This window comes from Bacillus cereus group sp. BfR-BA-01331, assembly GCF_022663915.1.
Taxonomy (GTDB): Bacteria; Bacillota; Bacilli; order Bacillales; family Bacillaceae_G; genus Bacillus_A; species Bacillus_A mycoides.
Genome location: NZ_JAKUGJ010000014.1, coordinates 1 through 57,671, shown reverse-complemented (window position 1 = coordinate 57,671; position 57,671 = coordinate 1). Strand labels below are relative to the sequence as shown.

Here is a 57,671-nt window from a genome sequence, read left to right as displayed (position 1 = left end):
TTTATATTCTATCTCCTCTAAAACTTCTTGTTCTTTCTCTTCCAACAATGATTTTATTCCCTCTATATTCTTACTTTTTCTTAATTCCTGAATTTTTTTTATTTCGATATCCATTTCCCTATAGAAATTGACCGTTGTTATATCATATATATCAAAATGATTATATTTTCTATATCCATTCTCAATATTTTGCTTTGGCTTGACCAAATCTTTTTCCTCATAAAACTTCAAAGTATCTCTAGATACATCTAAAAATTTAGCAACTTGTCCAATTGTGTACATTACGTTCTCCTTTATCATTGCTACTTAATTTATTACATTCATACTTCATATTCTTTAAACTATCGAATTCCCCTTCCTATTAATATTTCCCCCTTGTTTTCACACAAAAAAAGACACAGAGATTTCTCCCCATGCCTACTAATCCTCTACTTCTTCACCGCATGCACATAATGCACCGTCTCAAAAGCTTCTAAATAATCGTTTCGTCCTTCAAAATATAATGTATGAATATCCTTTGGTGCTAAGTGCTCATAAATGAGTAAGCCCGCCTTCTCTAATAGTGCTTCCATTTCGGTATAAGAAAAACATGATTTCATCGGTTCTCCGCCTATCTCAGCCATCTTTATCATATTTTCAACTCGATTGGATAATCCTTTTTCCGTAAATAAATTTTCATCAGGATAATCGAAAACGATAGAACTTCCTGCTGGAACTATCTCGAATAAATATTCTATTAAACTGGAAAGTTCCTCTTTCGTTAAATAATACGTAACACCTAAAAGACTAAAGAAAGTTTTTGTATTTTCAAATCCTTCATTACGTAACTTTTCATAAGAAAATTCTTTTGTAAAATCCATCGAAACAAAATGAAGATTGCTTGGAATTTCAAGCTCTGCTTCTTTCACTCTTTGTATTTTAAACTCTTGCGTAGAAGGATGATCAACTTCAAATATTTCTATTTTATTCTCTAATTCTCGGTGTCTAAAACTGAACGTGTCTAAGCCTGCACCGAGTATGACGTATTGCTTCGCGCCTAATGTAATTTCATGTAATAGCACTCTTTCACAATATGCTGCACGTGCCAAAGGTGTTGGTGATAATTGAACTTGTGTAATCCATTTTAATATTTCTTGTGGATTACCTTGAAACTTCTCTGCAATGTCTGTATTGAAAAAATGTATTCCTTGAACCATATTCGTTTCAATATCGTTACGTTCTTTTTGTGGAATGAAATCTTTAGCTACATAATCATCAAAGATTTTAGAACTATCAAATTCACTATGATACGCCCTTCCGAAAGCTGATACTAACGACGTTACACTTGCTTCACCTTTTTTCACGCACATACACTCCTTCATTTTCACAACAAAAATAGGGTCCCCCTGGCCAGGAGAACCCTATTATACACTTTATTTTTATATTGGTAAATTATAGCATAAATAAGTTTTTTTGTCAAGTTTTCCGCCCACTAACACTCCGGCACTTTGTATATTCTCCGCAGGAACATCGAAATTATATACACAATTTTCCGAATTATTTATTCATTCTTTTTTGAGCAGTATTAGTATCTTGAGATACTGGTATGTGTTCGGTAGCTCTAGATAAACCGGTTTTTGGCATATTAACATAGATCGCTTCAGAAGCACCCTTTTCTATTTGATATGTCTCGTGAAAAACACCGACACTCCCATTATCTTTAATCTTATTATTGTATGATTTCCAAGCATATGAATGGTTTTTTCCGTGAGCATAGTTTACTAATTCGTCGAATCCCTTCCAGTATTGAATTAAGATTACTTTTCTCCAACTAAATAAGAATTCTGTATGTAAGAAACCCCATTGTGGATTTTGATATAATTCTTTAATCATAGGTCCCATAGCATTAAAAACTGGTATCCACTTCCAAAATTTTAATAGGTTATTAATACGCATACCAATAATAAAAACAACAAATTCTTGATCCTTGCTATTGGCTATATGCCTGCCGTTAAAAATTTTAGCCCCCACTTTAATCCCCCTTTTTTACTGAACATAAATAATGTGCAGCTCCCAAATAAACCATAACACTTTTCCATGAATTTTCCAATTGATTCAACATAGATTATGAAAGGCTGTACTTAACAATAAAGGGTATATGTTTCCTACCTTTTTATTATTAACAGCTATTTTTAATATTTGTTCTAGACCTCCTTTTCACCAGGCACATTTCCATAATATATTTCAATAACGATAGCATTGTCGCCCCCTTTCTAAACAGAATATTTTTTAGTTCATTTGAGTTAGGACAACATCACATCACACTTTTCACATTAGGGGATTATTGGATAAATAAGTTTTTCGGTGAAATTTCCAGCCCATTACTACTCAGCCACTTTGTATTTTCTCCGGCAGGAAAATTGTCGATTCACACCGAACATTCCAGATTATAACAATACATATGGAGGCCAATATGAAACGATTAGTCATTATTACAGTAGGAAAAACCCACAGTGGAAAAACAACATTTGCTAAAGAACTAGAAAAAAAGTTACCCCACTCTTTCGTTATGGATCAAGATAGCCAAGCAGAATTTATTAACACGCATTATGAAAAATTACAGCCAACTGAAGGCCTTAATACATTTAAGCACGCTCTTTCGAAATTCATTGTTGATTATGCAAAAGAACATACAAATTTACACCTTATCATTTGCAACTCAAATAGAAGCCGAAACGGCCGGATGTATTTGCTGAATGAGCTGTTTAAGGAAGAGGAATATGTACGCATACTCGTTCGTTTTGACATTCCAGATGATATTCTTTATGAAAGAGTAGCTCGTAGTAAGCGAAGTATAAATATATTTAGAGGTAACTATTCCAGTTTCAAAGAAGTACTCGTTCGGCAACAGGCTGAATCTCAACATGAAGATGTAGTAGATCCTGTAGAAAATGAAGCTGATTATTTGTTTGTTATTCGCGATAGTAAAGATGTGAAATCTACTATAGAAGAAATTGTTCATCTTGCTGAAGATTTGTCCCCTATCCCAAAATAAAAGACTATAAGAATCACATAATCATAGATTATTATGCAAATACTTCCTCTAGGCGCCGAACATGGTATATAATAATAAAATAATCTACTTCTATATGCTCAATTTTACACAAAACAGCTCATGCATATGAAAGAAAAGAGGTACAAAAATATGAAAACAAAACAAACAATCGCTGCGTCTACACTAGCTTTAGCAATGATTGCTGGCGCAAACTCTACTCATGCGGAAGTAACTGATGCTACTCCCCAGCAAAGTACGGGAGATCGCTTAGCTGAAATTAAGCAACATAGACAAGAGTTAGATGCGAAATTGCAGCAGCACAAAGAAAATGTGGGTCAAACATTAAATGAACTTAACCAAGTTAAGGAAAATGTTGATACAAAGGTGAATGAACTACATGAACGTAAACAAGTTGCAGATGAAAAAATTGGCGAGATTAAACAACATAAACAAGAGTTAGATGCAAAACTTCAGCAAGACAAACAAATCGCCGAAGATAAAATCGCTGAAATTAAAGAGCATAAGCAAACTGTTGATGAAAAGGTTAATGAGATTAAAGAACATAAACAAACTGTTGATGAAAAAGTGAATGAAATTAAGCAGCATAAAGAAAATATCGATGCAAAGTTTAATGAGCTTAAGGAAGTAAAAAAACAGGTAGATGACAAATTAGCTGAGTTAAAGAAAGCGAAACAAACTGCTGAGGACAAACTTGCTGAAATTAAAGAAAATAAACCGAATACAGGTAACACATTAGAAGAACTTAAGAAAATTAAAGGCAATTTAGATAGTCTTTCATCTAACTTAGAACTAGCTAAACAAGATGTGAAAAACAAATTAGCTGAGTTACAAGAAGCTAGACAAGATTTACTAAATAAAATAAACGAAATGAAACAAGCGAAACAAACTGTTTCAGACGATTTAACAAAGAAAAAACAAGACTTAGATATTAAAATAAACGATTTTAAACATACTGAGAAAAAAATTGATGACAAATTAGCTGAGTTACATACAACGAAGCAAAATGTAGATAACAAAATTAATGAAGTATCACAACCTAAACACACGACAGTGAATAATAACACTACAACTACTACTGTTCCAGAGAAAAACAATGCTAGAGAACTTCCTAACGCTGGTAGTGAACAATCAAGTAACGTGCCACTCGGAATGTTATCCATCTTAGGCGGCGTTTTATTACTTGCGCGTAATAAAATTAAAAATTATTTATAAAACCGTTATAATTTATATTATATAATCTACTGTCCCTTCTCTAAGAAGCCTATGTATAGGCTTCTTAAGGAAGAGACCAAATATACTGGTTATCCCTCTAAAGTTAGATTCTATTTCTATCCACATATCATTTGTTGTAAAGGCAAACCCTTCATTGTTTCAATATGATAATCCCCCCTAAAAACATATATATCAATTATTTTATGAAATTCCAAACTTATATTAGTTCCTTATGCTTAAACAAAACTGAAAAACTTTCACTCATACTGTACTCAACTAAATTATGCTGACAGGAAAGTGTACAATTCTTTAACATTGTTAACTCTCAATTCATACACTACTAATAGTACTTGTGTAGCAATAAAATTTTCCAGATCAGCTAGACTGCCACATATTCACCCTCTACTAGTGCCTACAGGATATTTTCATCCTCCCTCCCATAAAGTCCTTATTCTTCTAATTACTACATGACCCTGTTCCATTGCTACATTAGAACGACATCTATAAATATATATAAGGAGTGAAATACATGGGTTCAACAAAGCTCACAGGACGAGTCATTTATAAAGGAGATCCTGGCTATCTAGAAGCTATTAAGAATTGGAATCCTTACGTTGATGTCTTCCCCCTCGTCTTTGTTTTTGCACAAAATTCATATGATGTCAGTAACGCCATTAAATGGGCTCGCGAAAATCATGTTCCCTTACGTGTCAGAAGCGGTCGGCATGCGCTAGATAAAAATCTTTCTGTAGTAAATGGCGGCATTGTTATCGATGTAAGTGATATGAACAAAGTTAGTTTAGATAAAAAGAATGGTATAGCAACCGTTCAAACTGGAATTCACGTCGGTCCACTTGTAAAAGGACTAGCTAGGGAAGGTTTCATGTCACCGTTTGGAGATAGTCCAACAGTTGGAATTGGTGGCATTACAATGGGCGGTGGATTTGGAGTAGTCTCACGAACAATCGGTCTAATAAGTGATAACCTTATTGCTTTGGAAACAGTAGATGCGACAGGCCGAATCATTCAAGCAGATCTATGTTGCAATAAAGATTTATTATGGGCTTCTAGAGGTGGTGGTGGTGGGAATTTCGGATACAATACTGAATATACATTGAAGCTTCACCGTGCCCCTAATACTGCCACAGTCTTCAATATCATTTGGCCATGGGATCAATTAGAAACTGTTTTCAAAGTGTGGCAAGAATGGGCTCCTTTTGTAGACTCACGATTAGGATGCCTACTTGAAATTTACAGCAAAATAAATGGACTTTGTCATGCAGAAGGTATTTTTTTAGGTTCAAAAAACGAGCTTATAAACTTATTAGAACCTTTAACAAGTGCTGGAACTCCAACACAAATTGTTATAGAAGAATTACCCTACCCAGCCGCTATAGATTTCTTAGATCCGGATGAGCCAATCCCTGGTCGATCTGATCAGAGCGTTAAGTTTTCTTCGGCTTGGGCACTTAACCTTTGGCCGGAAGAGCCTATTTCAATTATGAAACAATTTTTAGAAGAAGCTACTGGAACGGAAGCTAATTTCTTTTTTATTAATTGGGGAGGTGCTATAAGTAAAGTACCTAGCAATAAAACAGCTTTCTTTTGGCGTAGCCCATTATTCTATACGGAATGGACTGCTAGTTGGAAAGATAAGTCCGAAGAGGCTGCAAATCTAGCATCAGTTGAAAGAGTACGCCAATTAATAAAACCTTATGTAACTGGTTCTTATGTTAATGTTCCAGATCAAAACATCGAAAATTTCGGACAAGAATATTACGGATCAAACTTTGCTAAACTTCGGAAAATAAAAGCAAAATATGACCCTGAAAATCTATTCCGTTTTCCACAAAGTATACCACCCTCTTCCTCTTGTTAATGTATGACAAAATAAATAAAGCCTCTTTAATTTAAATAAAAAAAGGAACTCTTACAATCGTAAGAGTTCCTTTTTCATCATACCAATTGCCCATCTCTAAGCGTCAATATACGATCACATACATCGAGCATTCTCTCATCATGTGTAATCATAATTGCTGCTTTTTGACTTTCTTTCACTTCACGTTTCATCATTTCAACGACTTCACGTGCGCGTTTTGAGTCTAAGCTTGCAGTTGGTTCATCAGCTAATATTAAATCTGGGTTGTTCATGAACGCACGAGTGATTGCTACCCTTTGTTTTTCCCCACCCGATAGTTGATTTGGATAATGAGTTTTTCTTTCAGATAATCCAAATGCTGCTAGCAAGTGATCCGCACGTTTTTCTGATTCTTGTTTGTTTTCTTTTTTTAACTTTGCAATGTAAAGCAATTGTTCTTTTACATTTAAATATGGAACAAGATTTGCGAACTGGAAAATGAAGCCGATTTTTTTCAAACGAATGTCTGTCATTTCCTTTTCTGATAACTTCGTAATATTTTGCTCACGAATGTAAATATCCCCTTTTGAGGGTGATAATAAAGCACCCGCGATTGATAATAACGTACTTTTCCCTGATCCAGAAGGACCGACGATCCCGATAAACTCTCCAGCTTTCACATCAAGCGACATCGGATGAAGGGCTGTTACTTCCGTATTCCCTTCTCCGTACACTTTACTTACTCTGTCTAATTTTAATAATGAAGTCATTACATCCCGCCTCCAATTGCTTCTAATGCATCAACTTTTAATACTTGATATAACGAAATAAGTGTTCCTAAAATACTAATTACGATAAAGATTGCTGCATATTGCGCAATCATCGGTGTTGTTAATAAGAACGGCATACCCGCTGGTAAAATTTGTTCTAATCCTTGTACAAGGACAATACTAATTACCATCGCAACGACTGATAAGAATAATGCCTGCACGACTAAGCTATTTGCTAAATAAGAATTCTTTGTACCGATTGCTTTTAATACACCTAATTGTTGTGTTTTTTGCAGTGTAATGACGTAGAAGAATACACCGATTAGTAACGCAGCGATAACAAGTAAGAACGCGATAATCATCGTTAATGTTCCTTGCTCTTCTTTAAATCCTGGAATACTTTGTAATACTTCTTTTTTGTCGATAACATGTGCATTTTTAATTTCTTTATCTGTATTAAGCGCAATTGCACTATAATCTTTTTGGTTTGGTTGTGAGATGGCGCCCCATACGTCTTCATTTACATAAACGACTGGTGTATGGCTAAACATTTGATCTTTCGTAAATCCTACGATTTTAAATTCTTTCTTTGAAACAGGATCAATAATTGTATCCCCAATATCGATACCTTTTTCTTTAATTGATTCATCGGCAACCATCTCGTTGTTTGCTGTACCCAATTTCTCACCTTTTACAATTTTCGGTTCTAAAAATGAATCACGTTCACTTGAGAAAATAGCGACATCAACTTTTTTCGAACTATCTTTCTTTTCATAAGTTGAAACTTTCACACGAAACGGAACTGCCTCTTTCTCGCCTGCTTGATTTACTACGTTATCTACATCTTCTTTCTTAATTTGTGAACGAAGTAATTTATTTTCCGCATCATCCGCTAGTACAAATTTATTTGCCTCCATATTTTGAATCGATGAAGCATTATCATATGATAATCCATTTGCTAATCCTGAAATTACAAGGACTAAAAATGATAATAACACCATAATAAGTCCGATTAATCCGTATCTTAATTTTGATTGTTTTAATTCACGCAGAGCTAAAAACATTTCGCTCGCTCCTTCCTATTACTTTCTATGCACTTATCATAAAAAAGAAATATGAACGGAATATGAACAGAAGATTACAGAAGAAAGATTAAATTTTCAGAAAGTATTGAAAACAAATGAAATCCTTGATACAATTCAGTCAAATAATCTTGACCGAGTAATTTAATTCAAGGAGTTGATCATTTTGAAGCCCATGTTAACACTAACTACTTATAGCCAACTAAAAGCAATGAGCGATCCACTACGTGTCGAAATGATGATGCGTCTATGCGAACGTCCTTATACAGGACAACTACTATCTGAGAAATTCGGCATTTCAAGGGCGAAAATTCATTATCATTTAAAAGAATTAGAAAAAAATGGTTTTATAGAGATCGTTTATACAGAAGAAAAGAATGGCATCGTTCAAAAGTTTTACCAATCTGTCGCTAAAGGCTTCACCCCTGCCGCAGACCTATTACCTCATTTAGAAATATTAAGCGAATCAAGTCGCCAAATCTTTTTACAAATGACGGAAAGAACGAAACTTCATATTCTCGCTGCACCAGAAGAAGCTTTTACATTACGAAAAGTAAGCGAAGACCCAGCTGAATGGAATTACGTTTCATCCTGCTGGGAGTTTGATGCCACGCCAGACCAATTTCAAGTGTGGGTGAAAAAGTTTTATGAAGTGATGTCTGAATTAAACGAGATCACAAAAGACGCGGATAAAGATCCAAATAGTAAAGCTTATTATATTTCTACTACTGCACTACAAATCGACGAACGAGCAATGCAGCGATTTGTTAAAAAAGAAGAAAAATAAACTTGTCGGCGTTTGTCGATAAGTCGATATTTCATGTCGAAACGTCGATATATTTCATTTTGCGTCGATATAATCAAAGTTGTGTTCGATATAATTTCATTTACAAAAAAATCGTAATACGATTTTTTTTACACCAACGGTCAAATTTATTTTACCGAATAATTTTTTTATAAAGGAGTAGATTAAATGGACATATTGAAAAACCGGAATTTCCTCTTATTATTTTTAGGGAGAATTTTTACAAACATAGGAGATAGCTTGTATTATGTAGCAGCGATGTGGCTCGTATATGAGCTGAGTGGTGATCCTTTTTATTCTGGATTGGCTGGTTTCCTTACATTATTACCTTCTGCATTACAATTTCTTACCGGTCCATTCGTTGATAGATGGTCTATCAAAAACACCCTCGTCATCACACAAGTTTTGCAATGCATTCTTATATTAATCATTCCAATTACACACTACTTCGATCTATTAACAGTTCAACTACTACTCATCATCATGCCCATCGTATCCTTTATCGAACAATTCGCCTATCCCGCACAATCAAAAGCTTTACCACTTCTACTGAATAAAACACAATTATTAAAAGGAAATTCACTCTTTTCATTTGCGTATCAAGGCATTGATTTAATTTGCACGACTCTTTCTGGAATATTAGTCGCTCTACTTGGCGCAATCACTTTATATGTAATCGACTCTTTTACATTCGCGGTTACTGCGCTTTTATTTATTTCATTAAAAATACCGAAACAAACAGAAACCAATGTAGACTTTCCTGCTGAAAGCAACAAATCCTTTTCGGTCAAACAATATTTCTCTGAATTAAAAGAAGGCTTTTCAATCGTCTTTCGTTCTTTAATGAGAGTATTCTTAATCGGTTCAGTTGTCGCTAATTTTTCAATTGGTATGACGATGGCAATACTCCCTTCTTTCGCTGATTCTTTAGGTGGTGTGAAATTATACGGCTTCTTTTTAGCTGCTATATCAGCCGGTAGTTTAATTGGAGCACTATTCAGTTCATGGGTTGGTAAACGTAATGTTGGCCGTGTCTCTATTATTAGCTTTGCGGCTGGCGCTTTCTTTTGGTTTCTTTCTACGATTGTACCGTTTCAATGGTTATCTATTTTTTTATTCGGCTTAGCTTGGATACCAATTGGTGCGATAAACGTATTATTTGCGACGATCAGTCAAATGGCAACTCCAAATCAATACCTTGGACGCATCAATTCAGTCATGCGAAGTATGGGTACAATCGCTATGCCGTTCGGTTCTTTAATTGGTGGATACACTGCAAATGTATATAGTAGCCAACTCATTTTCGCACTCGCTAGCATCGGAATTTTATTCATTTCTCTCGTATGGCTGTTACATCCGAAATTACGTTCATTACCGAAAGCTGATGAGATTACAGCGGATACTTTTGGAGTTCGGTTTAAGGAAGAACGTGGGAAAGATACTGCTTTATAGCAGAAAGAAAATATTATCTAATCCGTAATGTGTAGTTATAATAAAATTATTTAATTTTGTATGTAAGATACTTCACTTCACTAAAAAATATAACAATAAAGTTGTTTAAAAATCTAAGTTTTATTCAACAATAGCGCCCTCTAATGGAATAACTAAAACGTTCAGTTAACGATTTGATGGCCATTCCCTCTGTATCTTCCTTAATTGAATAATTCGGCCTGTACGATAAGCATCATGAAGCATGGTGTCCAGTAATTTACCCTCAAATGAATTTTGTTCAAGCTCTTTTTCGGAAAAGGTAAAGCCTGTATCGTTGATTACCAAGTAATCGTTGATACAGGCTTTTTTAATGTTTGTTCAACTAACTCATGCGTTAGTTCAATAAGATTTTATTAATCTCTGTCCTATATTCATCTTCATCAAATACGAATTGAGGTATTAAATTACATATCATAAGGTTCAAGCTTCAAAATAAATTCTTCAACATCCTTGCCTCTTGCGTTGGAAAAACCCTTATCTTCAGAGATGATTTTAAACCCGCATTTTTCCAATACCCTGATGGAGGCGAGGTTATCTTTAGCGGAACGAGCATAGAGTGGGCGTATCTTAATATACTCCAGAAACTCTGACAACGCTAAAGTTGCAATACCATGACCCCAATATTCCTTCCCAATCCAGTAGCTTACTTCGGATTCGCCGAACTGTTCAAAGTTCGAGACGTGTCCAGTGACAATGCCATTCAATAATATAGTCTTAATTGTGATGGTCTCGTCAGCGATAATTTTTGTCCAATGGTCAAAAAATGAGTCCTTATCAGTGGGGTCTTTAGCTGTAAAGGCAGCCATATAGTTCGCCGTTGAATCTAGTTGTTGTTCGAAAAAGATAGGAAGATCTTCCTCTATGATATCTCGTAGCTTCACTTCGCTTTTGCTAATGGATTCCATATAATTGACAAGCTCCTTAACATATTTTTGAATATAAATTCTTCAAAGTTTAGAGAAATTCCTTCTTCAACTATGCCAGTTAGTTGAATTAAAAAGTTTATTTATTGGCCAATGGTATAAAGTCCAAGTTTTCATCCCTAAGATAGTACATTGTCCCATTATCTGTTTGTGCTTCTCTAATGGATACAACCTCATGCTATTTATCCTTTATTTTTTTGCTTAAGGGATATTGTCATTTAGCTACTAACTCCTTTAAATACTTAAAGTCAAGGTCCTCGCACCAAGGCTACGTCCTCCACCATAAAATAATATACCTAATATCATAGATTATCTATTATGACTATGTATTTTAAATTTATCTGTTTAGATAAAAAAAGATAGTAGGGGCATTCATCCCTTACTATCTTTACTATTGATATTTATGTGTCTTTAAATATATAAGTGATGTACTTTTTTGATATTATGTGTGACATTGAATACACGTTACTACAATGATAATCATGATGTACATTCACATGTCTTCTTTTTCATTTATTTAGGAAGCTCAACCCGAACAGTCGTCCCTTCTCCTTTCGTGCTATAAACTGAAACGTTTCCTTGATGCAGTTCAACAATCTTCTGCACAATCGACAACCCTAAACCGCTACCTTCTACGTTTCTTGCCCTAGCTGTGTCTACTTTGTAAAAACGATCAAATATACGATCCATTTCTTCTTTTTCCATACCAATTCCGTTGTCTGATATAGAGATCATCACACTTGATTCTAATTCTTCTACAACAAATTCAATCGTTCCGCCGTCGTTTGAAAACTTAATGCTATTCGTAAAAATATTACTCCATACTTGATGAAGTAAGTTTTCATCACCGTTTATGATGATGTCCGGCACATCAAATTCGACAGCTATATCTTTTTCACGCCATTTCCATTCGAGCATAAAAATGACGTCTTTAATTTGCTTTTGTAAGTGAAACTCTTTAATTTGTAGAACTTTCTCTTCCTTATCTAATGAAGCGAGCGTAAGTAACTGTTTACATAAACTAGACATCCGCTTACTTTCGCCCTCAATAATTTTCAAATAATGTTTTCTTTCCTCTTCACTCATATTCTCCGATTGTAATGTTTTCGAAAAACCTTGTATCGAAGAAAGCGGCGATTGAAATTCATGCGACACGTTAGAAACGAACTCTTGCCTCATTTGATCTAATTCTTTAATACTCTTCGTCATCTTTTGAAAATTAGTCGCTAGTGTACCAATTTCATCTTTTCGATTTTCATCTAATTCAATATCATATTCACCACTTGCAATCTTTTGAGTCGCTTTCGTAAATGTTCGAATAGGACGAACGATATAACCTGCTGCGATCGCTATAAAAATGATACTTAATACAACGATGAAACCGAGTAATACCGCTAGAAAAATTCGCATCTCACCGAATTGTTGCTGAATGTCAGGGCGAATGAATAAAGCGTACTGTTTATCACCATGTTTTAGCGGTACACCGACACTATTAATTAATTCATTATCGAAAAATCCTGTAATAAAGAGGCGCGTTGGATATGTGGAAACGCCATTAAACGTCTCACCTTGCAATACTTTATGAACGGTATCATCACTAATTGTTATCTTACGAAACGCATTCCCAATACGCTTTCCATGATTTTCGTCATCTACAATATAAATTTCATACCCTAACTTCGCAATAGACTGTAAGTATGCCTCTTTATTCTCTTCACTTTGCTTTTCATATAATGATTTTACTTCTTTAGCATACATTAAAATCTTTTCACTATTGTACGGTTTTAACTTCACTTGATAATATACGTTCGTTAATAAAAAACCGATAATGCTACTAAGAAGCATAATACCGACTGTCATAAAAACAAATCTAGAATATAGTGATTTCATTTTATTTCAACTCCAACTTATAACCGAGTCCGCGTACTGTCGTAATTTGAAAATCATCTGTTCGTTTTGAAAAACGATCTCTCAGTCGCTTCACATGAACGTCAACTGTTCGTTCATCTCCTTCAAAATCCATTCCCCATACTAATTCAATTAATTCTTCTCTTGAAAAGGTTCTTCCAGGATAACTAGCAAGTTGTGATAATAATTCAAATTCCTTTAATGGAAGCAAAATCGTCTGACCGTTACACTTCACTTCAAACCCTTTTCGATCAATAGTCGTTCCGTGTAATGTAATAATATCAGCACTAAGCATTTGATAACGGCGCAATAAAGCTTTCATACGGAAAATTACTTCAGCTGGTTCAAATGGTTTTACAATATAATCGTCCGTACCAGAAATGAATCCTTTTTCTTTATCGACTAGCTGATCTTTTGCAGTTAATAAAATAACAGGTATATCATGATACTTCCGGATTTCTTCGCATAACGTATAGCCATCAACAAACGGCATCATAATGTCTACTATCGCAAGATGAATATTTTCTTTCTCTAAAACGCCTTGCGCTACCTTTCCGTCTTCCGCTTCAAAAACTTTAAAGCCCTCTTTTTGTAAATGGTAATGCAATAACTCTCTAATATGTTTATCATCATCAGCTAATAAAATATGTATCATCTTCATTAAACCCTCTCTTGTTCATCCTTCTACATTCTTACATTAAGAAACAATTGTACTTTTTGCAAGAAAAAGAAAAACAAACTGCTATTAGTTTTTTTGAATAAGAGTTGATACATAATACGCTACAAGCCAACATTTTAAAATAAATAAAAAGAATCTATTTTGAAAAAAATTATTCAAAATAGATTCTTTCGTTTTAGTATTAAGATTATTTTAATAAAAAATAATTTCTAAGCCTTAGAAATATCAACAAATCCTTCTCCAAATACATCACGAACATCGTGTATAGCGATGAACGCAGCCGGATCCGTAGTTTGAACAATCCGTTTTAGCTTCACTACTTCTTGCTTATTAATAACAATATAAAGAATTTCCTTCGGCGTTTTCGTGTAATAGCCATGACCTGAGTACACAGTAACCCCTCTGCCCATTAAGGTAGTTACCTTCCCGGCAATTTCATTCGGGTTATCAGAAATAATCGTAATGGCTTTCTTCGGATTTAAACCTTCAATTACAAACTCCATCACTTTCGTTGCTACATATAGCATAATAATTGTTATCATCAGTTTTTCTGCACCAATGATGAAATAAGATGAAAACGCAACAATTAAATCGAAGAACAGTAAACCATAGCTAATGCTCCACCCTAAATACTTATGCGTCATCCTTGCTAAAATCGTAGTACCTGCAGTTGTTCCGCCAACACGAATAATAAGACCAATCCCGCACCCGATAAATATTCCTCCGAAAATGGCATTTACGAGCATTTCATCCGAAGCAATCGTCCAGCCTTCTGTCAAATGAAGAAATAGCGAGTTCGTAACTACAGCGATAATCGTATAAATCGTTGTAATCTTATTTAAAAATTTATAACCGGCTATTAACAAAATCGCATTTAAAATTAAGTTAACTAAGCCCGGTGACCATTCAAATAAATAGTACGTAATAATCGTGATACCTGTTACCCCTCCCTCACCAAACTCATTCGGGATAACAAACAGATTGACACCTAACGCAAAAAGAAATGCACCAATAATAATAAAAATAATGTCTGTCGTTCTTTTTTTCATACAGTACCTCACTTCTTATGTAAATATTTATTCTGTCATAAACTCTCACCATTATATCGTGGAATATTCAAATCGAACAGTGGTTTATTTTTATTTTAATATAGGGTAATAAATCAACTTCATCCTACATCCACAAGTAATTAAAAAAGTAAAACAACTGTATTTATTATGTGCTACAAATAAAGTTTTGATTTCACATGCAATTCACGCTAAAAAATGAATATGAACACTTACTCGCACAAACTTCGAATAAAAAACAAATAGGCGAAGCTATAGAATAGACTTCGCATCAAGCGTGTGAGCACAGAGATTTATATGAATTTTTATATTCATACATTACAGAAATAAATTTACTTATCTTTCTCCATATATTCTTTAATCTTTCGTTCTTCCCACTCTTTTCCGAATATCCCAAATGGAAAAGTTGTCAAACCGTGTATAACGATACCTATCCCCCAACCTCCAAGTGGATATAAAAACCATAATTTGCTTGAATCAGAGCTTATATTTATAAAAAAAAGCATTAAGTTAACTAGTATATAGACCGTTAAATGAATGTAAAAAGCTTTTAAATTCTCCATCCTTTTTTTAGCTCGTAAATAAACCTCATCTCGCTCCATCCTTAAACACCTCTTTCATTATTGTATTTTTTAAACTCGCTCCGATTTAAACATCATATTCTAATCGAAAATCCCTTATTCTCAAAAAAACACAAAATAAAAAATACCCATCAAATTTTCATACATATGATAATTTAATGGGTACTGCATGATACATTTAGTTTTTACATTTATTGTTTGGAGTAAATTGCAAATAACGACTTATACTCGCCTTATTAAGACCAGATCCATACATCCTCATTATTTTCAACGTTGCTCTTTACTTCATGAACTTTTTCGATATGATCCGTTGTGTTGTAGTTAATAGAAATTCCGCCCCAGCCTACATACTTCATATCAATTTTCACTTTCTCACCCATATTAAATACTTGTCCCTTCGTTAAGAAAACATCAATAATAGCTTTCTTTCCATTTACTGATGGATACTGAACAATGACATATTTAGTGGAATCGTCTCCCTCATCGTTCATCGTTCCTACTTTTGATACTTCCCCAATCACATAATCAGGAGAACCGTCTTCTTTCATGTGCATACCTAATTTATTTGACGTATTTTCAACTGTATTTGCAATCATATATTCCGTAAAATTACGCATCATAGATCCAGTAGCTTTTACTTCATCCCCTACTTTCACATTTGAAAATGAATCAATATACACACTAACAGGTTCCTCATATTGCTTAGATTTTACGACAATTACACCGTTATCCACTTCTACTACTCGCCCTTCTAACGTCGAGAAATTCGATTCAATAGAAGCGGCACTCGCTTTTGACAGTTCTAATCCTGGTAAATTCGTTCCTGATAATGCTGCGATCCCTAAAGCACCTGCTAAAATTAATTTTTTCATACCCATATGTAACCTCTCCATTCATGATAATCTTATTTTTTGATTGGATACGACCAACCTGTAATCATTATAGTTACAGATTATAAAGAATAGCAACCATCTTTCTTATGCAATGTTGCATACTGGAATTTTTAAATATAAAGTTTGATAAAAAGATTTATTGTATCTTATTCATATATTCAACAATAGTGTTAGGTTCATAAATAACAGCAGGTGTATTTGTTAATGGTGGCGAAATTAAATGTCATGTACTATGTTCTTCAACTCTACGGTTTGTATAGTCGTAGTTAATTACATTATGTAGGAGCGGAATTAATATGTTAATGAAACCAAAAAGATTACAGCCAGGAGATATTGTGGCGACAGTAAGTTCTTCATGGGGAGGTGCTGGTGATTCTAAGCTAAGATGGCGATATGAGCAAGGAGTAAAAAGATTAGAAGACGTCTTCGGTCTTAAGGTTGTCCCAATGCCAAATAGTTTAAAAGGTAGCGAATACCTTTACAACAACCCTAAGGCTCGTGCAGAAGATTTAATGACAGCATTTAAAGATACTCGTATTAAAGGAATTATTACGAATATTGGCGGTGAAGATAGCATCCGTTTACTTCCTTATATAGATTTTAATGTTATACGCGAAAATCCGAAAATCTTTATGGGCTATTCTGACGATACCGTTTCACATTTGTTTTGTCATAAAGCAGGAATTCCCTCTTTTTACGGTCCAGCAATCTTAACTGATTTTGCCGAAAATGTGGAGATGGATCCATATACAATTGAAATGGTGAATCGAACTCTCTTTTCAAATGAGAATATTGGCGAGATTCAACCAGCTCATGAATGGACGAGTGAGCGTTTAGAATGGATAGAGGCGAATAAGGATCAACGGCGTACGATGCAGCAAAACAATGTATATGAGCTACTTCAAGGCTCTACTACTGTACAAGGGCGTTTAATTGGTGGTTGTATGGAAGTACTGGAATTTGCAAAAGGAACGGAACTTTGGCCTGAGAAAAAACATTGGGAGAATAGTATCCTTTTCTTTGAAACCTCTGAAGATCATCCAGAACCAAGTTATATAAAGTATTGGTTACGAAATTATGCAGCGCAAGGCATTCTACAAAAAGCAAAAGGCATCATTTTTGGTAAACCGAAAGACGAAAAATATTATGAAGAATATAAACACGAAATACTTACAGTTATGAAGGAATATAATTTAGAAGATTTGCCGATTCTTTATAATTTAAATTTTGGCCATACCGAACCGAAGTTTATTTTGCCTTACGGCGCGATGGCAGAAATTGATTGTGAAAATGAGTCTTTCTCTATTTTAGAAAGTGGCGTGGAATAAAGTGAAAAAAGTGTGGGATTTCCCCCACACTTTTTTCACTTGCTTCCTTCCCCTGCTAATTAAAGAATTATCCCAGAAAAACTCCCCTTCATAACTTCCTTTTCAAGTTGATTCCTACATGTAAACATCGCAATAATTTTTGTGCGATTTTTTTCATCAGGTTCAAATTTTTCAATGGTTACGTCACAACGAATCGTATCACCGCTAAAAACAGGACGTAAAAATTCAAAATCCATTTTGCGCGCTAGTACGTTATAATCACCGCCAATTTTTGTAGGCAACGTTGATGTTAAAAGTCCTTGTACAACAAATTTCCCTTGTTCATCTGGTGTAACATGGTGGATCCCCTCATCCTTAGATACTTCTGTAAATAAAACAACATCTTCTTTTGTAAAAGTTCGTTCGAAGGTGATTTTTTCGCCTACTTGTAATTTCATCGATACCCCTCCTCAAAAACACTTTTAAAATAAGAAAAACCGAAATTAAAAATCATTTCGGTTTTCAAAACTGTAGAAGTCTATATTTACTTTAGCGAATGAACAAACAACCCACTGCGCAGTTTCGGTTCAAACCACGTTGATTTTGGCGGCATAACTTCCCCTGCGTCTGCGATTGATAATAAAGCTTCCATTGATGTCGGATATAATGAAAACGCTGCTTTATATTCACCGCTATTTACAAGGCGTTCTAATTCTTCTAATCCGCGGATTCCTCCGACAAAATCGATGCGTGAATCAGATCGCGGATCATGTATTTCAAGTACTTGGCTTAATAAATGATCTTGCAGAATAGATACATCTAAACCTTTAACGAGATCATTCGCATCAAACGTTTCCTCTTTCACAGTGAGCTTATACCACTTCTCGTTTACATACATGCCAAATGATTTTGGTTCATTTGGTTTATACGGAGAACCATTTGCTTCTTCTACATAAAAGTACTGCGTAATTTGCTTTAAAAACTGCTCGACTGATAAACCATTTAAATCTTTCACAACCCGGTTATAGTCCCAAATTGATAATTCATCATGAGGGAATAAAACAGATAGGAAGAAATTGAATTCCTCTTCTCCTGTGTAATTCGGATATTGTTCTCTTCGCATTAGCCCTACTTTTGCAGCTGATGCAGAGCGGTGATGTCCATCTGCAATGTAAAGACTAGGAATATCTTCAAATGCGTTTACTAAATTTGCAATTACTTCTTCATCTGCAATCTTCCACGCAACATGCTCCACACCATCTTCTGCTGTAAATTTATAGATTGGCGCATGTTCTTCTTTCCAGCTTGCAATGAAACGTTTCACTTCTTCTTTTGTACGATACGTTAAAAAGATTGGCCCCGTATTTGCGTCACACACATCTACGTGGCGAATACGATCAAGTTCTTTTTCATGACGCGTTCTTTCATGTTTTTTAATTGTATCATCTTCATACTCGTCAATCGATGTACAAACGACAAGGCCTGACTGCGTTCTTCCTTGCATCGTCAGTTCATAAATGTAAAGCGCTGGCTCCTCATCTTGAACGAACACTTCTTCTTGTATAAATTGCTTTAAATTTTCACCCGCTTTTTCATATACGCGATCATCGTACGGTGAAAGTGCTGGATCTAAATCAATTTCTGCTTTATCAACGTGTAAGAAAGAATATGGATTCCCTTTTACAACTTCTCTTGCCTCTTCACTATTTAATACGTCATACGGTAAAGCTGCTACTTGTGCTGCTTTTCCTTCTACTGGACGAATAGCACGAAACGGTCGGATTTTTGCCAAGTTTCTCTCTCCTTTACACAATCATTCGAACAGCTACAACACCTGTGATTTTGCTTATATTTTCCACAATATTCTCTTTCATTATATCATCAATTCCGTTATCAATATCAATCATTGTGTACGCCCAAGAATGTTTACTACGATTAATCATATCCGCAATATTAATATGATGTTCTGCTAAACGTCCTGTAATTTGTCCTACCATGTTCGGAACGTTTTGATGCATAATTGTAATTCGTTTTTTTCCAATGTACGGAAGCTCTACGTTTGGATAGTTTACTGAATTACGAATATTACCTGTCTCTAAATATTCACGTAATTGACGTGCAGCCATTACTGCACAATTTTCTTCAGATTCAGACGTAGATGCACCGAGATGAGGAGTTGCTGTTACATTTTTCATCTTTATAACATTTTCATTCGGAAAATCCGTTACGTAATGCTGAATAATCTCTTCATCTAACGCTTTTTGAAGAGCTGTTTCATCTACAAGTTCTCCTCTAGAGAAATTGAATAGACGCATTCCTTTTTTCATCGTCTCTATAGCGTGTTCACCAATAATCCCCTTCGTTTGGTTCGTAAGAGGAATATGAAGTGTAATATAATCACACGTTGCAAAGATTTCATCTAAGCTAAACGCTCTTTGTACTTGCGTAGAAAGACGCCATGCTGTTTCAACTGATATATACGGGTCGTAGCCAACAACGTCCATACCTAAAGATAACGCATCGTTCGCAACTAAAGCACCGATTGCGCCAAGACCGATAACACCTAAACGTTTCCCTGCAATTTCTGATCCAACGAATTGCTTCTTCCCTGCTTCAACAAGCTGTGGTACTTCTTCTCCATCCAACTCTTTCGTCCAGCTCACTCCATTTATAATATTACGGGAAGACATAATAAGGCTTGCGATAATAAGTTCCTTCACTGCATTCGCATTAGCCCCTGGCGTATTAAATACTACAATCCCTTTTTCCGTACAACGCTCAACAGGAATATTATTTACACCGGCACCAGCTCTTGCAATCGCCTTTAAATCTTCTGAAAACTCTTCTTCATGTAAAGAATAGCTGCGAAGTAAAATACCATCTGGATGACCTACTTTGTCTCCAATTTCATAGCGATTCCCATCAAAAATTTGCAAACCCTTTTCGGCAATTTGATTTAACGTCTGAACACGAAACATATCCCCATCTCCCTATCTATTTTCAAGCTCAAATTCCTTCATATAGTCTACTAATTCTTGTACACCTTGGGTTGGCATCGCATTGTAAACACTAGCGCGCATACCGCCGACTGAACGATGTCCCTTTAGTGTCACGAAACCGCGCTCTTTCGCTTTTTGTAAAAACTGATTGTTAAGCTCTTCTGACGGTGTTGTAAACGGAATATTCATAAGTGACCGATACGTGGGATCAACTGGTGAAGTAAACAATTTAGATTCATCTAAAAAATTGTAAAGAAGTGAAGATTTCATTCTATTTTGTTCTTCAATCGCAGATACCCCGCCTTGTTCTTTCAACCACTCTAGTACAAGTTTTGCTACATAAATACTAAAGGTTGGCGGTGTATTATATAGGGAGTTATTTTCACTGTAAGTTTCATAGTTTAACATCGTAGGACAAGTACTATTTGCACTGCCAATTAAATCTCTTTTTATAATTACAATCGTTAAACCCGCTGGCCCTAAATTCTTTTGCGCACCCGCATATATGAGACCAAACTTCGTAACATCATATTGTTCTGATAAAATATTTGAGGACATATCCGCAACGAGCGGCACTCTTTCTAAATGTGGAATATCCACATATTTTGTCCCCTCAATTGTATTGTTCGTTGTAATATGTACATAATCTAGTTCTTCATCATTTGGTAAATCATCCATTTTAGGAATCATAGTAAACTTCTCTTTTTCAGAAGAAGCAATCACTTGTACTTCTCCTACTTTTCCGGCTTCTTGCAGCGCCTTTTTAGACCATGAACCTGTCAGTACGTACCCAGCTTTTTTATACGTACTCATTAAATTTAACGGTATCATAGAAAATTGTAATGACGCACCGCCCTGTAAAAATAAAACTTCATACTCATCAGGAATGTTCATTAATTCACGAAGTAAGCTACTTGCTTCATCAATAATACTTTGGAAATAAGAAGATCTATGGCTCATTTCCATAACAGACATGCCTGTCCCGTTATAATTTACAAGCTCCTTTTGCACTTTCTCTAAAACTGGCAAAGGGAGTATAGATGGTCCTGCTGAAAAATTATACACTCTCTCCATCACCCAGATAACCTCCCTATTTCTCATTTTTATTATTTTTTAAACTTTCTGAATTATAACCTATATACAATACACGGTCAATTTGTTTTCCGTTATTACGGTGCAAGACGCAATGGAATCGCTTGCATGTGCACCTTGCTTTTTATAAACATACAAAAAAGTGTTAAGTACATAATCGTACTTAACACTCTAGTAATTAAGTATAATAGCTACTTACTCGTAAAGAACCGATCGAAAATTTGATAAATAGCCGAAAGACCAAAGAGCCAATAAATAGTATCCACAAGCGCCGGCATAGAACCAAACCATTTCTCAACTACATTATAATCTAACGCCACAAACAACCAATTCAAACCGCCAAGAATCACCAAAATTACTGTAAGGTATGACAAAAATTTCATTATGATTGCCCCCTAGGTGATAAGATGGTGAAAGGCCTTTCACTAAAATATATGTAATAGATTCTAAAACTTACCTATTTTATAAAATTTATTTTCGATACCAGCCATTAATAACTGTCTCTGCTTCTTTACTATGTATTTGATATGAATGATTACTATCATTAGATCCGATAAACCAAATTGAAAAACCTTTAAAATATGGCTTCGCTTCTAATACATCTCGGTAAGCACGCCACCCGTTAAGTTGTACATCTTTCGAAAACACATTCGTAACATCTGGGTTCCACGGGCTTTGTAGTCCAAGTTCACGTGCTGGTACATTAAATCCACCAAAATAAACTGGCTTTCCAGTTGTTTTATGTAATGTCTCAAGTTGCTGAACGACATTTTGGCCACGATTGTATACTGTCGTCGCAAATAAGCTTTGTTTTACTTCTTCGTATGATGGATTTCTTTTTCCTGAAACTTCAAACCAACTATCAATACTTACAATGTCCACCTTTTTTAAATACGGACGATTTATTTTCTCTTCAAATTTCGCCTCAAAAGAAGGATCAAAGCTTGCAGTTAACCACCAATTCATTTGATACAAAACATTTCCTTTATACTGCTGGCGAACAAAATTAATCGTATCATTCCAATATCCTTCTGCATATTCCATATTCACGAAATTAGAAGCGATTTTCAGCCCATAAATATTGTACTTACTTGTAATGGAATTAAAAATATCTTGTAAAACAACAGTTTTCCAATTCCAGAAGAAATCGTTAATATTACTAGGGTTCCACTCTGTTTCTCCAATATTTCCTTGCTGAATAAACGGAAACGGCTCCAATATAACTTGTATATTATGCTTTAATAATTCTTGAATTAAAATAATAGCTTGTTTCTTTTGCGCCTGATTAATTACCATATTAGCCGAATTTACATCCGAAATATCTACTTGAATAGGTACATTCACCGTATTTAAATTCAAGCGCTCTACATCTGCTAACACTTTCGCTACATTGCCTACTTCCCATACCGTTACGTTTCCTGATTTTATTTTTCCAGATTGAACAGTATTTACATCCGCCTGTATATTTCCCTGGAAACAAAAAGAAAACAACATGATACACACTCCTAAAATACTTACTAAACTCTTACTTTTCTTCACAAGTTTCCTCCTATAATTTTTGACATACTTGCTTATTCTATACAATGTTTCACATATATTCCACAAGAATATTTAATGAAATTTCATCAATAAAAATGCTATTCACCCTTTATCCATACCTTATTCATACTAACCTCCTAAAAATAGTAAGGTAAATAAAAAAGGAGCGTATTTCCGCTCCTTTTTATCTTTTCACGATTGAAGTTATTGAATTTTTTCTGATAATCTAACCACATCTATCTTTTCGTATAAATAAATTTTTATACTCATAAATGTATCAAAAAATTTTTATCTATATTCGCTTTTTGTTTGTATTACTTTTACATTTACTTCATTCGTATTATTTTCATATCTTTGAATATTCATGATTACACCTCCATTATATTTGTATATAACATCCGCCTAATTATGATATTTGGTAAAATTCACTATTCGAGACGTAATTATTGCAGTAATTACTATAATAATAGCAGTTATCAAGCCAGATTCTCCAATCCAAATCTCAGTTTGATACCCTGTACTTGCACGTGTGAAAGGTCCTTGAATAATGGCATTCCAAGTAGCATGGATGATAACCGAAGGCCAAATGCTACCTGTGATAAGTCGTAAATAAGCTATAATATAACCGAATGGTACAATACAAAGATAGATACCAAGTACTGAAAGAACGACAGATGGTCCCTCTACATATAGACCTGCAATAACTATTGGAACATGCCACGTTGCCCAAATCAATCCACTAATAAGGATGGGCCGTGAAAACTCTGCATCGACTAGCCTTGTGAGCATATAACCTCGCCAACCCATTTCTTCTCCCAAAGCTGGGATTAAGCCAAGCAAACTTCCGAAAATGCCGCTCAATACTACTAGATAAATGAAACTGAATGGTGCCGTTACATACTGAAGTCCAAGCATATTGTAGATTGGTTCTAACATACCACCTTCGGGATGCTGAAACCCCGCAATTCCGCTCAACCAGGCGATAGAATAAGTAATTCCACAAATAATCATAGGGATTAGCAGAGCAAAACCAATCCCCTTCCATATCTTTAAGTTACCGAGACTAAAAGATACATCTTTAAACCCTTCTTTCAGTATTATGCGAGTCAAAATAGAAGATAATGCTGGGGTAAACATATATACCACAATAAGTGGCATACTTTTCGTAATTATTACTACTACATTTAGGATAATTGAAGTAATGATTAAGATACTCAGAAAAAGTTGAAGTCCTATTTTAGCACGTTGGATTTTATCTTTATTGTGGAACGATTTTGCGTGTAATATCATTTTAATCCGCCCTTCCCCTATAATTCACTTGTTTATCGAATATACTTCTTGTCATTTCCACAGACACAACTTAGAATAAAAATATTTTTGTATACAAATTCATTCATCTTTAAAATCCCTCCCAATTTATAATCTAGTCTTACTTACGACTCATCAATGTAATTATTATTTATAAGTTGTCATAGCCGATAGTACAAAAGTGTAATGATTAGTCTATGACCTGTGTCAATTAACCTTATGACAATATGTAACTAGAAAATATGATATGGGATAGATAACAATTGAATTAAGGCAATTGATTCGTGCAAGTACATGAATCAATCTTGCTTTTACAAATAATTCAATTGAGGTGGAAAAAATGAATAAGAAAAGAATAATTGCAATGGTTAGTACAGCTTTATTAGTCACAGGATGTGTAGAAGTAGGAAAGGCTCAAACAGTAGCAGTCGAAAATTCAGGTCAATCAATCCAAAAAAATATAGTTAAATCCATACAATCACAGGCTTACCCATTAAAAACGATAGAGCCGTCAAAATCATTTGAGGATTTAAAACCACTTAAGAAAATGATTGGGAGCGCACAATATGTAGGATTAGGAGAGAATACTCATGGAAGCTCTGAAATTTTTACTATGAAGTTTCGCCTTGTGAAATATTTGGTTACTGAGATGGGTTTTACAAATTTCACAATGGAAGAAGATTGGGGAAACGGCTTAAAACTAAATGAATATATCCAAACAGGAAAAGGAAACCCTAGAGAATTTTTAAACTTGTTATATCCTACTGATGAAATTATAGCCATGATTGACTGGATGAAAGATTATAATGCTAATCCATCCAATAAAAAAAAGATCCAATTTATTGGGCTCGACTTAAAGGAGTTGGACCAAGGTTGCTTTAATAAAGTAATTGATTATGTAAGGCTACATCGACCAGATTTGCTGGCAGAAGTAGAAGAAAATTATAAAGAATTGTCGGCTTTTAATGGAAGTGTAAAGGAATATATGGACCTTGCTCCTGAAATAAAAGAAAAGTTCAAAGCAAACGCTGAGAGAGTAGCCCAATTACTAAAAGATGAGAATGGGCAAGCCAAAACAGAATTAGTTTCACCTGAGTACATCTGGGCGAAAGCAACGGCAAGTGTAATAGAGAAATATACCACAATGCTAATTCCTAACGACTATCCAAGTGTGTTAAAGCTACATGAGCAATACTTGACCGATCATGCAATGTGGGCACAAGAGACATTGGGTGGTAAAACGATGGTATGGGGACACAATATTCATATAGCTAAAGGAATTATCGATGAGAAGTTATACCCTTATGTTGCGGGGCAGTATTTGAAGGAACGTTTAGACAATAATTATGTCACAATTGGCAGTACAACTACGGAGGGGAATTTCACCTTATACAACGACACAGGAGATAAGATTAAAACGGATCCGATTCCACAAGATGTAAATAGTTTCAATTATACTCTCGGAAAAGTACCATATAAAATGTTTTTATTGGATAACCGTCACCTTAAAGGACCAGCAGAGAAATGGGTTAAAGCAAAAAGACCATTACTAAGTGTAGGAGCACGACTCTTACCGAACGAATCGGCATACTTTGATACGTCATTGCTTGAGCAATTTGATATTATTTTTCATATTCGAAAAACAAGTCCATCTCATATTAAATAAAGTGAAACTTTAATCAGTGGGGATTTTCTTCATCCCCCACTGATTATTAGTTGAACCAATCGGACTTTTATGGGCAGTTGATCCCCCACCTAAATTCTTTGCTTTCGCTGCATTTTGAGGTGGGGGTCTTACTGCCCATTAAAGTGGGATAAAAGTACAAAACAATCCCTTCTCGCATCTGCAAGAACGGGATTGTTTTATGGAGATTAATATAAGCATCTTTTTTAACCAGAAGTAGGTTACTCTCCCCTTTTTAGCATCATTTAGAAATGTCATATGACACTTTTACACTAGTGAGAATGACAAAAAAAGCAGTACAATTCGGTTATTACATAGATAGGAGCGATGAACTTTATGAAATCAGGATTCATCCAGAATGGTTATTTTTTATTGCTAACTTTCGTTACAGGATTGTTTTATTTTTGTTTTTATCTAATAGCTCTGCTATTCAGCTTCACCCTTTCATTTACGGTAATTGGGATTCCACTAGTTATACGCGTACTACAGACTACTACACCTTTTATCCAATTCGAGCGCATACAGACGAAAATTTATACAGATATTTCAACAGACTCTTATGATAGAAGTATAACAATAGATACATCGAACTGGACTCAGGTGAAATTAGTGCTTACAGATCGTCGTACTTGGTCTGCTGTCTTTTGGTTAATGCAGAAATTAGTGATTGGCATTTGCAGTCTCATTAGTGCAATCATTTTTTATGTAATGCCACTTATGTTGCTGTTGGCACCACTACTGTATCAATACATCGAAATGAATATTATATTCATACAGATAGATACTTTTGCCAAGTCCCTCTTTGTAATGTTTATGGGTATAGTATTTACCGCCATAAGTATTAGAATAGTAGATGGTTTGACAAAGAAACTTGGGGGCTATACACGTAGCATGATTCGGCAACTAAATCGATAGAAGTCTGCAATTTGTGCATAGTATCGCAGTTTTAAATTTAAAAGTATAATAGGCATGAAGGATTAAATTATAATATATGAAGTAAAAAGGTAGGCTACTTAGGGGGTAAATGACTTGTTAGATATGGTTAAGTATTGGTTTTGGTACGATTGGATTATGTTAGGGATACGTCTACTTACTAGTGTGTCTATCATCCTAGCTACATTAAGTTTTCAGGATGGGTTAACATTGCCACTTTGGATTATTATTCTTTGGGAGGTTGTTGCCTTCTCAATTCCATGGGTAGCCTTACTGTTCAATTACAAATATTACTTGTTCACAGAAATACTGCTATATGGTGGACAATGTATATATTTAACCTCATTATTTCCGGAAGCTTACAACATATTTCTTATATCAGTGTTTCTAATTGCTGTAAATAGTAAGCATTTGTCCTATTATTGGACAGCTCCAACAACAGTTTTTATAACAACTGGAATTTTCTATGCTGTTGCGCCAAGTAATAGCTATTGGACTATGGTCACCTACTATGGATTCGCTTATGTAATGGGATTCGCTTTTCATTTATTAATCGCCAATCATAAGCAAAATGAAGTAATTCGTAAACAAAACGCGGTACTTGAGCAATATATGTCTCAGATTGAACGCATTACACTGGCAGAAGAACGGAACAGGCTGTCGAGCGAGCTTCATGATACAGTTGGTCACGCTTATACTTCTATTATTATGGGGATGGAAACGTTGCGTACCGAACTTGCTACTGAGATGGGTATACAGAGGCTAGATTCTCTGCTTGAAATGGGACGTAAAAGTATTGAGGACGTGAGAGGTTACCTACATCAAATGGATTCTCCGTGTCAATCCCCTTCCTTGATTCAATCTCTACAAAATCTTGGAGCCGAATTTCAGGAGCACGCTCAGGTAAATGTAAGTTTTAGGACATTCGGAGAGGAATATCAACTATCTCGGCAAGCGAAGATCGCATTCATTCGTTGCTTACAAGAGTCCCTTACGAATGCAGTACGTCATGGCCAGGGGACTGAAATTATAGTTTCATTGCAGTTTGAACAACAATATACGAGGTTAGAAGTTCAAGATAATGGAAAAGGAAATGTAGAATGGCAGGAAGGCTTCGGTATGAATGCGATGAAAGAACGGGCAATGAATTTGCAAGGTCAATTGTCTGTATATACAAAGCCAGAGGAAGGAATGCTTGTTACATGTACCATACCGCGACAAACTGAAATAAAAGATGGACTTATTCGTTTGTTAATTGTAGATGATCAGCCATTTGTTCGGGAAAGTTTGAGGACACTACTCGATAGATATGAAGATTTAAATGTAGTCGGTTTGGCTGAGGATGGCAATCAAGCCATCGATTTGTGTGGGCGCCTTCAACCCCATGTTATACTTATGGATTTAGATATGCAGCACATGGATGGAGTCGAAGCAACCAAAAAGATTAAGCAACAATGGCCACATATCCGCGTATTGATTTTTACAACTTTTCAAGATACCGAACAGGCGTTGGAATCGCTTCGCAACGGTGCGGATGGGTTTTTACTCAAATCTATTGAAACGTTGGAGCTAGCTAATACGATCCGACTTATTCACAAAGGTGGGACACTGATTGATCAGGGAATGTCTCACAAAATATTTGAGAAGTTTGATGAGCAAAAAGAGACACCTCAATCAAAAGCAACCGCCTATGAGCTAACAGCTAGGGAGATAGAAATATTGCAGCTAGTAGCAAAAGGACTTCGATACACTACCATAGCATCAAGGTTATATTTATCGAATGGTACGGTCAGAAACTATGCTTCCACAGCTTATACAAAGTTAGGGGTCCGTAACAAAGAAGAAGCTGTTCAAAAGGCTCTAGAAATTGGAATTATTGAATAATAAAATGTTATGCGGTATATAAAAATGAGCAACAAAGAAAAAGAACGCTTTGTGTGGTTTCTTTTGTAACAGAGTAAATAAGCCCCGTTATCGTATAAGTAAATGTTAAAACACTTACTGTTTTGTCATAATAAAATCATTGAATCTTATTCTCTAAAATACAAAAGCCTACTATCAATTTAACTGATAGTAGGCTTTTAAAATGATTTAAGAACTGGGTTATGTTCTAATTTAACAGTTTTCATCAGTGGAAATATTATCACTTCGGCTGTAAAGTTAACACTTTCCCTTCTATTCCCTCCATATTCAGTGTAGTCGTATGATACGTTCCGTTTACCCAATCATCTATTTGATCATGATACCAATCGCTTCTAAAGTTTCCTGATTGTCCTGGCCCTACGATATGATAACCGTTTGACATATCTTTCGTATCAATGACAAATCGCCAAGAAGCTCCGTGATTTACAATACCGTTATCTCCATAACTCGCTGCTTGAACGGTAACTTGGCTTCCGCCAATTGGAACTGGTTTCTCACGATTAAATGCAAGTAATGCTAACATACTAGATGATCTCGAAATTGGATGTGTAAAAGCAAGTTGATGGTAATCGCCCCACTTCCACTCTGCAACATTCGGTCCATATTCCTTCTGTAATTTTTTCATTACATTCTCGTACGATGTATGCACAACTTTCGTGAACCCTCCGTACTTCGTAAACCAAGCGCTATTTTCTCCTGCTACTTCTTTTCGAATCAATTCATCAACTACTTGTGACTTCCCTTCAAATAACTCCATCACATCTTTCGGTATTTCTTTTGAAAATAGCGTATTCGAAATCTCTTTCATTAACAAATGGAATATTAATGGTGCAGCTTCATCTTTACTATCGTAAAAATTCCACTTTGTTAATTGTTTTACGCCTTCTTTCTCTACTTCATTTAAAGATACTTTATTTAACTCTTTTAAAAATATAGGAGCAAATTCTTTCCCGTATAAATTTTTTTGATCCATCTGTAACTCTTCTAAATCTTTTACCGTATACTTATCCTTCTCTTGCAAAAACTCTTGAATACGCATTTTCCTGTAGGGTTGCGCCCACGTATTACTGATATGGTACGGATAATTATCATCAACAATTTTATTATTTGCAGTTGAAATAAACCCTTGTTTTGGATTTATTACTTTCGGTAGCTGATCAAACGGAATATACCCTTCCCATTCATATTCATCTGTCCATCCTGGCACTGGCAAACTACCATCACCTTTTTTACGTATCGGTATATTTCCATTCGCTTTGTAAGCAATGGTTCCATCATTTGATGCAAACACAAAGTTTTGAGTTGGTGTATGAAAATCTTGAAGAGCCGTTTCAAACTCATTCCAATCTTTCGCCTTATTCATATTTAATACAGCCTTTAATTCAGCGGAAGGCTCCAAAGCAGTCCATTTCAAAGCGAATACTGTTTTTGTTTTCTCTTTTCCTTTATCCGCAAACTCTGAAATAACTGGACCATGCCTCGTAACCGTAACGTTATACGGAATTGTTTTCCCGCCTTTTACTTTAATAGATTCATCAACAACCGTAGCCTTTTCCCATTTATCGTTATACAAAAATTCATTTTCATTATTAGGATTTTGCTTCTCAATATATAAATCTTGCACATCAGGACCTGTATTCGTAACGCCCCATGCTATTTTGTCATTGTGTCCTAATATAACGCCTGGTACTCCTGCGAAAATAACGCCACTCACATGTAAATCTTTCATTTCAAGTTGCGATTGATACCAAATAGAAGGTGTCGCAAGAGATAAATGAGGATCATCCGCTAAAATTGGCTTACCAGATACACTCTTTTCACCACTCACAACCCAGTTATTACTACCGTTAAACTCTGGTGGAATAACTGTCTTTGAAAAACTTTGTGCTACATCCACATTTGTATTTTTCAATTCAGCTAGCAATCTAGGCGCATCTTTCGGATATGTAGGAAATAACTCATTTGCTTGCTCTTCCGGAAGATTTTTCAACGCCCAATATCGAAATGCTTGTCCGTGCCAATGTCCTCCTAAATCAAACGCCATATACTTTCCAATCGTTAAAGAGTCCACAATTGACCATTCAGCAGGTTCATAACCTAATAGAGTAAACTCCACTGGCAATTTCTTTTCGGCCTTCGCTTCACGTATAAAAGTATTCACCCCATCCGCGAATGACTGCAGGGCATATTTCGCTTCCCCGTCATATTGACTAACAGATGCTTCTGCCGCTCGCCGTAAACCGAGCGTTCGAAACAATTTATCTCGATCAACAGCTGCTTCCCCTACAACTTCACTTAACATACCAGAAGCTTGTCTTCTACTTAAATCCATTTGAAACAAACGATCTTGCGCTTGTACATACCCTTGCGAGAAATATAAATCATGCGCATTTTCCGCTTTAATATGTGGTACACCTTTACTATCTCGTTTCACCGCAACAGCATGTTGTAAATCCTCAAGTTTTATCGTTCCATCTATCTTTGGCATAGATCTCAACGTATATATGTTCAAAAAAATCATAGCGCAAATAAACAAAAAAAGAACGATACTACTAGACCAAATAAAAATTCTTTTTCCCCTATTTCGTTTCTTTTTTATGACGACTTCCATACAATCCCTCCTCTCTCAATCTATTCGCTTCTATTGTGAAAGAACCTTTTAGAAAAATTGAAAAACCCCCTTCATTTTCCTATCAATGAAGGGGGTTTTTCTTATCGTCCGCTACGCCAGCTTTCATTATGACCAAGATTTGACTCGGTCGCTAATTGCACATCATATAATACTTCACTAAAGAAGCGCTTATCTACTTGTTTTGGTACAATGCGTCTCTCATCATCAATTTCGTCATATTCATATGAACCACGGTTCACTGTACCGGCTTTATAAAATTGAATCTCAAATACACATACATCTTCTTCACCTTCATATCCAATCGGCGCTCCGCTAAATGAAAGCTCTGCCCCTAATCCAGTGCGAGTATCTTCTTTATAAAACGTATAATAAACACCGCCATCTTGAACAGATCCGCGAGTCCATCCAAGTTTCGTCATCTTACCGAATAATGAGCGACCATTTAGTAAAATACCGCCAAATCTCTCAGCAGCAACCTCATCATTTTCCTCTACTACAAACACTGGACGTTCAATTTGTAGGAATGGCTGGACAATTCCCGAATTGGTCAGTTGCTCTTTCCACAACTCCTTTTCCGCCCCGGATAATTCTAACGGATGAATTAAACCGATAACAGTTCCAGATGAAAGCTCATGGTTCTCTCCTATCATTGAATAAAACGTATCATCCTCCGCACATCGGAACGTTTTTAGCAACTTTCCTTCCGTATATTCACCCCAAATAAGTGAAATGGCAAATTGCTTCATAATTGGATTTTCCATAAATACCGGCTTCCACGTATCGTATGACCAATAGCGCTTTAGTGATAGAGCAGTTTCCAAACGTTGTTTCTGCATGGAAAGAGCACTTCGAAGCTCTTTCTTTAAAGCGGCTAACTCTTTCTTAGCTTCTTCAGCTTTTTCTACATCATCTTTTGCATTTGGCTTTGGAAGTGACTTCATACGTTTTCCTTCTTCTGTCGCTAATTCAATTTTTGACTCTGAAGTTAAAATAGCAGTAAAACATCTATTTCCAAAATCAATCTTCTTTTCACCACGTATATTGAAACCAAGGTTTGGTACCAATTGATCTTCTAGTTCTTCTTCCGTTATACCACGTGTTTTCGCAGCAAGACTTAGTGCTTCTTTTGCCGCATTACGCACTAACTTATGCTTATATTTAAATGCCATCGCATGAATAGACATAAGTGCAAGCTTAGATGAGGACAACCCCAGAGCGCGAACAGCATCCGCTGCAATCTTTCCTCTCATATGAAGCACCCATTCATCAATTTGCTTTTTAAGTATGCCTACCATTTTGTCATCACTAAACATTCCATATAATGAAAGGATTCCCCGTTTCTTCACATCTGCATCTTGAGAAATCCATATTTGATATATTACTTGTACATACTCTTTCAAGTCTTGTTCATTTAAAGTACTACCAATTACTTCAGCTGCCTCTTTCTTCTCAATAACAGAATCTGAAATATACTGCTGTATATAAGCTAACGGAACTGTTGCGTCTGCTATTTCATTTGAATGACGAAGACGGATTTGTGGTTCGTCCCCAATCGATTGCAGAAGTGCATTTCTTTTTTGTTCCGTTACTATACGACTACAAAGTTCTTCTATATTTTCTGAGTTTCTCCCCACTTCAAATAACGGAGCAAACTTCTCAATAAAAGAGGCGTTCTTCTTTTCTTGTAAAGCTTCCTGTACAAGTTGCATATATTTTTCAATCTTATAATCTATAAGTATTTCCATCACATGTTCACGGACAATTTTCTTTTTATTATTAAGTTCAACTGCTACATCTTCTGCCGCTTCTACATCTTTTGAAAGAAGTTTAACTACAGACTCACGCATTTTTTTAGATGAAGCGCCTAAGCTTTTGATTAAAATTGGACGCATTTTAACCATGTTATCCCTTGCTAACTTTTCTAAAATATATGCTTTTGCCACAGCAGAATACTCATCAAATCGTTCAATTATGTATGCTTGCTCTTTTACAATGACATGAACGAGCGCTTCCTTCGCCTTATTTCTCTCTTCACTGTAGCATGCAGCTTGTTCAACTGCATAAGCGATAAGCTTTTCCTTACTTAACCCATACGAAAGAAGATCTTCTAATACTTGTTTCGGTTCTATCCCTCTGATAGAACATTCGTAAAGAAGTTCATATAAATTCACACTATAATCATCTCCGAATTGTAGTGTAAGTACAGCTTCCCTCTTCACTACATCATCTACATCCCAAAGAAGTACAACCTCTAACACCGGCATACCCCAATACATACTTCTATATTTCGGATTTTTAAGTATTTGCTTCATATCCTCAAGTGACACTTTCCCTATTAAATAATCACGATATGTATCCCGCACTGTAGACAATTTAATTTGCAAAGCAGCCACAAAAAATTCTTCTCGCATTTTCCCTCTATTTAGCTCATGTCCTTTTTCAGCTAACATTCGTGCGATGATGAGATAATTAATTTTACTTAAATAATGCAAAGTACGTTGGACAAATTCAGGATTTTCTTCCGCCATGAAGCATAGCAATTCATATTCATACGTCTTACAAAATTCTTCATTATTTAAATTATGTTGCCTCAGACGGTGCGCAAAAAATCTTTCCTCAGAAATCCAAAACTGTTTACAAAAACTTTGAATACATTCATATGTGTTTTTATTTACACTACCTGTTTTTTTGTAGTTTTGAGACTGGCCGAGAGTATGACACATATAACGTGTAGCATAATTAATAAAACTCCAAACATTTTTCTTCACTAATATCTCAATATATCGTCTCGCAACATTTGAATACTTATGAACACAAAATAATAGTCGCCAAATATATTCTGGTAAAGCCCCACCTACAAATACTTCACTACCATCTTCACCTTTAATATACCGTTTAACTGCTTCAACCTTTTCCTTTTCTCCATTCAAATTCAATATAAATTCTGCATGCTCTTCTAATCTCTCATTCAATAAAGAACTATATGTACGAAACTTTTCATAATCTACATCGAACATTACAAGAAGTAATGTTAATTGTTGCTGAGTTGGTAAAGCGTGTAATTGTTCATCTATATAGTTCGGGTTCTCTTTTGTTAATTCTCTAAGAAAAACATCTGCTTCATTCACATAACTTGAAATACTGGATAAATATTTACATGCAATTGCTACAAGTTTGTCTAAAGGAAGTGCACTTTTTTCTAAATAAACCTTCATTTCAGGAAAACTTACATGTGCAAAACGTACTACAAGAACATTTAATAATTGTCCCTCGAGTATATGGTAAAATAACCGAAAGAAAGCCGGATCTTGTTTATGTACTTTTCTAAAATCATTTATAAATTGCTCGGCAAAATCGCCTCTTTTTTGATCTCTAATTGTCGTTAGTTGAATATTATTTAAAATCTCTTCTTCTCTCGTTTCTAAATAACGTGATGATAATTGTTCCTGTTCTTCTGTCATATGAATATATTGAAACAACTGAGATGTATTAGTAGTCAAACTTTGTTCCCCCGCATCTTTTTATCTATTATAAAAATACCCTTATTTAATTGTAGTATAGCATACAACCCACCGTATACGAACGTATATTCTGTATTAAATTTATGTAAATTAAAAAACACTACTCAAAACACTTCTCCTTCTCTCTAAACTTCCCATTACACACTTTTCTCCACTATATTCGCTACACCAATTCCTCAAAATCCCCTTCACATAAGCAAGTGTCCCCTTATTATGTTCAAACGCAATTTTAAGTGCCTCTAGTACTTTATCTCCTGAAACTCTTTGCATCCATTCCTTTAATTCCTTCGCGATATATGGAGATAGACTACTAATGTTTTGTTCGTAAAATTTATAAACTTCACTATGCGAAGTGGCATCCTCTACTCTTTCTACCTCTTCCTTCTCTTCCTTCTCTTGAATAATTGCTTGTTGTGAATTACTACTAACCTCTTCCTCTGGCATACCAAAATACTGAAGTAATAACGGAATCTTGCATTCTTCTTCAAGACATTTACGCAAAAACTTATGTAGGAACTCTTTACTTTTCACCATTTTCAGCTCACGTAATACACATTTCTCTATGTTCGTATTAAAAATAGGATTATAGTGTAGCCAATTTATAATGAATAACTCTTTCGTTTCCGCATCATATAAAATCTTCCCGTATTCCACAAACCGGTTCAATAACTTCTCAACAGTCTCCATACTGTAACCAGTTTCAAGCTCTGCCAAACGTTTTGGCAATATGTAAATACCACATTGCTTCGTTTTCGTACCAGTTAACAAATATATATAAAAATAACGCTCTTCTGGCGTTAAATCTAATATGAATTCATCTTGCCAAAAGTTCACCTGCACATTACGGTACACCGCCATCAGTTTTCCTCCCGCTCCTTACTAGTAAAAAGGAAAATTCTAATCCTTCAATATAAATATAGGAATGAGGTAACGGTTTGGGCATTCGAGTTCCAAATTTTTTTACTACTACTACGCCGGTTTTATTTTTTCGCGCTTGTTTTGTTCTTGTAGTTGTTTTTGTTTTGTTTTTTCTTAGTGATTTATTACTTGGTAGGTGCTTATAAGGGGCTTCGAAGGGGCTTATATAGTGTTTTCATTCCCCTCTTATCTGATGTCTAATTACAAATGTCTCCAACAATCTTCATATATTGCAGACAACCATTATTATTCACCTGCTCATATTTACACGAAAATAAAAAGCACTTGTTGCCTTCGTAGACAATTCAGTGCTTAAAGTTAAAAGTTTATAAATAAAAGCGTCTATAATCGACATAGTTGATTGATATACAATTCTGTTACATTTATTTTAGTAACGATAATATGATACATACCGAATTATCTATAACTGAACGTTTTGGGCGAGATTTCATTAACACCGTTAATCCAATTAATGAAGTGACTAGCGTTTGTGCCAATGCTTTAGCATTTACATCACTTTTCAGTTCTCCAGACTGAATACCTTTGGCGATTAACTCTTGAAATATAACAGAAAGATACATCTGATGTTCTCTAGTCAGCACTTCAAATTTTTCATTATGGGGAGCAATTTCCACCATTGTATTAATACAAAAACAGCCTTTATTTGATTCTTTTTTATATTCCTCTTCCACCATATTTTCAAAAAATATACGAATGGCCTCTTTTACAGATTGTTCTTTTTGAAGTTTCGTTCGAATGCTAGCTGCGTGTAAATTAGTGTATCTCCGTAATGCAGCTTCAAATAGCCCTTCTTTATCACCAAATGCCGCATATAAACTCGGTCTTTGTATTTCCATTTTAGCAGTTAGATCACTTAATGAAGTAGCAGCGTATCCTTTCTCCCAAAAAAGTTGCATAGCAGCATCCAAAGCTTTTTCTTTATCAAATTCACGTAGTCGAGCCATTTAATCCCTCCTCTTTTTTCACCTGTTTTCTAAATTATAAATCACTTTTTTATGTACTAATCAGTATATTATATATCGTATTAAATTATAAATGATATGTCAAAAGAAACTGAATTTAATTTACAATTCACTTGACATAGCAACTTATCCTTGATTATATTTGACTTACTAAATAATATACCGTTCGGTACATTATTTTAAAAACAAAAGGAGATGATATTATGGATACTAAAGAAAAAATGACAGCTGCTCTTACACAGAATAATGATCAGTTCCAATCACCTATCAATACAATCATGCCCCGCTATATAACTCTATTATTTTCAATAGCTTGCGGGATGGCTGTGGCGAATATATACTTCGCCCATCCTCTACTTGATTCTTTATCAAATGCGTTTAAGATCAACCATTCAACTATTGGTGTCGTTATTACGATTACTCAAGTTTGTTATGCACTCGGATTACTTTTATTAGTTCCACTTGGTGATTTGTTAAACCAAAAAAGACTTATTATTGTTCAAATGCTTTTATCCGTTTTCGCTTTAATTGTGGTCGGAGTCGCTCCTTCCAGTACCGTACTTTTTATAGGTATGGCCTTAGTCGGAATTCTTGCGACTGTTACGCAAACACTCGTCGCATACGCATCCATTTTAGCTAACCCAAAAGACCGTGGGCGAATAGTAGGTTTCGTCACGAGTGGTGTCGTAATAGGAATTCTACTTGCACGTACATTTGCTGGAACATTAACAGATTTAGCGGGATGGCGTTCCGTTTATCTTACCTCTGCTGTACTTATGCTCTTCGTAATTGGTTTGTTATATCGTAATTTACCTAATCTTAAACATAAAAAAACAGCTATAACCTATCCTAAATTATTACATTCCGTTCTCTTATTATTTGTAGAAGAGCGCCTCTTACGCATTCGCGGAATATTAGCATTGCTCATTTTCACTTCATTCAGTATTTTATGGACTTCATTAGTTTTACCTCTAAGTGCTGCACCATATAATCTATCACATACAGCTATCGGAGCATTTGGTCTTGCTGGAGTTGCTGGTGCATTAGCTGCCACTAAAGCAGGACAACTTGCTGATCGCGGATTCGGAGAGAGAACTACTGGCATAGCCTTATCCTTATTATTACTTTCATGGCTCCTAATTAAATTAATGAACCATTCTCTATTCCTACTAGTTATCGGTGTTATCCTTTTAGATTTAGCTGTGCAAGCTGTACATGTCACCAATCAAAGTATGCTTTTCACAGTGCGTCCAGAAGCGAGAAGTCGCCTCACTGCCAGTTACATGATTTTTTATTCTATCGGCAGTGCAACAGGTGCAATTCTTTCAACAAACATTTATGCAAGCTACGGATGGAACGGAGTTTGTATATTAGGTGCATCCGTTAGTGCTTGTGCTCTTTTATTTTGGGCAATGACCTTACGGCGATCATCATAAATAAAGGCTGTTTTCTCAAAGATTGTTACTGCTAAAACTAAAAGGCAGATTTAATCTACAAAACGTGTAGAATACTTTGCTATAATCAACCCAGGATATATAATTATGGTTAATCGAAAGGAGGGATAATAATGAAACAAGTAGCTCTCCATCAATTGCACAAAGAGCATAATAAACGAATAGCAGAATTTCATAAAAAACACGAAATTGAAATTCAACGTGGTGAAAATGGGAACGGTTTGTTAGCTAAATGGGAAAGATTTTTTTATAACAAGGTAATTTCCCCTCTAAATAATGTGAAATAATACCTACCTATTAAATGAATTGTCATCCTTGTACAGTTCATTTTTGTATCGCATTTTAAGTCAAATACGCATTACTCTTTTTTTCTTATTCAACTAAACTACTCCATTAGTTAAATAACAATAAACCACTGAATCTACCTAAAAAGCATCTGATTAATGATGCTTTTTATCTTTTCTTAATGCTTCAACTGTGAAATATTTAGATTTTTGGCAAGCTGAAATAAGTATTTGCTCTATCCAATTTTCAAATGCTAAGTTTTTATGTAACTCAAGCCAACGATACCAGTAGAGGTGACTATCCAAATAATACGTACAAACGCTTTGAAATCGTTCCATCCATCTTTTCAAGCGGCGATGAAAGTTATTAACGTGTTGTATGTGGAATATCCCTTTTTTTACTCGTTGATAGAGAGCAACAATCTATACGAAAACAGCCTAAATAAAAGGAGAATAATTTATTAGTGCATTTTTTAATATACTTTTTTTACAAAACTATAAAATTGTGAAAAATACGATTCAGGATTCTCCAGAACGAACAAAATCCGCTATGAATAATCTTCTAAACACTGTGCGGATTTCATATGCGTCACTACATGAAAAGGCAGTCGAGACTGCAAAAGAAGTTGGTATAGTTGAAGTAAAACGTAACAAGAAAAAAGCAATTTTCTAAATGCTTACGAAAATATGCATTTAGAACTTGATAGAGAAAGACTCGGTTTCAAACGTAAATATGTAAGATGTAAAAAAACAAAAAGGGGTATCAATCTTTCTTGATTGATACCCCTTTTTACTTTGGTTACTGAACTAGCTCCGTAGAAAACATTCATTTAATTCTGGACAACTTATATGTTAAAAATTTCTTCATTCAATTTATAAACCCTATCTCTTTTCTCATCATTTTTGATAAAAGTAAGCTTTCCTTCTGTAACAAACCCTTCTAATATTAAGCATACTTGTCCAAAGGCTTTAGGCTTATTCGTTGTAAATCTTTCATCTGATATTTTACCAGATCGTATTAATTGTTCGCATAGCTCAAGTGCACTTATTTCTTCAGAATTAAATAATCCCAAAATATCTTTTTGCAAGGGCGATAAAGGTGCTGGGATCTCAGCTACCTCCACTTTTTCTTTTTCTTCTTCAAATAAATCTTCAAATGAAATTTGATTCATTACATCTTTTCCTTTCTAACAACTGATTTGTATAACATGAACTGAATCCTATAGGTACGAGAACTTTAAATATTAGTTATTGTTATGTAGTACTTACCTTATTACATGAATTTCAAACTCATGTACATCATTTCATATAGTATGTTTTGATTATACCAAATATACGTTCTGTCTTCTATTGTAGAATTTTTTATAACAGGAATAAAGGTAATAGTGAACATTTATCTCCTCGTTAGTTGTATATACTATGTGAAAAAAAACGGAAATAGTTTGCATAATAAAATTATAGTTTTCTATTAAATTTCTACGCTAAAACGTAAAAAAGCACTTGTTGCTTTTAGTTGACAATCAAGTGGCTTTAAGTTCATCTGTTTTTAAGTAACATTAAATTTGTCAGTTTTATAATAACAGTAGGACACCTTTTGTATGTCATGACAAATACTATATTAAAACTTACGAGTTTGTACGAGTCCGTTAGTTTCATGTCCATTCCATGTCTTTATATTCGTCGCATAGTAAAATGTCATCTCGCCTAAGCTCACACCTCGTTTTCTGTTCTATCATGGTACATAATACTCCATAATGGTACAACCATCATGAGTCTCTACTTTTAAACCACTTATTGGTTTTCTTTTCCACTGCAAATATATTTTGCTTTGCATTCACCTGTTTATGCACTTATATAAATTTAAGTTAAGCACCACGAACCTTATCTATTTTCTTCATCATACTCTAGGAATAAATCTTGTAAGTCACCATTAACAGGCTCACTATTATCATTAATAGTTAATTCAAACTCTACCTCTTTATCTTCAATCATTACTCCTTCATCTATTACACCTAAAACTGTTGATAAAGTGTCAACTTCTATTTGCTCAATTATTTTAAATAATACGTCTTTATTTTCATTAGAAAGTTCTGTATAAAATTTCAATGCTTCCTTCCAATATGGATCAGTCACTTCATTAATATTCGTATTCAAAAATAGTTCACGATAAGCTGTTAAATTCTCCCGTATTACTGATTGATGTAAATGCTTAATAATATCTTGTTTATTCATGTCTTCTATTTCCTCCTTAATTCAGGGTATAATTTTTTATTCAATTCAATAAGCTTTTTAATTTGAGAGTTTGGAATATCTGGATAAACCCTTCTTAATTCCATAATATCCCTTGCTAATAATTGTCTTCCATTCTCAATCCCTTTTGAATTTCTTGATACTATTCCTTTTGGTCCTCTGATTGTATGTCCAACTTTTGGTACCAATATTGCTGGTGCAACTTTTGGATCATAATCCGCAATAAATTTTTTCATGATAGCTTTTTGTCCAATATGATGCGCATCTAAACCTGGTACACCTTTTATTTCATTATAGAGACCTACATCATATTTAGCAGCTTCACCCGTACCCTTAGTTAAAACAAAAAGCGGTAACTGGGTTACCAATTACCGCTTACTCTTCCTTACTTACTTACAAGTATTCTCTCAATTAAAGTCAAATACTTCTTCAACATCATTTTTCATTAACTTTTGTAATTATACATCAAGCCCGTCTGTTACTTTCCCTTCGCTTACTCAAAGCTAGGTAAAATAGTTTATTAAATGTACAATTCTACAAAACTTTTCCTTGTTTCAAAAATCTAACAAAATAAATTAGAACATACACAAGTCATAAAAAATTATTCTCCTGGTAAGTGAATATTGATGAATATGTCAGTATCATTTAATTGACTGGAAACTACGTTCAGAAATTTCATTCCATTTTCCGAAACACTATGTTGAAAATTTATATCAATTATTTTTTTCTCAAAGTTGTCTCCATAATCTTTAAAATACTGCTTATCTTCAATATACACTAAGTAATTATTAATTTTTTCTTGTAGTACGTCTAGATGCATGTCTTCATATTCCCAGTCTAGATAGTCTATTATTAACAACTTTAGATTTTTACCTTCTACTCCAATTGCATCTATCTGATCCACATCTATAACTGCCATATTTTCTCCTATCCTATATATGTCTATTGCAATAATCTACAATGTACTCATATATATTTTTTTCTTCATTAATAAATCTTCCATATTCGTGTTTTTCTATTAGATTTTTTGCAATATTTTTAGCTTCTTTATACTTTCCTGTATTTATTAATAATAACATATCAACAAGGTTATAATCATAAAGTTGATTTTTATCCGAAGATTTCGAGAAAGAAAGGAAATCATCAAAGCCTTCAAAACACTCTACAGTCTGCTCCAAATATTCATAGCATTTACCTATTAATTCATTAGCAACATCTCCTAGACTTTCTACATCACCATATTTTACATCATTGTAAAAAGCCTCAAATCCGTCAACTTTGTATGCACCGTTTGCTCGTAATCCAATAGGTTCATTACTATTAGATTTCATATTAAAAACTTCCCAAAAAATATCATCTGTTATATATGGCTTCACATACCCTCTAATTCTAACAATATCATTTTCCACACCAGTCGCACCAATATGCATATATATAAAATATTGTCCTATTTTCTTATAATAAATTCCACCTCTTGATTTTAGTTTATATTTTTTCAATTCTTTTTTTATCGAGGCACTAATCCTCTTATCTAAATCTTTTCTTTTAAGTTTCATATTATATCACTCCCTTATGTTGGGTCTAACGATTTTAACAGCAGTCCCAGGCGGAATCTCGACTCCATTAATAAATATTCCCTTCCCTTCTCCTACAATAACTCCTCCACTTTCAAGTAATTCCACAAATCCATCTCTTTGATTTGAAGTTAGTGGAGCTGTAGCAGAAGATTTATATTCTTCTATCAACAATGCTCCTGTTTTTTTATCATATCCAATTGCATCTACTCTAATTTTTGTTCCGTCCTTAGTTACAATTGTTATCTGTTCTTGAACATCAGTAGCCACTTTCTTAAATTCATTTATTGCTTCTATTTCAAAATCTCTTCCTTGATTCCGTAGTTTCGCCCACTTATCAGAAGCTTCTTTCCAATCTAATCGGTCACGAACATTTTTATCAGATTTAGTATTTCTTTTTACATAATCTTGATACTTAGATTCTAATACATCATCAAAAAATTTCCCACTTGAATCAAGTCCAGCGACCTTATTACCAGTATTATCTACTCTTTTACTAGCAAGAGAAGCCCCTACACCCTTAATCTTATCATCTATAATCTTATTACTTTCTGTATGATGCTTATTCACCCAGATTTGGAAATCTGTACCACCTTGTTTAGATATTAGTAAGCCATTTCCGTCAACTTCAAAACTTGCCGATTTGGCTGTCCTATCATCTATGCTTTTGGCTATTTTTTCGCCAAGTTGATACATCTTTTCATTTCCGGATTTCTCCATTTTAAGGCTCGTTAGTTTCAAACGGTCAAGCATAATAGCTTTATTATCACGCAATGATTGTACCACATTTTTACCCAAATTCGGATTAAAACCAGGCATTCCTTCTTTGAATTTTAATAATTTCGCTAAATCAGCTAATTCACTCGTGCCTTTGAATGCTTTTACTCCTTTTCCTACTGCTCCAACAACTGGGATTGCATCTAATCCGCCAAAAATGATGTTTCCTACCCGCTCTTCTTGGCTCAATTTCCTATGTGTTCCCCAGTCTTCTCCGTCGATACCACTTTTGATTTGTACAGCGCCGTATACTACTGCCGCAGCGGCCCCGAGTGGTGGGCAAAGGATTGTTGCGAGGATAATTCCCCCGCCTATTGCTAGGTCACGTATTGTTTCTAGTTTTTTCTGTTCATCTTCTATCGATTTGTATTCAAATCCTCGTGTGGATGGGACTACTTTCTTGTATTCTTCATAATTTAGCTTTGCATCTGGATTTTGTTTTTTTAGTTCTTTGTATTCTGCTCTAAGTACGTTATCAAATGCAGGTGAATCTTTAAAAATATCTTCTACTGTTATTTTATCTTTTTTTGTTTGTATTGTTTGTGGTACACTTCCGTACCCCGCGTGCGAGTCTGGTAATACTGTCGTTGTTGTAGAGCCAATTCGGTTATTTGTTGTGAAACTGAGAATAGATGTATCCCTCATTTTTTGAGCGAATTTATCCATTTCTACTAAAAAAGGTTTATCTATATGTTCAGAGACTACTCGCCCTGCTTCTCCGCAATATTTTTGTAATGTCGAATAGCTCTCAAGTAATTCTCCGATTTTTTGCGATTGATCTTTTGGGTTAAAATGTATACTACCATCTGAGTCTAAATCTCGTATTCTTCCATCAATTCTTTTTAATAATTCATTTGCGTCCCGTAATTTCATGAGAGCATCTTTTGTAATTCGATTCATACCATCTCCCATGTCTTGCCATGGTTCAGGTCTATATTTCACATCCATTTCGTTTTCATCCCCCAGCCGTATGGTGATTTCTACAACTTACTTAATCTTTCACGTAATTGTTCGTCCTTTTCAAGCATTTCTACACATACATTTCCTACAACTTTCGCCGATCTAGAATAGTGTTCAGCCAATTCAAGTGTTTTATGTAATATATCAGGATATTTTTCAATTACTCTCATCGCTTCACCTTTTTGATAAAAATCACTGCTTAGTAAACTCTCAATATTCGTTCCAATGACGTCTACATGGATTGTATATATGTTTTCTAACTTCATTACTATATCAAGTAGTTCTTGAAAATTAACTAATACTTCTTCTCCACCACTAGAACCGCCATCTCCCATTGATACTTGCATTATTCAATACCTCCTAACGAGAATTGTCTCGGGTCAATTAATTTTTTATACGGCATTTTTAACACGTCATACAATTTCTTATTCACCGCATAGAGGCTCACCCAGTCATATCGATTACGTTCTACATCTATTTGAACGAAATCTTCTCCTTCAGTGAAATATAAGAAACATTCCCATTTTCCTCCTCTATTACTCCGAGGCCTCGTATACGTTTCCATCGCTATAACGTCTTTATTTGATAAATCTTTTTCCTCAAATGTTTGTTGTTCTGTTTCTGTCATTCTCTTTGAGAAAAATGTATCTTCTATTTCCCTCGGTTCTCTCAACAAGAAAGGGATGCATATTAATAATGAAAAATATACGTCTGGCTTTGGTATGTAGTCGATCTCGTATTTTTTATTTGGCTCTACTTCTGTTAATACAGCCACTCGATCTTTATCATGTTTCAAAAAACCAATTAATACATTATTAATTCTCGTGTATTCATGACAATTTTCATATTCCTTTAATAGCTCAATCATTTGAAAAGCTGCAGGGGTAATTCCATTTTCGCTTGTAAGTAAGCCTTTTTCTTTTAAACTCGTAGTTGCTTTCGTGACACATTCTTCATCAAGTAAAATAATTACGTCACGGTTTGGCACTCCAAATATATCCGTAACCCCAGCTGCACCTGCGAGAACATATAATTCAGCAGGTGCAAAATTCATTTCTTTTCCCATTCTTTTATCCCTCATTTCTCCATCACAACTGTTTTATCGTCCTTACTTCCGGTCTATCTCCGTACGTTTGAATACTTTTATCTAACTCTTTCAAAGCTTTCGTATGTCCTTCAAATGCCTCTACCATTTCTGAATTATATTGAATGATTAAATCTAGATAACTTAAAAAGGCATCTCTCGTTTTTCCATTCCAGTTCGCACATGTAACATATGCTTTTAAGTTTTTCGCTTGGTTTAAAGAATCCTTCATACCATTTTCAATATTTTGCGCGTAAGAAATGGCACTTGCAGTGTTACTTCCTATAATTTCAACCTCTTTACCACTCATGTGGGTTCCCCCATTCCTTATATGTTTAATGGATAAGATTTTCAATTTCTTTTTTCTTTTCTTCAAAAGCCTTGGTCGCTGCAGCGTATGCTGACGCCTTCTCCGCTTCTGCTTTCGCTTTATATTCCAAATACTTTGCATAAGCTGTACCTATCACAGAGCCAACATCACTTAATGCACTTTTAAAATAGGATAATAATGTATTTAATTCTTCATCCTTTTCATGACGTTTTTGTTCAAATTCAACTGCCGGAATTTTATTAGCTTCTAAGCCATTACTTTTACTCTCATAATCTCTCTTCGCTGATTCAGCATCTTGAATGAATTGTTTTAACTCTCTTTCTTTATCTTTTAAATAATCATGTAATTTATCATACTGATCTCGTTTCCTCGCGCTTTCTGTAAAACCCGATGCATTTAAAAAAGCATTATACAATTCATCTAACATCTTTCTCCCCCTTTATTACAATAACTATGTAGTTAAATTCGTATATTTAAACATGAATATTCATTACATTAAGAATTAACAAATAATTATTTTTACATATTGCTATTTTATCAAAGGGGTTTTAACATTTCCATATTTTATAAAGTGAAACTTTAATCAGTGGGGGTTTTGTTCATCCCCCACTGATTATTAGCCTTCACCAATCGGGCGTTTATGGGCAGTTTAATCTCCCACCTAACCCCTTTGCTCCTGCTGAATTTTGAGGTGGGAGTTTTACTGCCCTCAAATAGCGGGATAAAAAGCTGTCTCACTTTTCTTCAATAAAATGAAACTGGGATCAATATGACTATATATTTATGTGCAGAAATAATAAAAAAACACTGCCAAGCGCAGTGTTCTGGCTACCTTCACATATCTAGTAAGCTAAGAAAAGCGACAATCCAAAACAAAAAAATAGCGAGGTTACTATTGTAGCATCTCGAAAGCAAGCAGTCTCTAAAGCTTAGTTAAGCAGATACAATAAGCAAGTATTCTATGTTACGAATGAAAAAGGATCTGATATGAATATCAGATCCCTTTTCACTGCTTCTTTTATACATTTAAGTTCTTCATACATACATCGCTTCACACGAAGTTGCTATTTACTAGAACACTATAGCCGGTTCATACGTGCTTAAATTATTATACACAGTATTTGCAATACTAGAAGGAAGGTTCACACACCCTCTAGATCCACCTTTTCCGCTGGCTTTTTAATAGAATCAACGTGTATTTTTATTTGTCGGACTTAATTTTTTCGCAATACTCTTCTAAAGTTAATCCCTTTTCTTTTAGATAAACAGCAACTTCTTTTCCTACATAACGATAATGCCATGGCTCATACTTAATGCCAGTAATATTCTCTTTATCTTTTGGATAGCGGAGAATAAACCCATACTCTGCAGCATTCTTATCTAACCATTTGAATGCATCAGTCGTTTCAAATTTTGCATTTAAATCTTCTACAGTATTCTGCCATTCAACTGAAATAATGTCTAATGCTAATCCAGTATGATGTTCACTTGCACCAGGATACTGAAGATATTCCAATGCCTTAGCACTAGCCTCTTTATCCGACAAACCTTGAGATTTATAGCTTTTAACTGAAGCATCATAATAAGTTTGTTGTAATTTTATAGCTCGATAACCTGATCTTAAATAAAGATTGATTCCCTCTTTTTTTGCAGCTGTTACCATATCCTGATAGGAAGTTGCAATTCTGCTATCGATTTTCATATTTGGCTTAGCATTTTGGGTAATACTTGTTAATTCAATTCCTAGTTCCTTTGGTAACATATGCTCTCTATTTACAAGGATAATTCTCCAATCATTAAGATCAGAGATAGGTAAAACATCTTTTTTATTCGCATTTATCTCATTTTTATTTTTATCGTTATTATTAGTAGTTTCCTGAGATGTTTGCTTTCCACTACAAGCAGCAAGGCTCCATCCCAATGTCAATACCAATGCTAAAATTATAAATTTTTTAATTGTATCTCATTCCCTTTTTGTTTATTAGTCTTTATACCAATTTCCCAACACATCTCTAGGAATATCCTTGAAATCCTTCAAAGAAACGGGACCTACAAATTTTTTAATCCCATGATTTTTAGAATTTTCATCCGAATAATCTTTTAAAAATTGAATTTTAAATTGTTTCTTACCATCAGCATAGTCGGTTACTGTCGGTACGAGTGCCGCTTGTCGTATACCAAAAGTTTTATCTTCATACTTAACAAATTGTATATAAGATAATCCTCCAACCAATGTTTCTAATTTTTCTTGAGCAGAAATAAGATTTCCAAGAGAATAATAGATTAGCGTTTGATGTCCATCTTTATTTTGTTTCCACTCAATTGGCTGAATTACATGTGGATGATTTCCAATTACTACATCTACACCTAAATCTGTTAAATATTGAGCAACTTCTTTTTGTTGTTTTGAAGGTGTAGAGGTATATTCAACTCCCCAATGCACCATAACAATCACCATATCAGAACTACTCTTTGCCTTTTCCACATCATTTTGTATCGCTTTTTTATCAATTAAATTTAATGCCCAAGACTTATCATCTGGAATTTTAATTCCATTCGTACCATATGTATAATTAAGTAATGCAAAACGAATCCCATTTTTTGTAATCGTTTTTATTTCATTGCGCTCGTTTTGACTCTCATTAATGCCTACCGGGATAACATCCGGATATTTCTTCCAGTATTCTCTTGTATTCGCAACACCTTTAATACCCATATCCATAGCGTGATTTGTCGCTTGAGTCACTATATTGAATCCAGTGTCCACTAAAGATTGACCTACTTCTTCAGGTGTATTGAAAGTAGGATATCCCTGTACTTTTAAATTATTTCCTGCAATCGGGGTCTCCTGGTTCACTATAGCAAGATCACTTGATTTAACAGCTTTTTTGATATTTTCATAAATATAGTTATAATCATATGAACCGTCTTTTTGTTTGCCATCTTTAATTACTGCGTCATGGTATAAATTATCACCCGTTGCTATTAAATTCACAACCGATTTTACTTTTTTATCTTCCGTAAAATTAGGAGACTGTTGGATAGGACTTTTATCTACCCAATTTGGTGCTTTTAATGATTTATCTATATTTGATTGAGCCGGTGGTAATGAAGCTTTAGATGTCTTAACATCCGTATTACCACAAGCGGTTAAAAGCACTAAAAAAATAAGACATAATAAAAAAAACTTTTTACTTCTCTGTAAAGTATCTAACATGTGATCCTCTTTTCTGTTTTATTACTTATAACCAGTTCTAACAAATCATTCTTTAAAACAACGTATTTTGGTTTTACCCTTAATTATGGAAGGACACTTTGTTACATTTGCTTCGGAATATACGGATAATCATTTTCCATTCTCTAGCAATCTATCAATTCCATCAGAATTGATAGATTGCTAGAAAAACATGATCCATCAGGATGTCGACTAGATTCTAATCAATCCTCCAGATATTGAGTTTCATATACCTGTTCCAATTGCAGTAACTGATTTAATCTAAACAAGATAGGAGAATAGTTCATATAGCCTCTTCTCTTGCTTTACGTTCGTGAGTGGCTCCAAAAAGAGGGGATCGTTGCTGTAACCCCCTTTAAATATTATGGAAGCTTTGTAACTAATTTCTTTACGTTAAGCGACAAATATTATACCGATAAAAACAAGTAAGACCCAAGAACTTATTTTACCAATATACAAAAAAAGTAGCAATCTTTTCTACGCCCTATATAAAGAAGCCAATTAGGAGAAATGCAAAAGGAAATGGCATTTTATATGTATCGTACTCTGAATTGTACATAATTTTTATCAAAAACAATAAATACATAATTCCCCGTTTGTTTTCTATGAATTTCCGCAAAAAAAATAGAGGTAGTACCGACATTGGTACCAACCCCTCATCCAATCATTTCAATATAATTTCACGCTTTCTTCAGCGAAAATAGAATATAGATTTTTTCAATTTCATGCGATTCTTCTAATACCCACGAAGTTTGATTTAAAATCTTCTGTAACCCTTCCAATCCAAGATACCTAATTTGCACACCAATAAACTCCGTAAATCCAAGGTATCCCGGATTTACATGCGCTCGGTCGAAAATTAATGAACCCGTGACACGGGCATCCGCTGGGGAATTTTCAAAGAAACGGTTTAAATTCTCAATGATATCTGAATCCGAACCATACTCGAAAAGCCCCCTTCCGATGAACAGAGCTGAATCCAACCTGAATGTTCCAAGCTCATTTTTAATAATGAATCCGGTTGGCTCCAGTTATAATGAATTGTATTAAGAGTTATATCAAGACCATGGAATCGTTCCCCCTGCTGCTTCAAGACACCCATACACCTTTTTGCGAAATTAGGGCCGTAAGTATCAATATCTAAAATATTAATCTCAATCTTTCGTCCCTTAAGTAATTCCGGGTCTGATTCCTGTATTAAAATCAAAGTATTGATACTGTCCGTAGCAGCACCACCAGCTATATTAAAAAAACAAAGACCCCGTTCAGGGAATTGCTTAAGCTGAGGCAACAAAATTTCCGACTGGTGTCTGCAAAGATCCCTCAGCCTAATCCGAAGTCCCATAAAAGAAGTTTGCTTCACCGCCCACTTGTCCCGAAAGCCTAATTTTATCCCCTTACTTAAACCAGGGCCTAGTTTGTACAGTAAAGTACGCATACCGCTAAGATAGGAATCATCAACATTCGACATTTTCACAAAGATATTTTGAATAAAGCTAGGCATCTTTTTTAACGATTCAATGCTCCGGGCTGATTTGAGGCAATTCAAATGATACACCTGTTCATCAATACTTTCATTAAAAAGGGGATGAGTGATATCCAGCACCGGCAATTAAATTTCATCCTCAAAAACCGCATAGAGGATTCGCTGATTTTGATTTACTTCCATATTTTGAACTCCACCTCGCTTAAGCGATCAATTTCGAACTAACTAAAATACAAAGCTAGTATAATTCTGCTCTTCCAGAAAGATTTAAAGTTGCGGTTGTATTTACTTGCCATTCCGCACCGAACACAAAAAATGATACGTATTTATAGTATGCTTTTTGATATTACACTTTTCTTCTAGACGACAAAATTGATGGAATACAGATTAACGAGCACTCGGCTAATTCACCTATTTTCCCCTGCAAATTTTTAGTTTTAATTTATTATATTCGCTCTCCAATCCATGTCCGGCCAACTAGTTTCTTTTCGTTCTTCCTAGAAAATATCCATTCATTCTATTCAATTCCTCATCTTCCTATTCCTTCATTGGTCAATAAAAAAACAAGCCATCCAACTCACAAAGACTGAATTGGATGGCTCTATACGATAAAGAGAATTTATTATTTGTATTACTTCAATTTACCCTCAAAAACAATTTTTCTACCACACGGTTCAACTTCTGTTTTTCCGTCTTTCTTTACTTCATGAAAGATTGGCTCTTCCATGCGACGAGACGGTGCATATCCTTCTTGTTCCATACGCGCTAAGCAGTCTGTAATCGTTTCGTTTTCTAGTACTTCAAATTTTTTCTTATTAGGTTGTTTTGTCATGCCCTAACCTACTTTCTATTTTTCTTGATGCGAATTGATTCTTCATGTAGACCATATATACCATTGCGAGAATTCCCATTATAATCATAACCGCAATAAAAAAGCTTGTATACTGTATTTTTTCTATAAATACGCCTCCTAATACAGGTCCCATAATACTTCCTATACTAAAGGCGATTCCGGATAATATATTACCTGCTGGTAGTAAGTGTCTCGGTAATAAATCTGTCATAAATCCAAGCCCTAGTGAGAAGCATGAGCCAATGACCATACCTGCTATAAGCATACATGCAAAGACAATCCAGTAATATTGATCAAATACTGCTGCGAGTAGGAAAATGCCCGTACTTACGCTGAACGTCCACGTTAAAATACGATTTCTTCCGTATTTATCACTTAATATACCGAGTGGAATTTGTGTAATAATGCCCCCAACTGCGAATGCTGGTAATAAGAAGGAAACTTCCGATACAGACCATCCTTTGCGAAGTGCGTATACTGGTAAGTTACTATTTAACATCGCTTCAAGTACGCCATATGCGAGCGGACCAATTAGCGCAATCCAAGCTAATCCAACGACTTGTTTATAACGAGAAAAGGATGATTTACTTTCAGTTTTTGCCTCATCTTGTGCTGGAAATGCATTTTTCGTTGGTAGTAGTAAAAGCCATCCTATTAAGCAAAGTATAGTAGATACGATAAATGGTGTTGCAAGACCGTACTGAACAGTGCTTGCTAAATACGGGCCAACTGCGAAACCAATTCCGAAGAATACACCGTATATCGATACTTGTCTACCTATTTTACTAGGATCTGACGTTGTCGTAATCCACGTTTGCGTTCCGACATGGAGCATATGATCTCCAACACCAACTAGGAACCTAAGAATAAACCATATCCAAAATGAAAATGTTTGTGTAAAAAAGAATAATGAAATAATAACGAGAAACCCACCAATTACGATAATTGGTTTCATTCCAAACTTTTGCATCGGTTTTTCAAGAAACGGTGAAATAAATAATATCCCGATGTATAATGCCGTTGCATGAATACCGTTAATACTTGAACTAACCCCTTCTTGTTCAAAAATCATTGCGATGGCAGGTAAGAGCATCCCTTGTGATAAACCTGAGATTGCCACAATCCCAACCATAATCCAAAAAGTAAAACGCATTGACATCCCTAATCTCTCCCTTTTGTAATTCACCACACTCATTATATATTGTTTACTGTGGAATAAGAAAGAACTAGTGGCTGAAATAATTTTGGTTTTCCCACAAAAAAGAAGCTAGATACATTTCATCTAACTTCTTCCTCAACCTACTTATCTTCTAACCAATCCTCAACATGTTTTATAAACACATCTAAACAATCTATAAACGGTGAGTGTCCGCAATCTTCTAATATCTTCAACTCTGCATTTGGCAAATGTTTTGCTAATTCCTCACCGACTACTTGCGGTACGACGTAATCTCTGTCACCTTGTATGACGAGTGTTGGAGCTTTAATATGATGAATTTGCTTATTTCCCTCTACAGCCCCGTTATGTTCATCCGAAATATTAAATGTAATGAGCGCATAATTCACATCTACGAAATTACGTTGCGTTAACATATCATCTAAATACTTTTCATAACGATCCGGTTCAGGTTGATTATGTGTATATATTAATAGATTCCATACTGTACGGTAATATAATTTATTCATATTTTTTATCGCATCTAGCACTGGAGCAATTTGTACGGGATCTTGCGCGATTTCTTCTTTCGTCTTTACTAAACTTGATACGATTGGTTGCCCGTTAATATCTTTTTTAAAAATTGGATATCCCTTCATTCCCACTGATTCTACTAAAATCAACTTTTCGACAAATGTTGGATGATTCGCTGTAAATTGCATCGCAACACCACCGCCCATTGACCATCCCATTAATGAAAATTTCTTCAAATTTAATTTATCTATAAAAAGTTTTACATCTTCTGCAAAGTCTTGTAAAGAATCTATCGGCTTATTATACGTTGATTGTCCAAATCCTCTTAAATCAATTGCGTAAATATGATATTGATTTTGTAGTTTCTCAAGAACTAAATCAAAGTGTTGTGACGATGTCATATTCCCATGAATGAGTACGAGCATTTCTTCATTTTGCCTTCCAACTTCCTGATACGCAATCGTTTCTCCGTTCGATAGTGAAACAAACTCCATTGTTGCAGGCTTAATCATCACAAGTTCCCCCATTCTTTTAATAGAAAGAAAATTCTTTACTTAATTAAAGAATACCATGTAGAATGTACGTTCTCAATACAAAATCTATACGAAATTTCCACATAAAACAACATGTCTATTACTAGACAAGTAAAATAAAAAGGTATATAGTTAGCTAGGTAACTAATTTGAAAGGATCAAAATACATGGACGAAAAACAACATTTTTTTCACATTGTCAGTCAAACTTCTCGTAAGTTTACGAAGAAATTTAATGAACGTGTATCTCCAACAGGATTATTTAGTGCGCAATGGGCTGTTATTTTCCGCATTAATCAAACTGGATCTTGTACCCAAACAGAATTATGTCAGTATTTAAATGTTGAATCCCCAACGATGACCCGCACGTTAACACGTATGGAAACGATGGGCTGGATTATTCGGACGGAAGGAAAAGATCGCCGTGAGAAGCTCATTTCCTTATCGGAAACAGCAATAGAAATGATTCCAGTATGGCAAGAAGAAGTTGATTCCTTTGAAGAAAAGACGCTAGAAGGTATTAAAGAAGAAGACTTACATGAAGCTTTTCAATTGTTACAACAAATTATCAAAAATTTAGATCATTAATTTGGAGGGATGACGATGCAAAGTGAAAAACTTTGGACGAAGGATTTCCTCGGAACTTGTTTTAGTAGTCTGTTTCTCTTTTTAACATTTTACATGCTTATGACTACTCTGCCTGTCTATGTTATAGACAGCCTAAAAGGAAAACCTGAGGAAATTGGTTTAGTTGCAACTGTTTTTCTTATTTCATCTGTTTTATGTAGACCATTCACAGGAAAATGGCTCGATGATTTAGGAAGAAAGAAAATATTATTTATTTCACTTTCACTATTTTTAGCCGCTACTGTTATGTATTTCGGTACGCAAAGTTTATTTTTATTACTTGCCCTTCGCTTCTTACATGGTATTGGATTCGGAATGGCAACGACAGCAACTGGAACAATTGTAACTGATGTAGCACCAGCTCATAGACGCGGTGAAGCACTTGCTTATTACGGCGTATTTATGAGTCTACCGATGGTAATTGGTCCTTTTTTAGGTTTAACAATTATTTCTCATTTTTCATTTACTGTACTATTTATCGTGTGTTCAGTATTTTCATTACTCGCATTTTTATTAGGATTACTAGTCAATATTCCGCATGAAAAACCAGTAAGTAAACAAACACGTGAAAAAATGAAATGGAAAGACTTAATTGAACCATCTTCTATTCCGATCGCTCTGACAGGATTTGTTTTAGCCTTTTCTTATAGTGGCATTTTATCCTTTATTCCTATTTATGCGAAAGAACTCGGTTTAAGCGAAGTTGCAAGTTACTTCTTTATTCTATACGCACTTGTTGTTGTAATCTCTCGTCCATTTACAGGAAAAATATTTGATCGTTTCGGTGAAAATGTACTTATTTATCCGGCTATCATTATTTTCACAATTGGGATGTTCATTTTAAGCCAAGCGCAAACTTCATTTTGGTTCCTTGGCGCAGGTATGTTAATCGGTTTAGGATACGGAACATTAATTCCAAGTTTCCAAACGATTGCGATTTCTGCCGCTCCAAACCATCGACGTGGTTCTGCGACAGCTACTTACTTCTCGTTCTTTGATAGCGGCATTGGCTTTGGTTCTTTCATTTTAGGTATAGTCGCTGCCAAATCAAGTTATCATAATATGTATTTTATCGCAGCTATTATCGTTGCGTTCACTTTACTTCTATATTATGGATTACACGGACGAAAACAAAAATTCAAGAAACAAAGTACAGACGGACAAATATCTGCTTAACGTTCATAAGGAAAGTAAACTTACCCGTTTACTTTCCTTATTTTGTATTTATTTTAAGACGAGCGTATACTTATAATAGAAACTAAAGGAGGTACATGCATGAATGTAAAGAAATCTCCCCTGCTATTACTGTTACTAGTATTACTATTCGTAGTTACAGGGCTTGGGTTTACTTTTTTTAAAAATAATAAAACGACCCCCACTAAAGCAAATGTCACAAAAGAAAACTGGTTAGACGATCCTTACTTACGCTGGTCGTATACACATATGAAAGAATTCACTTTAATAAATGAGGTAAAAAACATCCCTGACCAAGTTGCTCCCTTCCCTACCGCGTTACAAAACTTAGACGATTTTGCTGTGGAGCGTAGATTTGGAAATACGACTCCTCTAAAAAAACTTTTAGACGAAAACAAAACAGATGCTTTTGTCGTTGTACAGAATGGTCAACTTGTTTATGAACGATATTTCAATGGATATAACGAGAGTGAACCTCATGGAATGGCATCGTTAGCAAAGGTGTTTACTGGTGCAATTATACAATCTCTCGCTGAAGAAAATCGAATTGATGTAGAAAAAACAGCTGACACTTACATAAAAGAATTAAAAAATACACCGTTTGGTAAAGCAACACTTCAACAATTAATGGACATGCAAGTTTCCGCTGAATACCCTACTCACGGATATATGCAGCTAGGACTAGAAAATCAAGATGCACAACTATATTTAGCTAGTAATATTTTACCCCGAGGTAAAAATTACGAGGGGCCTATGAAAATTTATGATATGTTACTAGAAGCAGAAGAAACTGCACCACCCGGTTCCTCTTTTTCTTACAATAACGGATCAACAGAAACACTCGCTTGGATTATCCGAACAATCACAGGAAAATCATTAGCTGAAAATGTAAGCGAGCGAATTTGGTCTCAAATTGGTATGGAAGAAGACGCTTATTACGTTACAGATGAAACAAAAGTAGAACAAGCAAGCGCTGGTTTAAATGCAACTGCTAGAGATATGGCGAGGTTCGGGCAATTACTTTTAAATAATGGTCAATATAATGGAAAACAAATCGTCCCTTCTTCTATTACAGAAAGTGTGAAAAATGTACAAGAAGGTGAGCTCGCAATTGGTCGTGGTGCTTCCATTTCTTATCATAATCAATGGTGGATTCCGCACAATGAACAAGGTGCTTTCGAAGTGTTAGGCAGTTACGGACAAACTCTTTATATTGATCCGAAAGCAAGTATGGTAATCGTCCACTTCTCTTCTAACGCTGCGCCTAGTAATGAAATCCATTCGGTTTATTCCGATATGTATATTGATATTGCACATCATTTGGAGAAGCTTCCACAGTAGTGGAGGCTTTTTTTATTTACCCAAATCCTATTCCAGTTAGTACTTGGTTAGTAGGAGTTGCCGAAAGAATTACTATTTAAGCCACGCCTAAACCCCATTTATATTGATAATATTTTAGTAATTTGAAAACACTAGTGCTTAGGAAAGGAGGGATTACGAATGTCTGTGAAAAAGCTATTAACTGGATTAATCATTTCACTTGCGATGATTGTAGTTATGACTACTTTAGGTTCGCTCCGTGTATTTGCCGAATCCGACGTTGTGAGACAGCCTATTGAGGTTGAATTGAATGATGATTACTTTAATCCGAGTATCATCACTGTTCCGGTTGGGAAAACGACGACGTTGCTATTGAAAAACAAAGGAAATAGAGAACATACCTTTACGGTGAAAAAACTCGGAATTGACGCCGAAGTCCCGTCAGGAAAAGAAATAACAATTACCGTAAAACCTGAAACTCCCGGTACATATGAACTAATATGTCGGTTCCACTACTTGAAAGGAATGGATGGAAAAGTAATAGTCCAATAACGAGCGGTACCGGTCGATCCTTACTTTTTTATAAAGTAAACTTAAATCTGCGTGGGTGTCCCTCCCCCGCAGATTATGAGCTCTCACTAATCAGTTTTTTACGGGTAGCATAAAATCGTTACATTTTCATAGCGTATGAAATTTGTGTTTTGATGGTGCTACCCCATCGCTATCAAGCTAACAAAATAAAATCCCCCCTAAAATGAAAAAATACGCTATTCTTTCTGTAGAATCATAGGAAAGGATGGCGTTTTTGTATGTCTATTTCTGTATCTGATGAATTACAACTATTTGCTCAAGAAATT

54 protein-coding genes and 3 pseudogenes (1 of these 57 running past the window's edge) are annotated in these 57,671 nt (G+C 34.9%); 16 read left to right on the top strand and 41 right to left on the bottom strand.

The window, feature by feature from the left end:
- The 3 genes from MR155_RS21400 to MR155_RS21390 all read right to left on the bottom strand — a co-directional run.
- Positions 1–282, bottom strand: partial view of a MerR family transcriptional regulator gene (locus tag MR155_RS21400; RefSeq protein WP_242311032.1) — the beginning only. The gene continues 513 nt to the left of window position 1, outside the view; 282 of the gene's 795 nt are visible here — the first part of the coding sequence; the start codon lies at positions 280–282; its stop codon lies off the left edge, out of view.
- Positions 283–428: 146 nt separating this feature from the next.
- Positions 429–1,349: a class I SAM-dependent methyltransferase gene (locus MR155_RS21395; RefSeq protein WP_242311058.1), complete on the bottom strand. Its 921-nt coding sequence runs from the start codon at positions 1,347–1,349 to the stop codon at positions 429–431.
- A gap of 187 nt (positions 1,350–1,536) precedes the next feature.
- Positions 1,537–2,010 (bottom strand): DUF4188 domain-containing protein, encoded by a 474-nt coding sequence (locus MR155_RS21390; RefSeq protein ID WP_002128099.1) that lies wholly within the window; start codon positions 2,008–2,010, stop codon positions 1,537–1,539.
- Between the two features lie 430 nt (positions 2,011–2,440).
- On the opposite strand from MR155_RS21390, the gene MR155_RS21385 reads away from it, so the two are divergent.
- The 3 genes from MR155_RS21385 (at position 2,441) to MR155_RS21375 (ending at position 6,146) form a co-directional block, all read left to right on the top strand.
- Complete coding sequence (locus MR155_RS21385) at positions 2,441–3,034, top strand: AAA family ATPase (protein ID WP_242311031.1); 594 nt, start codon at positions 2,441–2,443, stop codon at positions 3,032–3,034.
- Positions 3,035–3,184: 150 nt separating this feature from the next.
- The gene (locus tag MR155_RS21380) at positions 3,185–4,267 is read left to right on the top strand and encodes an LPXTG cell wall anchor domain-containing protein (RefSeq protein ID WP_242311030.1); all 1,083 of its coding nucleotides are present in this window, start codon (positions 3,185–3,187) and stop codon (positions 4,265–4,267) included.
- A 529-nt stretch (positions 4,268–4,796) separates the two neighbouring features.
- Positions 4,797–6,146: an FAD-binding oxidoreductase gene (locus tag MR155_RS21375; RefSeq protein WP_242311029.1), complete on the top strand. Its 1,350-nt coding sequence runs from the start codon at positions 4,797–4,799 to the stop codon at positions 6,144–6,146.
- A 77-nt stretch (positions 6,147–6,223) separates the two neighbouring features.
- Here MR155_RS21375 and MR155_RS21370 read toward each other — a convergent pair whose 3' ends face one another.
- Entirely contained in the window at positions 6,224–6,895 is a 672-nt protein-coding gene (locus MR155_RS21370; protein ID WP_242311028.1) for an ABC transporter ATP-binding protein, read from the bottom strand.
- Positions 6,895–7,959, bottom strand: coding sequence for an ABC transporter permease (locus MR155_RS21365; RefSeq protein ID WP_002185435.1), 1,065 nt, complete (start codon positions 7,957–7,959; stop codon positions 6,895–6,897). The genes MR155_RS21370 and MR155_RS21365 overlap by 1 nt, the downstream gene beginning before the upstream one ends.
- A 184-nt stretch (positions 7,960–8,143) precedes the next feature.
- Here MR155_RS21365 and MR155_RS21360 point away from each other — a divergent pair, with 184 nt between their 5' ends.
- Both MR155_RS21360 and MR155_RS21355 read left to right on the top strand, forming a co-directional pair.
- Positions 8,144–8,764: an ArsR/SmtB family transcription factor gene (locus tag MR155_RS21360; protein WP_242311027.1), complete on the top strand. Its 621-nt coding sequence runs from the start codon at positions 8,144–8,146 to the stop codon at positions 8,762–8,764.
- Positions 8,765–8,950: 186 nt separating this feature from the next.
- Entirely contained in the window at positions 8,951–10,234 is a 1,284-nt protein-coding gene (locus MR155_RS21355; protein ID WP_242311026.1) for an MFS transporter, read from the top strand.
- Positions 10,235–10,399: 165 nt separating this feature from the next.
- Here MR155_RS21355 and MR155_RS21350 read toward each other — a convergent pair.
- The 7 genes and pseudogenes from MR155_RS21350 to MR155_RS21320 form a co-directional block, all read right to left on the bottom strand.
- Positions 10,400–10,528, bottom strand: a pseudogene (locus MR155_RS21350) (DinB family protein); the annotation flags it as partial.
- 149 nt (positions 10,529–10,677) lie between these two features.
- Entirely contained in the window at positions 10,678–11,178 is a 501-nt protein-coding gene (locus tag MR155_RS21345) for a GNAT family N-acetyltransferase (RefSeq protein WP_242311025.1), read from the bottom strand.
- 531 nt (positions 11,179–11,709) lie between these two features.
- Positions 11,710–13,086: a sensor histidine kinase gene (locus MR155_RS21340; RefSeq protein ID WP_242311024.1), complete on the bottom strand. Its 1,377-nt coding sequence runs from the start codon at positions 13,084–13,086 to the stop codon at positions 11,710–11,712.
- Position 13,087: 1 nt separating this feature from the next.
- Positions 13,088–13,765: a response regulator transcription factor gene (locus tag MR155_RS21335; RefSeq protein WP_000781971.1), complete on the bottom strand. Its 678-nt coding sequence runs from the start codon at positions 13,763–13,765 to the stop codon at positions 13,088–13,090.
- A gap of 227 nt (positions 13,766–13,992) precedes the next feature.
- The gene (locus MR155_RS21330; protein ID WP_000747487.1) at positions 13,993–14,832 is read right to left on the bottom strand and encodes a YitT family protein; all 840 of its coding nucleotides are present in this window, start codon (positions 14,830–14,832) and stop codon (positions 13,993–13,995) included.
- Between the two features lie 350 nt (positions 14,833–15,182).
- The gene (locus MR155_RS21325; RefSeq protein ID WP_002128109.1) at positions 15,183–15,452 is read right to left on the bottom strand and encodes a 2TM domain-containing protein; all 270 of its coding nucleotides are present in this window, start codon (positions 15,450–15,452) and stop codon (positions 15,183–15,185) included.
- 215 nt (positions 15,453–15,667) lie between these two features.
- Positions 15,668–16,309: a hypothetical protein gene (locus MR155_RS21320; RefSeq protein ID WP_242311023.1), complete on the bottom strand. Its 642-nt coding sequence runs from the start codon at positions 16,307–16,309 to the stop codon at positions 15,668–15,670.
- A gap of 311 nt (positions 16,310–16,620) precedes the next feature.
- Between MR155_RS21320 and MR155_RS21315 the strand changes: the two genes are divergently transcribed.
- Positions 16,621–17,652: a S66 family peptidase gene (locus MR155_RS21315; RefSeq protein WP_242311022.1), complete on the top strand. Its 1,032-nt coding sequence runs from the start codon at positions 16,621–16,623 to the stop codon at positions 17,650–17,652.
- A 59-nt stretch (positions 17,653–17,711) separates the two neighbouring features.
- On the opposite strand, the gene MR155_RS21310 is transcribed toward MR155_RS21315, so the two are convergent.
- The 7 genes from MR155_RS21310 to MR155_RS21280 all read right to left on the bottom strand — a co-directional run bounded on the left by MR155_RS21310 (position 17,712) and on the right by MR155_RS21280 (position 24,551).
- A complete protein-coding gene (locus tag MR155_RS21310; RefSeq protein WP_242311021.1) occupies positions 17,712–18,089 on the bottom strand; it encodes a hotdog family protein in 378 nt (125 codons plus the stop codon).
- An 86-nt stretch (positions 18,090–18,175) separates the two neighbouring features.
- Positions 18,176–19,423 (bottom strand): DUF1015 domain-containing protein, encoded by a 1,248-nt coding sequence (locus MR155_RS21305; RefSeq protein WP_242311020.1) that lies wholly within the window; start codon positions 19,421–19,423, stop codon positions 18,176–18,178.
- A 13-nt stretch (positions 19,424–19,436) separates the two neighbouring features.
- Positions 19,437–20,609 (bottom strand): 3-phosphoglycerate dehydrogenase family protein, encoded by a 1,173-nt coding sequence (locus tag MR155_RS21300; RefSeq protein WP_242311019.1) that lies wholly within the window; start codon positions 20,607–20,609, stop codon positions 19,437–19,439.
- A 12-nt stretch (positions 20,610–20,621) separates the two neighbouring features.
- On the bottom strand, positions 20,622–21,704 hold the full coding sequence (gene serC, locus MR155_RS21295) for a 3-phosphoserine/phosphohydroxythreonine transaminase (RefSeq protein ID WP_242311018.1): 1,083 nt from the start codon (positions 21,702–21,704) through the stop codon (positions 20,622–20,624).
- Positions 21,705–21,913: 209 nt separating this feature from the next.
- Positions 21,914–22,105 carry a DUF378 domain-containing protein gene (locus MR155_RS21290; RefSeq protein WP_002084566.1) on the bottom strand — a complete coding sequence of 64 codons (192 nt, stop codon included), beginning with the start codon at positions 22,103–22,105 and terminating at the stop codon, positions 21,914–21,916.
- An 88-nt stretch (positions 22,106–22,193) separates the two neighbouring features.
- The gene (locus MR155_RS21285; RefSeq protein WP_396027176.1) at positions 22,194–23,261 is read right to left on the bottom strand and encodes a glycoside hydrolase family 113; all 1,068 of its coding nucleotides are present in this window, start codon (positions 23,259–23,261) and stop codon (positions 22,194–22,196) included.
- Between the two features lie 402 nt (positions 23,262–23,663).
- Positions 23,664–24,551 (bottom strand): CPBP family intramembrane glutamic endopeptidase, encoded by an 888-nt coding sequence (locus tag MR155_RS21280; protein ID WP_219303094.1) that lies wholly within the window; start codon positions 24,549–24,551, stop codon positions 23,664–23,666.
- Between the two features lie 358 nt (positions 24,552–24,909).
- Between MR155_RS21280 and MR155_RS21275 the strand changes: the two genes are divergently transcribed.
- From MR155_RS21275 to MR155_RS21260, 3 genes are all read left to right on the top strand, one after another.
- Positions 24,910–26,235 carry an erythromycin esterase family protein gene (locus tag MR155_RS21275; RefSeq protein WP_219303096.1) on the top strand — a complete coding sequence of 442 codons (1,326 nt, stop codon included), beginning with the start codon at positions 24,910–24,912 and terminating at the stop codon, positions 26,233–26,235.
- 354 nt (positions 26,236–26,589) lie between these two features.
- Entirely contained in the window at positions 26,590–27,168 is a 579-nt protein-coding gene (locus MR155_RS21265; protein ID WP_219303097.1) for a sensor domain-containing protein, read from the top strand.
- A gap of 114 nt (positions 27,169–27,282) precedes the next feature.
- Positions 27,283–29,070, top strand: coding sequence for a helix-turn-helix transcriptional regulator (locus MR155_RS21260; RefSeq protein WP_242311017.1), 1,788 nt, complete (start codon positions 27,283–27,285; stop codon positions 29,068–29,070).
- A gap of 259 nt (positions 29,071–29,329) precedes the next feature.
- Here MR155_RS21260 and MR155_RS21255 read toward each other — a convergent pair whose 3' ends face one another.
- The 4 genes from MR155_RS21255 to MR155_RS21240 all read right to left on the bottom strand — a co-directional run bounded on the left by MR155_RS21255 (position 29,330) and on the right by MR155_RS21240 (position 37,145).
- Positions 29,330–31,720, bottom strand: coding sequence for a penicillin acylase family protein (locus tag MR155_RS21255; protein WP_242311016.1), 2,391 nt, complete (start codon positions 31,718–31,720; stop codon positions 29,330–29,332).
- 101 nt (positions 31,721–31,821) lie between these two features.
- Positions 31,822–35,241 carry a DUF4132 domain-containing protein gene (locus tag MR155_RS21250; protein ID WP_242311015.1) on the bottom strand — a complete coding sequence of 1,140 codons (3,420 nt, stop codon included), beginning with the start codon at positions 35,239–35,241 and terminating at the stop codon, positions 31,822–31,824.
- A gap of 111 nt (positions 35,242–35,352) precedes the next feature.
- Positions 35,353–36,120, bottom strand: coding sequence for a DnaD domain-containing protein (locus tag MR155_RS21245; RefSeq protein WP_242311014.1), 768 nt, complete (start codon positions 36,118–36,120; stop codon positions 35,353–35,355).
- Between the two features lie 443 nt (positions 36,121–36,563).
- Positions 36,564–37,145 (bottom strand): TetR/AcrR family transcriptional regulator, encoded by a 582-nt coding sequence (locus MR155_RS21240; RefSeq protein ID WP_242311013.1) that lies wholly within the window; start codon positions 37,143–37,145, stop codon positions 36,564–36,566.
- 221 nt (positions 37,146–37,366) lie between these two features.
- Between MR155_RS21240 and MR155_RS21235 the strand changes: the two genes are divergently transcribed.
- Positions 37,367–38,599: an MFS transporter gene (locus MR155_RS21235; protein WP_242311012.1), complete on the top strand. Its 1,233-nt coding sequence runs from the start codon at positions 37,367–37,369 to the stop codon at positions 38,597–38,599.
- Between the two features lie 131 nt (positions 38,600–38,730).
- Positions 38,731–38,904, top strand: coding sequence for a hypothetical protein (locus MR155_RS21230; RefSeq protein ID WP_219303109.1), 174 nt, complete (start codon positions 38,731–38,733; stop codon positions 38,902–38,904).
- 153 nt (positions 38,905–39,057) lie between these two features.
- Here MR155_RS21230 and MR155_RS21225 read toward each other — a convergent pair.
- Positions 39,058–39,309 (bottom strand): annotated as a pseudogene (locus tag MR155_RS21225) (IS1595 family transposase); the annotation flags it as partial.
- Between the two features lie 91 nt (positions 39,310–39,400).
- On the opposite strand from MR155_RS21225, the pseudogene MR155_RS21220 reads away from it, so the two are divergent.
- A pseudogene (locus MR155_RS21220) lies at positions 39,401–39,678 on the top strand (hypothetical protein); the annotation flags it as partial.
- Between the two features lie 68 nt (positions 39,679–39,746).
- Here MR155_RS21220 and MR155_RS21215 read toward each other — a convergent pair.
- From MR155_RS21215 to phaZ, 17 genes are all read right to left on the bottom strand, one after another.
- A complete protein-coding gene (locus tag MR155_RS21215) occupies positions 39,747–40,073 on the bottom strand; it encodes a DUF3895 domain-containing protein (protein ID WP_002013774.1) in 327 nt (108 codons plus the stop codon).
- A gap of 709 nt (positions 40,074–40,782) precedes the next feature.
- Entirely contained in the window at positions 40,783–41,133 is a 351-nt protein-coding gene (locus tag MR155_RS21210; protein WP_001041138.1) for a hypothetical protein, read from the bottom strand.
- A gap of 5 nt (positions 41,134–41,138) precedes the next feature.
- Complete coding sequence (locus tag MR155_RS21205; RefSeq protein WP_219303113.1) at positions 41,139–41,519, bottom strand: hypothetical protein; 381 nt, start codon at positions 41,517–41,519, stop codon at positions 41,139–41,141.
- A 233-nt stretch (positions 41,520–41,752) separates the two neighbouring features.
- Positions 41,753–42,070 carry a DUF6572 domain-containing protein gene (locus MR155_RS21200; RefSeq protein ID WP_000268336.1) on the bottom strand — a complete coding sequence of 106 codons (318 nt, stop codon included), beginning with the start codon at positions 42,068–42,070 and terminating at the stop codon, positions 41,753–41,755.
- A gap of 13 nt (positions 42,071–42,083) precedes the next feature.
- Positions 42,084–42,707: a hypothetical protein gene (locus MR155_RS21195; RefSeq protein ID WP_219303115.1), complete on the bottom strand. Its 624-nt coding sequence runs from the start codon at positions 42,705–42,707 to the stop codon at positions 42,084–42,086.
- Positions 42,708–42,713: 6 nt separating this feature from the next.
- A complete protein-coding gene (locus MR155_RS21190; RefSeq protein ID WP_242311011.1) occupies positions 42,714–44,450 on the bottom strand; it encodes a hypothetical protein in 1,737 nt (578 codons plus the stop codon).
- Between the two features lie 32 nt (positions 44,451–44,482).
- Entirely contained in the window at positions 44,483–44,809 is a 327-nt protein-coding gene (locus tag MR155_RS21185) for an MFS transporter (protein WP_070144015.1), read from the bottom strand.
- Positions 44,809–45,528 carry a DUF5081 family protein gene (locus MR155_RS21180; RefSeq protein WP_219303119.1) on the bottom strand — a complete coding sequence of 240 codons (720 nt, stop codon included), beginning with the start codon at positions 45,526–45,528 and terminating at the stop codon, positions 44,809–44,811. Before MR155_RS21180 ends, MR155_RS21185 begins: the two co-directional genes overlap by 1 nt.
- A 22-nt stretch (positions 45,529–45,550) precedes the next feature.
- A complete protein-coding gene (locus MR155_RS21175) occupies positions 45,551–45,856 on the bottom strand; it encodes a WXG100 family type VII secretion target (RefSeq protein WP_070170403.1) in 306 nt (101 codons plus the stop codon).
- 25 nt (positions 45,857–45,881) lie between these two features.
- Complete coding sequence (locus MR155_RS21170; protein WP_219303124.1) at positions 45,882–46,304, bottom strand: hypothetical protein; 423 nt, start codon at positions 46,302–46,304, stop codon at positions 45,882–45,884.
- A gap of 774 nt (positions 46,305–47,078) precedes the next feature.
- Positions 47,079–47,810 (bottom strand): M15 family metallopeptidase, encoded by a 732-nt coding sequence (locus MR155_RS21165; protein WP_033656609.1) that lies wholly within the window; start codon positions 47,808–47,810, stop codon positions 47,079–47,081.
- 48 nt (positions 47,811–47,858) lie between these two features.
- On the bottom strand, positions 47,859–49,094 hold the full coding sequence (locus MR155_RS21160) for a CapA family protein (RefSeq protein WP_242311010.1): 1,236 nt from the start codon (positions 49,092–49,094) through the stop codon (positions 47,859–47,861).
- A gap of 698 nt (positions 49,095–49,792) precedes the next feature.
- The gene (locus tag MR155_RS31835) at positions 49,793–49,915 is read right to left on the bottom strand and encodes a hypothetical protein (protein ID WP_277958735.1); all 123 of its coding nucleotides are present in this window, start codon (positions 49,913–49,915) and stop codon (positions 49,793–49,795) included.
- Between the two features lie 107 nt (positions 49,916–50,022).
- The gene (locus MR155_RS21155; protein ID WP_242311009.1) at positions 50,023–50,724 is read right to left on the bottom strand and encodes a hypothetical protein; all 702 of its coding nucleotides are present in this window, start codon (positions 50,722–50,724) and stop codon (positions 50,023–50,025) included.
- A gap of 505 nt (positions 50,725–51,229) precedes the next feature.
- A complete protein-coding gene (locus MR155_RS21150) occupies positions 51,230–51,430 on the bottom strand; it encodes an NETI motif-containing protein (protein WP_000166302.1) in 201 nt (66 codons plus the stop codon).
- A complete protein-coding gene (locus tag MR155_RS21145; protein WP_242311008.1) occupies positions 51,414–52,610 on the bottom strand; it encodes an MFS transporter in 1,197 nt (398 codons plus the stop codon). Before MR155_RS21145 ends, MR155_RS21150 begins: the two co-directional genes overlap by 17 nt.
- A 140-nt stretch (positions 52,611–52,750) precedes the next feature.
- A complete protein-coding gene (phaZ, locus tag MR155_RS21140; protein WP_242311007.1) occupies positions 52,751–53,668 on the bottom strand; it encodes an intracellular short-chain-length polyhydroxyalkanoate depolymerase in 918 nt (305 codons plus the stop codon).
- Between the two features lie 173 nt (positions 53,669–53,841).
- Between phaZ and MR155_RS21135 the strand changes: the two genes are divergently transcribed.
- The 4 genes from MR155_RS21135 to MR155_RS21120 all read left to right on the top strand — a co-directional run bounded on the left by MR155_RS21135 (position 53,842) and on the right by MR155_RS21120 (position 57,366).
- Entirely contained in the window at positions 53,842–54,261 is a 420-nt protein-coding gene (locus MR155_RS21135) for a MarR family winged helix-turn-helix transcriptional regulator (protein ID WP_002013810.1), read from the top strand.
- Between the two features lie 15 nt (positions 54,262–54,276).
- A complete protein-coding gene (locus tag MR155_RS21130; RefSeq protein ID WP_113935902.1) occupies positions 54,277–55,476 on the top strand; it encodes an MFS transporter in 1,200 nt (399 codons plus the stop codon).
- Positions 55,477–55,575: 99 nt separating this feature from the next.
- Positions 55,576–56,835, top strand: coding sequence for a serine hydrolase domain-containing protein (locus MR155_RS21125; RefSeq protein WP_242311006.1), 1,260 nt, complete (start codon positions 55,576–55,578; stop codon positions 56,833–56,835).
- Positions 56,836–56,994: 159 nt separating this feature from the next.
- The gene (locus MR155_RS21120; RefSeq protein ID WP_002084529.1) at positions 56,995–57,366 is read left to right on the top strand and encodes a cupredoxin domain-containing protein; all 372 of its coding nucleotides are present in this window, start codon (positions 56,995–56,997) and stop codon (positions 57,364–57,366) included.
- Positions 57,367–57,671: the final 305 nt, after the last annotated feature.

Bases quoted from the DNA above. Each gene is read 5' to 3' on its own strand.
- MR155_RS21210 (WP_001041138.1), bottom strand. From the start codon at position 41,133: ATGAATAAACAAGATATTATTAAGCATTTACATCAATCAGTAATACGG.
- phaZ (WP_242311007.1), bottom strand. From the start codon at position 53,668: ATGGGGGAACTTGTGATGATTAAGCCTGCAACAATGGAGTTTGTTTCA.
- MR155_RS21240 (WP_242311013.1), bottom strand. From the start codon at position 37,145: ATGGCTCGACTACGTGAATTTGATAAAGAAAAAGCTTTGGATGCTGCT.
- MR155_RS21180 (WP_219303119.1), bottom strand. From the start codon at position 45,528: ATGGGAAAAGAAATGAATTTTGCACCTGCTGAATTATATGTTCTCGCA.
- MR155_RS21380 (WP_242311030.1), top strand. From the start codon at position 3,185: ATGAAAACAAAACAAACAATCGCTGCGTCTACACTAGCTTTAGCAATG.
- MR155_RS21120 (WP_002084529.1), top strand. From the start codon at position 56,995: ATGTCTGTGAAAAAGCTATTAACTGGATTAATCATTTCACTTGCGATG.
- MR155_RS21145 (WP_242311008.1), bottom strand. From the start codon at position 52,610: ATGTCAATGCGTTTTACTTTTTGGATTATGGTTGGGATTGTGGCAATC.
- MR155_RS21125 (WP_242311006.1), top strand. From the start codon at position 55,576: ATGAATGTAAAGAAATCTCCCCTGCTATTACTGTTACTAGTATTACTA.
- MR155_RS21160 (WP_242311010.1), bottom strand. From the start codon at position 49,094: ATGTTAGATACTTTACAGAGAAGTAAAAAGTTTTTTTTATTATGTCTT.
- MR155_RS21335 (WP_000781971.1), bottom strand. From the start codon at position 13,765: ATGAAGATGATACATATTTTATTAGCTGATGATGATAAACATATTAGA.
- MR155_RS21265 (WP_219303097.1), top strand. From the start codon at position 26,590: ATGAAATCAGGATTCATCCAGAATGGTTATTTTTTATTGCTAACTTTC.
- MR155_RS21185 (WP_070144015.1), bottom strand. From the start codon at position 44,809: ATGCAAGTATCAATGGGAGATGGCGGTTCTAGTGGTGGAGAAGAAGTA.
- MR155_RS21330 (WP_000747487.1), bottom strand. From the start codon at position 14,832: ATGAAAAAAAGAACGACAGACATTATTTTTATTATTATTGGTGCATTT.
- MR155_RS21310 (WP_242311021.1), bottom strand. From the start codon at position 18,089: ATGAAATTACAAGTAGGCGAAAAAATCACCTTCGAACGAACTTTTACA.
- MR155_RS21275 (WP_219303096.1), top strand. From the start codon at position 24,910: ATGAATAAGAAAAGAATAATTGCAATGGTTAGTACAGCTTTATTAGTC.
- MR155_RS21320 (WP_242311023.1), bottom strand. From the start codon at position 16,309: ATGGGTATGAAAAAATTAATTTTAGCAGGTGCTTTAGGGATCGCAGCA.
- MR155_RS21375 (WP_242311029.1), top strand. From the start codon at position 4,797: ATGGGTTCAACAAAGCTCACAGGACGAGTCATTTATAAAGGAGATCCT.
- MR155_RS21300 (WP_242311019.1), bottom strand. From the start codon at position 20,609: ATGTTTCGTGTTCAGACGTTAAATCAAATTGCCGAAAAGGGTTTGCAA.
- MR155_RS21135 (WP_002013810.1), top strand. From the start codon at position 53,842: ATGGACGAAAAACAACATTTTTTTCACATTGTCAGTCAAACTTCTCGT.
- MR155_RS21200 (WP_000268336.1), bottom strand. From the start codon at position 42,070: ATGGCAGTTATAGATGTGGATCAGATAGATGCAATTGGAGTAGAAGGT.
- MR155_RS21395 (WP_242311058.1), bottom strand. From the start codon at position 1,349: ATGTGCGTGAAAAAAGGTGAAGCAAGTGTAACGTCGTTAGTATCAGCT.
- MR155_RS21345 (WP_242311025.1), bottom strand. From the start codon at position 11,178: ATGGAATCCATTAGCAAAAGCGAAGTGAAGCTACGAGATATCATAGAG.
- MR155_RS21150 (WP_000166302.1), bottom strand. From the start codon at position 51,430: ATGACAAAACAACCTAATAAGAAAAAATTTGAAGTACTAGAAAACGAA.
- MR155_RS21190 (WP_242311011.1), bottom strand. From the start codon at position 44,450: ATGGATGTGAAATATAGACCTGAACCATGGCAAGACATGGGAGATGGT.
- MR155_RS21385 (WP_242311031.1), top strand. From the start codon at position 2,441: ATGGAGGCCAATATGAAACGATTAGTCATTATTACAGTAGGAAAAACC.
- serC (WP_242311018.1), bottom strand. From the start codon at position 21,704: ATGGAGAGAGTGTATAATTTTTCAGCAGGACCATCTATACTCCCTTTG.
- MR155_RS21325 (WP_002128109.1), bottom strand. From the start codon at position 15,452: ATGGAGCGAGATGAGGTTTATTTACGAGCTAAAAAAAGGATGGAGAAT.
- MR155_RS21255 (WP_242311016.1), bottom strand. From the start codon at position 31,720: ATGGAAGTCGTCATAAAAAAGAAACGAAATAGGGGAAAAAGAATTTTT.
- MR155_RS21280 (WP_219303094.1), bottom strand. From the start codon at position 24,551: ATGATATTACACGCAAAATCGTTCCACAATAAAGATAAAATCCAACGT.
- MR155_RS21175 (WP_070170403.1), bottom strand. From the start codon at position 45,856: ATGAGTGGTAAAGAGGTTGAAATTATAGGAAGTAACACTGCAAGTGCC.
- MR155_RS21365 (WP_002185435.1), bottom strand. From the start codon at position 7,959: ATGTTTTTAGCTCTGCGTGAATTAAAACAATCAAAATTAAGATACGGA.
- MR155_RS21315 (WP_242311022.1), top strand. From the start codon at position 16,621: ATGTTAATGAAACCAAAAAGATTACAGCCAGGAGATATTGTGGCGACA.
- MR155_RS21355 (WP_242311026.1), top strand. From the start codon at position 8,951: ATGGACATATTGAAAAACCGGAATTTCCTCTTATTATTTTTAGGGAGA.
- MR155_RS21340 (WP_242311024.1), bottom strand. From the start codon at position 13,086: ATGAAATCACTATATTCTAGATTTGTTTTTATGACAGTCGGTATTATG.
- MR155_RS21195 (WP_219303115.1), bottom strand. From the start codon at position 42,707: ATGAAACTTAAAAGAAAAGATTTAGATAAGAGGATTAGTGCCTCGATA.
- MR155_RS21290 (WP_002084566.1), bottom strand. From the start codon at position 22,105: ATGAAATTTTTGTCATACCTTACAGTAATTTTGGTGATTCTTGGCGGT.
- MR155_RS21215 (WP_002013774.1), bottom strand. From the start codon at position 40,073: ATGAATCAAATTTCATTTGAAGATTTATTTGAAGAAGAAAAAGAAAAA.
- MR155_RS21370 (WP_242311028.1), bottom strand. From the start codon at position 6,895: ATGACTTCATTATTAAAATTAGACAGAGTAAGTAAAGTGTACGGAGAA.
- MR155_RS21130 (WP_113935902.1), top strand. From the start codon at position 54,277: ATGCAAAGTGAAAAACTTTGGACGAAGGATTTCCTCGGAACTTGTTTT.
- MR155_RS21170 (WP_219303124.1), bottom strand. From the start codon at position 46,304: ATGTTAGATGAATTGTATAATGCTTTTTTAAATGCATCGGGTTTTACA.
- MR155_RS21235 (WP_242311012.1), top strand. From the start codon at position 37,367: ATGGATACTAAAGAAAAAATGACAGCTGCTCTTACACAGAATAATGAT.
- MR155_RS21230 (WP_219303109.1), top strand. From the start codon at position 38,731: ATGAAACAAGTAGCTCTCCATCAATTGCACAAAGAGCATAATAAACGA.
- MR155_RS21245 (WP_242311014.1), bottom strand. From the start codon at position 36,120: ATGGCGGTGTACCGTAATGTGCAGGTGAACTTTTGGCAAGATGAATTC.